This window comes from Nonomuraea sp. NPDC005692, assembly GCF_040631115.1.
In the GTDB taxonomy this organism is placed as follows: Bacteria; Actinomycetota; Actinomycetes; order Streptosporangiales; family Streptosporangiaceae; genus Nonomuraea.
Genome location: NZ_JBEXYU010000042.1, coordinates 1 through 55,805, shown reverse-complemented (window position 1 = coordinate 55,805; position 55,805 = coordinate 1). Strand labels below are relative to the sequence as shown.

Genomic DNA, 55,805 nt, shown 5'->3' with positions numbered 1-55,805 from the left:
GCGCTCCCGCACGAAGCCGCCGACCTGCGCCTCGACCGATTCACCACCCTCGCCGCCCCGGCAAGCATGCTCACCCTGGACCACACGAAGGACTCCCATGGCGCGACGTGGTTCGACGCGATGGAACCGGCCGGCGATTCGGGCCATCAGCTCGTTGACGGATGACCATCCAGCCGTCCGGATCTGCGCTGTGGTCTGCGGCCATCGCGTGATCTCTTCTTGTCTTGACGACTCCAAATGATCGCTGCGGTGGCCGTCGCCATTCGACCCGACCTCACCTGGGACGCAGTCACCTTGATGACACGCTGCTTGATCTACGACGCCTGCGTGCTTCGGCGAGACGTCAGGGGACCTCTCCAGGCTTGTCGACGATGCCGGCCGCGACCCACACCTCGGCGAATCTCCGACCAGGTCGGCAGCAGGTAGCACCCTGCCCATCGAGCATCCCAAGGAGCAGCTCAGGACGTGGTGTGACCCTGGACACGCTCGCTGCTGCCGCAGCCATCGCCACCGCCATCCCCATCACGCTCAGTTACATCTACAACTGTTACGCACGCCCGTTCCGTAGCCATCGCCGCTGCAACGGCACCGGCCACATCCCCTACCTGTTCGGCCGTGGCTGGCGCTTCTGCCTACGATGCCAGGCCACCGGCCTACGCCTCAGACTCGGCCGCCGCGCCTGGAACCACCTCCGCCGACTCCAGCGCGAGGCCGCCCTGGCCGACGACAACCAGCAGGCAGAAGCCGACGGCGGCAGGTGACACAGCCGACCGCGCGCAAGGTGGAGAAGGTCACCGACCAACTCGGTGCAAGACGGGACAAGATCTACGAACTGATCAAAAACCCGCCAGCACGGACATCGACGAGTTCCCATCTGATCGAGGACTCTGCGCGAGAGCCTGGTCGGTCATGGCGGGGCGGCGGTCACCGAGGCGTCTACCGCAAGCAGATCCACCCCGTACTCCTGCAAGGAGCTGCGGCCATGGACACGATCTTCGACCGGTAGCCGAGCAGTCAGTCGCTCACCAATGCGAAAGGGTGCCACCCTTTCGAGTGACACCCTTACCGACCAGTGAAACCTGGTCGGGACGACAGGATTTGAACCTGCGACCCCTTGACCCCCAGAACATGGGAGTAGCCATTTCGCACGTCGAACGCACTCATGCACTGAGCACGCCATTCGTCGGCCTGCAGGTCGCGCGGGCGTGAACAGGGCGTGTGGTCCCCAGCTGGTCCCCAGCCCCCATCCGCTCGTACGAGAGAGACAGTGATCGACGCCCGCGGTCACAGGCACCGATCCCGACCCTGTTGGGAGTGATCTTGTTAAGACAAGCCGGCCTTCCCACCGGAGAGCTGGCGGATGTTCCCCGCTCCGGCGTAGCCTCCGGTGGCCGCGCCGCCCGCGTCCAGGAGCTTCTGGATCTCCGAGCCGCTGACGTGGCTGAGTATCGCGGTGAGCGCGTCGCCGGCCACCAGGGCCTGCGATCATGAAGCGCTGCGGTCCGGGTCAGGAGACCGTGTCAAGGTCGTGGACGTGCCGTCGGGGAAGCCGATGACGACCTCGCGGGCGGAGACGTCCACGGTGACCGCGTCGCGGAGGGCGGCCGGGTGCACGGCGTCGCCGGAGAGCACGACCAGCGAGACGTGCAGGCCGGGCTTGTCGGCGTGCAGGCACGGGACGGCAGAGTGCGGGCCGAACGCGTTGGACTCGACCTCACGCGCGACGCTCGCCCGCCGCCAGCCGTACAGGGCGACGATCGCGGAGGTGAGGCCGTCCGCGCGGCGCGCCATCGCCCATCCGCGCCCGGTCGCCACAGTCGGCGGCACGTCCCCGGCCACGGCGAACCCACCTTCACGCACGCCGCCCTCACCGCTGCCCTCGCCACCGGCGATCTCGTGGACGCGGAGCTCCCAGGGGCCGCGGACGACCGAGGTGCTGGTGACGAGCGCGCCGCCCGCGGTCCGATGGGAGGAGGAGGCGGTGGCGTCCGCGCACGTCAGCGGCGTGATCGCGGTACGGCGCGAGGGGGTGCCGCCGGGCGCGACCAGCGCGAGGTGGTTGTCGAGATCGCGGGCCCAGGCGTGCTCGGCTGCCTCGGGGGCGGTACGGGTGGAGTAGGCGAGCTTGGCGTAGTGCGGGTCGTCGGGCGGCGCGCCGTGGTCGCTGCCATGATTGAGCAGGCGGACGATCCCGTCGTGCCGGGTGCCGTGCAGGAGCAGCCCCGCGGCGGGGACGGCCGCGACGACGTCGTGCTCGTCGATGGGCAGCGGCTGCTCGCGCTCGGTCCACACCGGGTGGTCCGGCGGCAGCAGCAGCCCGAGGAACCCCTTCGACGCCCAGTACGGCGACGCGGGCCCCGAATACGCCTGCGTCACCGGCAGGAACGGCTCGTACCAGCCGAGGGAGAGCAGCCCGTCGGGGCCCGGCACGCCGCGCTCGGCGAAGTGGCGCGCCACGGAGGAGGCGAGCTTCCTGGTCTGGCCCGGCGCGAGCGGGGTGGCGCCGGTGAGCGCGCCCAGCCAGACGGGCGCGAGGGCGGCGAAGCGGTAGGTGAGCGAGCGGCCGTGGTGGACGGGCGCGCCGTCCGCACCGAAGAAATGCTGATATGTCGTGAGGAATTCGTGCAGGCGGCTCGTGTACACGCCGGCCCGCTCCGCGTCGCCCGACATGCGCGTCCACAGCAGCGGGTACAGGTGCAGCGCCCAGCCGCAGTAGTAGTCGAAGTTGCGCGAGCCGCCGTCGGTGTACCAGCCGTCGCCGGCGTACCAGTCCTCGATGCGTTCAAGGCCGCGGTCGATCTCCCGCTGCTCGTACGGCCCGCCCACCGACTTCAGGAACTCCTCCGTCACCGTCTGGAACAACATCCAGTTGTTGTCCCAGGTGCGCTTGCCGACGAAGCCGCCGAGCCAGTGGGCGACCCGGTCCCGTACGCCGTCGTCGAGCCGGTCCCACAGCCACGGCCGGGTCTCGTGCAGCGCGACCGCGATCGAGGCGGCCTCCACCATCTGCTGCGAGCAGTCGGTCAGCTCGGGCCACGCCTCGCCGCTGCCGGGGTCGGTGCCCGCCGCGAGGCCCCTGGCGTACCGCTCGGCGAGGTCGGGGACGTCGCCCGCCGCGCCCGCGAGGCGGAACGCGGCGAGCAGGAACGTGCGCGCGAACCCCTCCAGCCCGTCGAGCGCCACGCCCGACCAGCTCGCCCGGCCCGGAAGCCGGATCTGCGCGAAACCGGGAGAGGCGTACGGCGGCACCGCCCCGAGCAGCCGGTCGGCGAGAGCCTCCCAGTGCGCGCGGGTCCAGCCGGTGCGCGAGGAGAGCACGCGGTCGGTCGGCGGCAGCGACAGGTACGGAGGGATCAACGTTCAGCCTTTCTTGCCGACGGCGAGCACGGCGGTGTGGGACCGGCCGCGGGAGCCGGCCAGATCGACGGTGACGCAGGGCCGCTCGCCCGTCGTGACCGAGACGGTGTCGTCGGCCCTGACCAGGGCGTGCGCGGGATGGGGAAGCACGAGCGTCACCGCCGCCACGGTACGCCCGGGGTCGGCGACCGCCACGGTCGTCCGTCCCGCCGCCCGCCGGACCAGGACCGCGCAGGGAGCCGAGGCCGACACCCCACCCGCCTCCCCCGCCGCCCAGAACGTGGCCGCGAACAGCTCGCCGCCGCCCGCCGAGCGCCCGTGCGCGCGCACCGCCTGCACGGTCGCGGTGTTGGCCAGGATCTCGGCACGGTCGAAGTCGCGCGTCCGGTCGGGCGTGGCGCCCGGGAGCATGACCCAGGCGTAGTCCGCGCCGGACGGGCTCATCCCGTGGTCGAGCCAGAGGGTGGTGTAGTCGCAGGTCACGGTGGCGTCCGTGCCCTGTGTGCTCGCGCCGTCGTTGATCGACCGCCAGGTGTCGGTACGGCGCTCGGTGAGCGAGCGCGGCCGGTGGCCGGACGGGAAGACGTACCCGGCGACGCCTTCGAGGTGCGCCCAGCCGTCGCCGGTGGTGAGCGGGGCGGAGGTGCGCCGGTTCTCCACGACCGTCTCGATCACGCGGCCGTCGGCGCTGGTGATCCCGGCGCCGAGACAGACGACGGCGTCGTCGAGGCACACCCAGGTCTTGCGGGCGGTGAGCGTGGTCCCCACGGCCATCAGATCGAGCGCGGCGACGCCGTACCCGTCCGCGGTGGCGCCGCCCGCCCAGGCGTTCTTCGGGCGGACCGTGCCGGTGCCGCCGGAGGAGACGGCCGGGTCGCGCGGGCGGGTGTCGACGGTGGTCCCGGCGAGCCGGTGGGAGTCGGCCGTGGGCCAGTAGCCGTCGCTGTAGTGGCCGGCGTCGAGGTAGAGGTACGTCGCGCCGTCGCCCTGGTACCAGGCCCGGTAGTTCTCGCCGTTGCCGCACTCGTACAGGGCGATCCGCTTCGACGACAGGCTGATCGCGTACGACCAGCCGGGACGGCGGTGCACGACGCGGTCCATGTCGGCGAACACGTGGTGGCCGCTCGGCCGGGGCGCGGCGGCGACCGCGTCGTCGGCGAGCACGGCGACGGCCCTCGCGGTGGCCGCGACGTCGGCGCCCTCCAGGAACCGGCCGCGCGCGATCCACCCCTTTGCCAGCTCGCGGAACCGCGCCGCGTACGGCTCCCCCGCGCCGGCCGCCAGGCGCAGGATCGCGTCCACGGTGTCACGGCCCGAGTCGTGGTCCCGGTTGAACTGCCGCGACACCGCCCGCCCGCGCACGCTGTCCATCATGAGCCCGTCGTGGATCCACGGCGCGTACGTGCGCTCCACCGCGTCCAGCACGACCCGCACCGCCGGGTCGTCCACCTGCCAGGCGCTCCCGCCGAGCAGGCCGAGGATCGCGCTCACCGACTGGAGCAGGACGACGCCGTACGAGCCGGTGTAGGCCACGACGTCGTGCTGGACGAACGAGCCGTCGGCGTAGTAGCCGTCGCCGGAGGTGACGTAGCCGAACAGGGTGTGCTTGCCTGCGTCACGCCGGTCGGACAGGCCGTCGCGGGCGAGCGCGATCTTGTCCGAGCTCTCGCCGACGATGCCGCGCAAAGCCACGATGAGCGCCTTGTCGGCCCGGTTCGCGCCGGTCTCGGCGAAGTTCGTGAGGTTCGTCCGGCGGTCGGGGTTCGGGCAGAAGCGGTCCACGGCGCGGATCCAGGCTGCCCGCCGTCCCGCGTCGACGGCGTCGTGCATGAGCACGCAGGTGTCCATCAACGCGCGCGGCGCGCCGATCTCCCAGTGCCACCAGTTGCCGGTCTCGCGCTTGCCCTCGTTGTAGGCGCGCTCGTAGAGGAAGTCGAGGCCGCCGATGATCTGCGCGGCCAGGGTCTCCTCGGCGTACAGGGCCGAGCCGCGGCTCGCCCAGGCGGTGGCCAGCGCGCGCAGGCGCTGGTGGCTGGTCGCTATGTCGCCGGACACGCCGGTCAGCGGGAGGTCCGGCCACAGGTGCGTACGTCCGGGAGCCAGGTTCATCGACGCCCGGTACGCCGAGGCGGCCACGTCCAGGCGGGCCAGCGGCGCGGCGAAGGCCGGGTCGCGGGGGTCGAGGTCGCCGCCCGTGATCAGCTCGGCCGCCTTGTCCCGGAGCCCGGCGAAGTCGGCGGGACCCGGCGCTACGTCCGCCCCCGAGGCCGCTGTGCGGCGGATGGTTCCGGCCCAGGCCGGGGTCGCGGTGAGCAGGGGCGCGGCGGCGACGGCGCCGAGGAAGGCGCGGCGGCTGGTCATCGCTCGCTCAGCCGGGTCAGGTCGGCGTCCGGCGCGGGCAGGCCGAGCGCGGCCAGTTCGGCGTACCCGCTCTCCGGGATCGGGAACGCCCACGCGCGCAGGAACCCGGAGAGGTCGCGTCCGGCGACGCGGCTGAAGTACAGGGCCATCAGCGTGAAGCGCCGCGCCGAGTCCCCCGAGGACGACGGCGGCGTCTCCTCCCTGACCAGCCGGTGCACCCGAGGGTAGAAGTCGTCACCGAACCCGAGTTCGAGCTGCCGGAACGGCACCAGCTTCTCGAACGCCCCGAGCCCGGCGTAGTCGGCGACCGGCAGCTTGGCGAGCGCCGTCTCGTAGGCGTTGTTGGTCACCAGGTTGGACGGCATCCCGAAGTGCCGCTGCACGGCCAGGCTGTAGATGTTGACCGTGACCTCGGTGAGCTCGCCCGGCCGCCAGGCCATCTGCTGGTGCTGGTGCCCGAGCTCGTGGTAGACGCCCCAGCCGGTGGTCCGCACCTTGTCGGGCAGGAGCAGGCGGGTCGTGGCGTACGCGTCGTAGTAGGCGGTGTAGGCGTGGGTGGCGTACGCGGTGGACTTGGGGCCGTATTCGGGGCGTACGTTGACCAGGTGCCGGCCGAGCGGGGTCGGGGCGTGCAGCGGGGCGGAGCCGTCCAGGCCGGAGATCGCCGCCTCGACGTTCTCGACCTGCTCCAGTCGGGTCATGAGCCGGGCGTGGTCCTGGTCGCGCACCTGGAGGAAGGTCTCGCGCCGGACGGTCACGATCATCTGCGGCGAGACCAGCTCGACGAAGGGCGCCTGGGTGAACGCGTCCACCTGCGCCTGGAACTCGGCCTCCGTGGTGCCCTCGGGCGCGAACACGGGCGCGACGAAGGACGGGCGGCCCTGCCACGCCGCCCGCGTCGCCAGCGCCGGGTCGCCGCAGCCGCTGCTCGGCGCCAGGACGTACGTCGGCGCCGGGACGCCCTCCGGCCCGAACCGCACGACCGCGTTCGCCCTGCGGTCACCGGTGAACGACAGGTACACCATGCCGCCGCCCGCGTCGGTGACCGTGTTGACGCCCTCGGTGAGCGGGTGGGCGCGCGGGTACCGGTAGGCGGTGTCGGGGTTGGTGTCGGGGGCGCCGACGTGCAGGGTGGGCCGGGGGCCGTCGGGGGCGCGTACCTCCAGGGTGAGGGGGTGTCCGGGCGGCAGGTACAGGCCGGTCGGCACGAACTCGGTCGTACGGTAGACGGTCTGCATGCGCAGCCGTTCCGCCTCCGCCGCCGGCCGCCCCCGCAGCACCACGGCCCTACGCGCCCCGGGCACCGCGACCCGCCGCACCTCGGCAGCCGCGGCCCGGGGGGCGCCCGACAACGCCACACCCCCAGCTGCGGCCAACCCCACGACCACCCCCCTGCGAGAAAGCCCCCCATCGGGGAACGGGCCGGAAGCCCGCCCGGGGGCCGCCGGGGCAGGACGAGCGGAACCCCCGTCGAAGGACGGCGAGGCGGGACGGGCGGAGGTCCCGTCAGGGGGTGTGGGGGTGGGGCGGGCAGGGGGCATGGGGGGCTCCTAGTCGGTGAGCGTCGAGGGGTCGGCGGCGGGGGCCGGGAGGCCGAGGGCGGCGACCCGGGCCAGGTACTCGGCGGTCAGCGGCGCGCCCCAGCGGGTCCAGAAGCCCGACAGGTCGGCCCCCGCGATCCGCGAGGTGTAGATCGCGAGGTTGCCCCACCGCTTGGCGGACTCGGTGTAGTCGGAGGCCGGACGTTCCTCGCGGACCAGCTGGTGCAGGCGCGGGTGGAAGTCCCCGCCGAAGGCCAGTTCGAGCTGCCGGAACGGCACGAGCTTCTCGTACGCCCCCAACCTGCGGAAGTCGGCCGCGGGCAGCTTGGCCAGCGCGCTCCGGTACGGCGTGAGCCCCGTCTTGGCGTCGGGCCTGGTGAGGTTGGACGGCTGCGCCAGCGTGCGCTGCGCGGCCAGCGCGTAGACGTTGACCGTCACCTCGGTCAGGTCCTCCGGCTTGTAGGCCATCTGCTGGTGCTGGTGCCCGAGCTCGTGGTAGACGCCCCAGCCCCGGGTGCGCAGCCCGTCCACGGCGATGAGCCGGTCGAGGTAGGTGCGCGGGTAGGCGGTCCAGCCGTGGGTGGCGTACGCGCCGGCGCCCGTGGGCATGCGCGGGGCCTCGACGAGGTGGAAGGGCAGCGGGGAACGTTCGGCGGCGGACAGGCCGGAGATCGCGGCGTGCGAGGCGATGATCGTCTCCAGGAGCCGGAGCAGCTCCCCGTGGTCCTGGTCGCGCCAGGCGAGCATGCCGTCGCGGGTGATCGTGACGATGGCGTGCGGCGAGACCAGCTCGGCCTGCGGTGCGGCGGTCAGCGTGTCGAGCTGGGACTGGAACTCGGCCTCGGTGCTCTCCCCCAGCGTGAACGTCGGCACGCGCACCCCGCCCGACAGGAACTTGACCCTGGCGCGCTGCCCGTCGCCGGTCAGCGCCAGGTAGACGAGCCCGCCGCCGGGGTCGGTCACAGTGGTGACGCCCTCGGTGAGCCGGTAGGCGCGCGGGTTCTTGTACGCGACGTCGGCGTGGGTGTCGGGTGCGCCGACGTACAGGGTGGGCAGCACCCCGTCGGGGGCGGTCACCTCGACGGCCATCGGGGTGCCGGCGGGCAGGTGGACGCGGGTGGGGTGGAACTCGGTGGTCCTGAGCGCCTGCTGGAGCCGGAGGCGTTCGCCCTCGGCCGCGGGCCTGGCCCTGAGTGTCACGGTGTGCCGCGCCTCCTGGCCGGCCGGGCGCGCCAGGGCTGTGCGCGCGAGGGCCGGGCGGGAGCCGAGCAGGGCCGCGCCCGTCACCGCTCCGGCCGCGCCGATGGAGGTGCCGAGGAAGGTTCTGCGTGTGAGGGGGGTCATGGCAGGGATTGTGTAAGCGCTTACTATGCCGGTCAAGGGCTTACTGGATCTTTCTGCGGCTTTCTATCCCTGCTCCACGCCGCAATCCGGAGCCATGATCAGTAAGCGCTTCCTACGGCAGCGGCGCGACCGAGGCCCTGACCACGATGCTCGTGCCGACCTTGGCCATCGTCTGCACGGGCGAGAGGTAGTCGTCGTCGTCCCCGACGTCGAGGCCGAGGCGTACGGCCTGGCGGCCCAGCTCCTCCAGCGGGATGCGTACGGTCGTCAGCTGCGGCCGCAGCTCCTGCGCGATCGGCACGTCGTCGTAGCCCACCACCGAGACCGCCTCCGGCACCGGCACGCCCGCGAGCTCCAGCCCCTGCATCGCGCCCGCCGCGACCGTGTCGTTGGCGCAGAACAGCGCCGTGAAGTCGAGCTTGTCGGCCAGCAGCGCGCGGATCCTGTCGTAGCCGAACCTGCGGTTGAGCTGCCCGAGGTGGATCAGTCCCTTGTCGTAGGGCAGGCCGCGGAAGGCGAGCGCGCGCCGGTGCCCGGCCAGCCGCGCGACGGTCGTGGACAGGCTCGGCGGCCCGCCCAGGAAGACGATCTTCCGGTGCCCCTGCGTGATGAGGTGGTCCGTGATCGCGAAGGCGCCGCCCTCGTTGTCGTACTCGACGACCCGGGTCGGCACGTCGTCGCCGAGCGACGGCCGGCCGCACAGCACCAGCGTGGAGCCGCTGGCATGCAGCGCGCGGGCCCGGCGGGCGACCTGGGCGGCGTAGGCGCGATCCTCGTGAGCGCCGCCGACCAGGATGACGGCGTCGGCTCGCTGCTCGTGCAGCAGGTCGATGAGCGCGAGCTCCTTCTCGTGGCTGCCGTGGGTGCAGCAGACCATGCACAGGCGGCCGTGCCTGGTGGCCTCGCGCTCGACGCCCCGGGCGATGTAGGCGTAAAAGGGGTCGATCACGTCGTTGATGATGATCCCGACGGTCCTGTTGGTGGCTCCGGCCAGGGCGCGGGCGTGGGCGTTGGCGACATAGCCCAGCTCGGCGATGGCCCGCTCGACCCGCTGGCGCGTGACGGCCGAGACCGGGTAGTTGCCGTTGATCACCCGGGACACGGTCGCGCTGGAGACGCCCGCGCGTTTCGCCACGTCGGCCATCGTCGCCAGGCTCGGCTCGGTCACCGGCACCTCCTCGCTGTCGATCATGCCATTCGGTCGAGCTCGCCGCGATCGATCTCGTGCAGCAGCGGCAGCCCGGCGGCGTAACGGGCGATCTCCCCGAGCGTGGACTCGGCCAGCCTGCCGAGCTCGTTGCCCTGCGCGCCCGCCAGATGGGGGGTCACGAACGCGTTGGGCAGGTCGAACAGCGGATGGCCGGCCGGGAGCGGCTCGGGGTCGCTGACGTCAAGTATCGCGTCGAGCCGGCCGCTGCGTACCTCCTTGACCAGCGCGTCGGTGTCGACCAGGCCGCCGCGGGCGGTGTTGACGACGACGGCGCCGTCGCGGAGCATCGACAGCCGCCTGGCGTCGAGCATGCGGCGGGTCTCGCGGGTCTCGGGGGCGTGCAGGCTGACCACGTGCGACCGCCTGACCAGGGTGTCGAGGTCGATGGCCGTGCCGCCGAGCTCGGCGATCCCGGCGGGGTCGGCGTACGGGTCGTATACCAGCACGTCCACGTCGAGGCCGCCGAGGAGCCCCATGACGCGCCGGCCGATCCTGGACAGCCCGACCAGGCCGACCGTGATGCCGCGGGTGCCGAGCCAGGGCAGGCCGGAGAAGTCGCGCCGGGTGCCGCGCTCTCGGTAGCGACGGGCCAGGGTGAAGGCCCGCTTGGCGCCGAAGACGATGGCGGCGAAGGTGAACTCGGCGACGGGCACCGCGTTGGCGTCGGCCGCGCTGCAGACCCGGACGCCGCGTTCGAGGACGGCCGGGTCGAGGAAGGTCTTGACCGTGCCCGCCGCGTGCGCGACGAGGCGCAGGCCGGGGGCGCGATCGAGCAGCCCGGCGTCGATCTTCGGGCAGCCCCAGCCGGTCACCAGGACCTCGGCCTCGGCCAGCGCGCGCAGGGCGTCCGGCGAGCTGACCTCGTGCAGCACCCGGTCGTGGAGCTCGGTCAGCTCACCGAGGCGGCGCAGGGCCTCGTGCCCGAACACCTCCTCGCGCACCCCAGGCGCCATCGCCAGCACGGCGCGCGGTCTCGGCCGGGTGTGCGGAGGTCTCACCGGCGCCTCTTGTCTGCCCACGTCCATCTCCCGATAGTAAGCGCGTTCTACGCACTGCTGCGGCACGCTAGGGCTTCACCTGCGCAAAGGTCAAGGAGCCGGGCCAAGAACGGCACGACTTCCAGCCAAGGGCTTGACGAAGCATGAAAGCGCTTACTAGCTTCCTCGCCAACTGGAAGGACCCAGCGCATGACCGCTACCCTCGACGCCCCCCGTGCCGGGACAGCGTCGTCGTCCGGCGAGAGGCCGCGCAGGCTCTCGCTGTGGCGGCGCCTCCGGCGCGACCGGGTGATGCTCCTGCTGACGCTGCCCGGGCTGATCTATTTCCTGGTCTTCCACTACGGGCCGCTGTTCGGCTACGTGGTCGCGTTCAAGGACTACCAGCCCTACATCGGCTTCATCGACAGCGCCTGGGTGGGGCTGCGGAACTTCGCCACCGTCTTCGGCGACCCCGGCGTCTGGAACGCCCTCGGCAACACCCTCAAGATCACCCTCACCCAGCTCGTGCTCTTCTTCCCCGCACCGATCGCCCTCGCACTGCTGCTCAACAGCGTGGTCAGCGACAGGGTGCGCAGGTTCGTGCAGAGCGTGGTCTACCTGCCGCACTTCATCGGCTGGGTGATCATCGTCTCGGTGTTCCAGCAGATCCTCGGCGGCGCGGGCGCGCTGCCGAACTTCCTGCAGAGCGCCGGCCTGCCGCGCTACGACATGATGACCGACCCCGACGTCTTCCCGCTGCTGGTGACGTTGCAGGTGATCTGGAAGGACGCCGGCTGGGCGACGATCATCTTCCTCGCCGCCCTGCTCGCCATCAACCAGGACCTGTACGAGGCCGCCGCCATGGACGGCGCGGGCCGCTGGCGCCGCCTGTGGCACGTCACGCTGCCCGGCATCACGCCGATCATCATCCTGCTGCTGATACTCAACCTCGGCAGCATCCTGTCCGTCGGCTTCGAGCAGATCCTGCTCCAGCGCGACAACGTCGGCCCCGACGCGGGCGAGGTGCTGGACACGTTCGTCTACTTCAACGGCGTCAAGGACGGCCAGTGGGGACCCGCGGCCGCGGTCGGCCTGGTCAAGACCATCGTCGGCACCGCGATGGTGCTCGGCGCGAACAAGGTGGCCCACCTGTTCGGCCACGAGGGGGTGTACCGCGGTGGCGACAAGTAGCCGGCCGGCCTGGATGGAGCGGCCCTCCACGCCCGGCCTGATCCTCAAGGGCGCGATCCTCACCGCGGTCGTCCTGCTGGTGGCCTACCCCTTCGTCGGTGTCATCGGCACCAGCCTGTCGGCCGAGTCCGACATCGCGCGGGCGGGCGGGTTCGTGCTGGTCCCGTCCGCGCCGAGCCTGGCGGCGTACTCGACGATACTCAGCGGCGGGGTGGTGACGCGGGCGCTGCTGGTCAGCGTGCTGGTGACGGCCGTCGGCACGCTCGCCAGCATGCTCGCCACCATCGGCATGGCGTACGGGCTGAGCCGCCGCGAGGTGACCGGCTCGCGCTGGATCCTGATGGTCGCCCTGCTGACCATGCTCTTCAACCCGGGCCTGATCGCCAACTTCCTGCTGGTCAAGCAGGTCGGCCTGATCGACTCGTTCGGCGCGCTGATCCTGCCGAGCCTGGTGAGCGCGTTCAACCTGGTCGTGCTGCGCTCGTTCTTCATGGGGCTGCCGCGCGAGCTGCTGGAGAGCGCCCGCATCGACGGCGCGGGCGACTTCGGCATCCTCGTCAGGATCGTGCTGCCGCTGTCGAAGGCGGTGCTCGCGGTGATCTCGCTGTTCTACGCCGTCGGCTACTGGAACGCCTTCTTCAACGCCCTGCTCTACCTCGACGACTCCGACAAGTTCCCGCTCCCGCTGATCCTGCGCACGTTCGTCCTGCAGGGCCGTTCGATGGAGACCGTGACGGCCGCCGAGGCGCCGGCGCCCGTGCAGGCGGTCCAGATGGCCGTGCTCGTGGTGGCGATCGTGCCCATCCTGCTCGTCTACCCCTTCCTGCAGCGCTACTTCACCAAGGGCGTGCTCACCGGCGCCGTCAAAGGCTGACCCCCCAACCCCCCAAGGAAGATCCCATGAGAGAAAGCGTCTCGCGCCGAGGATTCCTCCGGCTCGGCGCCGCCACGGCGGCGGGTGTCGTCGCCTCCTCCGCCCTCGCGGCCTGCGGTGGCGGGTCCGCCGCGCCCGCCGCCAAGGCGCAGGGGCTGACCATCAAGCTGCCGACGTACACGCCGCCGGCCGGCACGCTCACCCCCGACCTGCCCGGCAGCCCCACGGGCGTGCCCGAGGGCTACTTCACCTATCCGGACAAGCTGTTCAGGGCCGTCGCCAAGCCGCCGATGTCGGGCGGGACCGTGAAGATCGCGGTGCAGACGTTCCTGCCGCCGCCGCCCGGCCGCGCGGAGAACCCGGCGTGGCAGGAGGTGGAGAAGCGGCTCGGCGGGACGGCCGACGTGCAGGCGGTCTCGTCCGACGACTGGCCGACGAAGTTCAACACGATGGTCGCGGGCGGCACGTTGCCCGACATGTTCACCTACATCCAGTCGCAGGGGGTGAACAACCTGCCCGCGTTCGCGGCCAGCCAGTGCACCGACCTGACGGCGCTGCTCGGCGGGGACGCGGTCAAGGAGTACCCGAACCTGGCGGCGATCCCGCAGGTGTTCTGGAAGCAGGGCATCGTCGGCGGCAAGCTGTACGGCATCCCCATCCCACGCAACATGGTCGGCGGGCTCGGCTTCTACCGGGCCGACATGTTCGCGAAGGCGGGCGTCACCGACCTGTCGCAGATCTCCGACATGGACCGCCTGTTCGAGCTGCTCAAGGAGGTGACCAGGCCCAAGGACAACCAGTGGGGCGTGCTCACCATGGTCGGCGGCGTGTACGGCCTGTCGATCTTCTCGCAGCTGTTCGGCGCCCCCAACGCCTGGCGGCTGGAGAACGGCAGGCTCGTCCACGCCATCGAGACCGAGGAGTACAAGGCGGCCGTCGAGTACGTCCGCAAGCTCCGCGAGGCGGGCGTCATCTACCCCGGCTCGGAGGGCTTCGACGGCCTCAAGCGCAAGAACGAGTTCAACTCCGGCCACGCCGCGATGGTCTACGACGGCCTGCCCGCCTACCTCGGACCCACCGGCTACCTGCAGACGTCCAAGAAGATCGACCCGACGGCCGATCCGCGGCCGCTCACGCCGGTCGGCCCGAAGGCCAAGGCGTTCCTCAACAACATCGTCGTCTCGATCACCATGCTGAAGAAGAGCGACGAGCAGCGGGCCAAGGAGCTGCTGCGGGTGGCCGACTTCTTCGCCTCGCCGTTCGGCAGCGAGGAGTACACGCTGTTCAACTACGGCCTGGAGGGCACCGACCACACGCGCGACGCCAAGGGCGCGCCGGTGCTGACCGAGCAGGGCGGGCGGGACACCGCCGTGCCGTGGAAGTTCGTCGCCGCGCCGACGCAGGCGCTGTTCGACTCCTCCTCGAAGGAGGCCGTGAAGATCATGCACGACGCGATCAGCAAGATGATCGCCGTGGGCGTGGAGGACCCGACGGTCGGGTTGTACTCCCCCGCCAACGAGAACAAGTACGAGTCGCTGTACACCATGCGCACCGACCGCGTGACCTCCATCGTGGCCGGGCGGGCGCCGCTGAGTGACCTGGACAAGCTGGTCAAGGACTGGCGGGCGCAGGGCGGCGACCAGGCACGCGCCGAGTTCGAGGAAGCACTCAAGCAGTCACCGAAGGCGGGCTGACCATGAAGCGGATTATCATCGCCCTCGTCGCCGCCGCGCTGCTCGGCACCGCCGCCGCCGTACCCCCGTCGCCGGGCTCGCCCGGCCTCGGCGACCCGCTCTTCCCGACGCTCGGCAACGGCGGCTACGACGTGCGCCACTACGACGTCTCCTTCGACTTCACCCCCGTCACCTACGACTTCTCCGGTGTCGTACGGTTCACCGCGAAGGCCACCCAGGCCCTGTCGTCCTTCAACCTCGACACCGACGGGCACGCGATCGACGCCGTCACCGTCGACGGCGAGCCCGCCACCTGGGCGCTCTCCCCCGGGCAGAGCGGTCAGGAGCTGACCGTCACGCCCGCCGAGCCGCTGCGCGAGCACGTCCCGTTCGAGGCCGAGGTGCGCTTCCACGGCAACGGCAAGGCGCCGCGCGCGGGCCTGACCGGCTGGCGCTTCGGCCCCGACGGCGGGTTCGCCGCCGCCGCGCAGTCCAGCAGGGCCGACACGTTCTTCCCCGTCAACGACCACCCGTCGGACAAGGCCACCTGGACCTTTCGCGTCACCGCCCCCGAGGGGTACGTCGCCACCGCCAACGGCGAGCTGACCGGCCGTGACGGCGGCACGTGGACGTTCGAGGAGCGTGAGCCGATGGCCTCGGAGCTGATCGGCCTCGCCGTGGTCAAGGGCACGTACGTCTACGGCACCGGCCCGCACGCGCTCCCGCTGCGGCACGTCGTCCCGCAGGGCCAGGAGGCCAGGTACGCGCCGATCGCCGCCGAGACCGGTACCCAGATCGCCTGGGCGGAGGCCAGGTTCGGCCGGTTCCCGTTCTCCACGTACGGGGTGCACATCTACCCGGGATACAGCGACGCGCTGGAGAACCAGACGCTGTCGCTGTTCGGCACCGGGTGGTTCGACCGGCCCACGTACTCCAACACGATGGTGCACGAACTCGTCCACCAGTGGTTCGGAGACTCGGTGACCCCCGCCACCTGGCAGGACGCCTGGCTGAACGAGGGCCCGGCCGTCTACTACGCGGCCGTGTGGGCGCAGGAGCACGGCGGCCAGCCGCTGGCCGACAAGATGCGCGGCGTGTACGCCAAGCTCGACGAGGTCCGCGCCAAGGACGGCCCGCCCGGCAGGCCGAAGGGCCTCGGCGGCTACAACATCTACGACGGCGGCGCCCTCGTCCTGTACGCCCTGCGCACCGAGGTCGGCGAGGAGACGTTCGACCGGATCATGCGCCGGTGGGTGCAGCGCAACAAGGACGGCAACGCCTCCACCGAGGACTTCATCACCCACGCCGCTGCCACCGCCCACCGTCCCGCCCTGGACGGATTCCTGCGCGCCTGGCTCTTCGGCACCCAGAACCCCCCGCTGGAGGGAATGTGAACGCCGCGATCGCCCTCGCCCTGACCCTGGCCCTGGCCCCCGCGGCCGCCCCGGCCCCGAAGGTCTTCCACGTCGCCCCGGACGGCCGGTCCGCGGCCTGCAACCAGGTCAACCCGTGTTCCCTGGAGACCGCGCGGGACAAGGTCCGCGAGGCCCTGGCCGGCGGCATGGACCGCGACGTCGAGGTCCGCCTGGCGGGCGGCGTCTACCGGATGGCCGCGCCGCTCGTCCTGGACCGGCGCGACTCCGGCCCCGACGGGCACACGGTGACCTGGACCGCCGCCCCCGGCGCTCGTCCGGTGCTGTCCGGCGGCGTGCCGATCACCGGCTGGCGGCAGGAGGGACGCCTCCAGGTCGCGCCCGTCCCCGAGGGACTCTCGCCCCGGCAGCTCTTCGTCGGCGGCGTACGCGCGGTCCGGGCACGCGGCGGGTCGTGCCCGGCCTCGACCTGCGACGCGACGAAGACGGGCATGACCGGCGCGGTTAAGAGCGGGGTCGCGGGCTGGGCCGACCCGGCGAACGCCGAGGCGGTCATCAAGGTCAGGTGGCGGAACTACCGCTGCAGGATCGACCGCGTGGACGGCGACGTGATCACCTTCGTCCAGCCGTGCTGGACGAACTCCGCGAGCGGCACCGGCCGCACCGGGCCCGCGTGGGACTCGACGACGGTCGACTCCTCCCGGTACTCCAAGGTGTCCTTCTTCGAGAACGCCGCCGAGCTGCTCGACGAGCCGGGCGAGTTCGTCTTCGACCGGACCGCCCGTACCGTCTCCTACCTGCCCCGGCCGGGCGAGCGACTGGACGACGTGATCGCGCCCGCCACTGAGACATTGCTGCGCCTGGAGGGCGCGAGCCGGGTCAGGATCGCCGGGCTGACCTTCGAGCACGCCGCCTACCGGCAGCCGGACACCGCCGAGGGGTACGCGGGCACGCAGGGCGGCCTCACCCTGACCGGCGCGACCGGCCCCGAGGACCACGCCGGCCGCTTCTACACCAAGCCGGCCGCGGCCGTCGTCGTGCGCGGCGGCCGGGACGTGACCTTCGACGGCGCCGCGTTCGCGCGCCTCGGCGGCGCCGGCGTGATCCTGGAGGGCGGCACCAAGGACTCGGCGGTCACCGGCTCGACGTTCACCGACCTGTCGTCGGGCGCGGTCTACGTCGGCGACACCGACCCCAATCCCCCGGCCGAGCTGCGCGGCGAGCGCAACACGGTGGCCCGCAACACCATCACCTGGACCGGCCGCGAGTTCACCGACGCGGTGGGCGTCTGGGCGGGCTACGAGTCCGGTCTGCGCGTGGACCACAACACGCTGGAGAAGCTGCCGTACTCGGGCGTGTCGGTCGGGTGGGGCTGGAACCAGCCGGTGGCCCAGAACCCGGACATGCGCGACAACCGGATCACCGGCAACAGGATCGTGGACGCCATGATGGTCGCTGAGGACCAGCACGACGGCGGCGCGATCTACACCCAGGGCCCGCAGCCCGGCACGGTGATCTCCGGCAACTACCTCAACCGGTCGGCGTACGGCAACACCGAGCGCGACGGCAACGGCGTCTACCTCGACGAGCAGAGCTCCCACATCACGGTCGAAGGCAACGTGATCACCCGCGTCGGCTACAAGTGGATCTCCAACTGGGCCGGGTACGGCATCGACAACCTCGCGACCGGCAACTGGACCGACACCACCGCGCCGGAGCTGTCCGGCCGCGGCTCGCGGCAGGTGGACAATCACACCGCCCTGGAACGGCTGCCCGACGCGGCGCTCGCCGTCGCCGCAGCGGCGGGCGCGAGCCCCGGCCCGGTCGAGCAGCTTGAACCCGACCTGGCCAGGACGGGCAGCGCCACCCAATCCGCCACCGAGGGCACCGCGGCGGCCGCCAACGCCCTCGACGGCTCCACGGTGACCGACACCAGGACGACGTCCGCGCCCGGCTCCTGGTGGCAGGTCGACCTGGGCGGCCTGCACCGGATCGGCACGGTGGAGATCTGGAACGACGCCTCCATGACCACGGCCGACACCGAGCTGCTGGTCTCGGCCACGCCCGACTTCGCGCAGGCCACGCGGGTGCCGCTGCCGGGCCGGGCGCTGCGCCCGTCCGTGGTCGCGGTGGACGCCGAGGGCCGGTACGTGCGGATCCAGCGGACCGGCACCGGCAGGATCGGCCTGTCGGCCGTCATGGTGCACCCATGAGCTGGTTCACGCAGGCCCGGTTCGGCCTGTTCATCCACTGGGGCATCTACGCGGCGGCCGCCCGCCACGAGTGGGTGCAGTCGTACGAGAAGATGGACGACGAGCGCTACCGCCGCTACTTCGACCACTTCGACCCCGACCTCTACGACCCGGCCGCCTGGGCCGACGAGGCCGTCAACGCCGGGATGAAGTACCTGGTCGTGACGAGCAAGCACCACGACGGCTTCTGCCTGTGGGACTCCGGCCTGACCGGGTTCAAGGCCCGCCGCGACCTGCTCGCCCCCATGCTCGACGCGTTCAGGGAGCGCGGCCTGCGTACCGGCCTGTACTACTCCCTGCTCGACTGGCACCACCCCGACTTCCCCAACGACCTCTACCACCCCCGCCGGGAGGAGGACCTCGGCGAACGCGACATCACCACATACGCCGACTACCTGCACGGCCAGGTCCGCGAGCTGCTGACCCGCTACGGCCGCATCGACACGATGTGGTTCGACTTCTCCTACGCCGGGCGCGGGTTCGGCGCCAAGGGCCCCGACGAGTGGCGTTCGGCCGAGCTGGAGCGGATGGCCCGCGAGCTGCAGCCGGGCATCCTCGTCAACAACCGGCTCGGGCTCGGCGGCGGCGACTTCACCACGCCCGAGCAGGTCATGCCGCCCGGCGGCGTGCCCGGCCACCGGCCGTGGGAGGCGTGTCAGACGCTCAACGGCAGCTGGGGATACCACCGCGACAACCAGGACTGGAAGCCGGTCGAGCTGCTGGTGAAGATGCTGGTCGACACCGTGTCCAAGGGCGGCAACATGCTGCTGAACGTCGGCCCGAACGCCCGGGGCGAGTTCGAGCCGCGCGCCCTGGAACGGCTGCGCGGGATCGGCGCGTGGATGCGCCTGCACGCCCGGTCCATCCACGGGGCGGGGCCCGCGGAGTTCGAGGCCCCGCCCGACTGCCGCTACACCCGACGCGGCGACCGGCTCTACCTGCACCTGCTGTCGTGGCCGATGCAGCACGTGCACCTGCCGGGCCTCGGCGGCCGGGTGGCCTACGCCCAGTTCCTGCACGACGCCTCGGAGGTGCCGTTCGTCGAGATCGACCCGAAGGAGCCGTTCCACCACTACCTGCGCGGCCTGCCGGAGGACACCCTGACCCTGCGGCTGCCGATCACCCGCCCCGACGTGACGATCCCGGTCGTCGAGCTGTTCCTGAGGCCCTAGTGCTGCGTTCCTCAAGGGTGTAGGTGAACCGTCGGCGTAGCTGTCGTGGTGGCGGTGGTGTCCACGTTCATGGGGGAAGCCCCCCTCGACGTCGACCACACGGGCATCCGTCGTGTCGGATGGGTGTGGGAGGTGACACTTGGCCCTGGTTGTCTGTCTGCAGCCTGAGCCGCACCTCGGGCCCGAAGAGCACGAAACTGCCCGCCGTCATGAGTCGATCCCCGACGCCGCGAGCGCCTGCGGCCGTTCGCCGGCGGTTGTCCGGCCGTTGCGGCGGAGAGTCCGGCGCCCGTCAGGGCTGCGGCAGCGGGATGATCTTGCGGTACTTCCCTCCGGCCGACTGCTCCGGTGGCTCCTCGGCGCGCTCGATCGTCACGTGACCGGCCTTGTGCTCGGTGAGCAGATGGACGGCCCGGTCGTGGGCGGCCTGCCAGACGCGGTCCGCGTCGGCGCCGCCGGCGGCTCGCAGGCGTACCCGCAGGACGGTGGGTGCGGTCTGGACGAGCTGGAACTGTTCCATGCCGGGAACGGCCAGCGCAGTGCTGAAGGACATGGGCGAGATGCCGACGCGCTCGCCGGACCCGGTGGGAAAGGTGAGCAGATCGGCCGCACGCCCCAGTGCTCAGCCAGGGCGGTCATCTTGCCCAGGTAGCGGGCGGCCAGTTCCAGGTGGGTGTAGGCGGTGTCCTCATCGACGGCCCGCTCTCGACCGCCCTGCGGCCTCGCTCGGACGGTTTCCACCGCCAGTTGTCACTGGCCGGTTGGCGTTCGGGGTCCAGGTAGATCAGGCCGTCGGCGAGCAGCCCCCATATCGCCTCTCACGCCTCGTGTGGCCGGCAGGCCACCACCGTCGTTCATCGCAGCTGCTCAGCTTGGCAGCAACTCGCTGAGCAGCTTCTCCACTCGTAGGCGGATGTCGTCACGGACGACTCGGACGGCGTCGATGCCCTGTCCGGCCGGGTCGTCGAGCTTCCAGTCCTCATACCGCTTGCCGGGGAAGACGGGGCAGGCGTCGCCGCAGCCCATGGTGATCACGGCGTCGGAGGCCTCGACCGCGTCGATGGTGAGCACCTTGGGCTGCTCGCCGGTGATGTCGATGCCGACCTCACGCATGGCCTCGACCGCGACCGGGTTGACCTGGTCGGCGGGCGCGGACCCGGCAGAACGGACCTCGACCCGGCTGGCGGCCAGGTGGGTGAGCCAGCCGGCGGCCATCTGGGAGCGTCCGGCGTTGTGCACGCACACGAACAGGACTGACGGCATACCGGTGATGGTCTCGGGGGTGCTTTCAGGCACGGGCGGGCTCCTCGGCGGTGGGGTGGAACAGGCGGCGGCCGGCCAGGCTGACGTAGACCAGGGCGACCAGAACGGGAACCTCGATGAGCGGGCCGACCACGCCCGCCAGGGCCTGGCCGGACGTGACGCCGAAGACGCCGACCGCGACGGCGATGGCCAGCTCGAAGTTGTTGCCGGCGGCGGTGAAGGCCAGTGTGGTTGAGCGTTCGTAGCCCAGGCCGATCAGCTTGCCGGCCAGGAACGACCCGCCCCACATGAGCGCGAAGTAGGCCAGTAGCGGCAGCGCGATGCGCGCGACATCGCCGGGCTGGGAGGTGATCGTGTCGCCCTGCAGGGCGAACAGGATGACGATGGTGAACAGCAGCCCGTACAGGGCCAGCGGGCCGACCCGTGGCAGGAAGCGGCTTTCGTACCAGTCCCGGCCGCGGGCGCGTTCGCCGAGCTGCCGGGACAGGTAGCCAGCGGCCAGCGGGATGCCGAGGAAGATGAGCACGTACCGGGCGATGTCCCAGGCCGAGACCTCCAGCGCGGACTGCGACAGGCCGAGCCAGCCGGGCAGCACCTGCAGGTAGAACCAGCCCAGCGCGCCGAACGCGACCACCTGGAAGACCGAGTTGAACGCCACCAGGACGGCGGCGGCCTCGCGGTCGCCGCAGGCCAGGTCGTTCCAGATGAGCACCATGGCGATGCACCGGGCCAGCCCGACGATGATCAGGCCGGTGCGGTACTCGGGCAGGTCGGGCAGGAAGGTCCAGGCCAGCGCGAACATGACGGCCGGGCCGAGCACCCAGTTCAGCACCAGCGAGGACAGCAGCAGGCGGCGGTCGCCGGTGACGGCGCCGAGCCGGTCGTAGCGGACCTTGGCCAGCACCGGGTACATCATCAGCAACAGCCCGAGCGCGATCGGCAGCGAGATCTCGCCGACCTTCACCGCTTCCAGCGCGGTGTTCAGCCCCGGGACGAGCCGTCCGAGCAGCAGCCCGGCGGCCATCGCCGCGATGATCCACACCGGCAGGAACCGGTCGAGCGCGGACAGACCGGCGATGACGCCCTGCGCAGGCGCGGGGGCCGACGGCGCCGACGTCGGGGAAGAGGAAGAGGACACCAGGCTTGCTCCTCAGACGGTGGCGGGCACGTCGAGCAGGGCCGACAGCTCGCCCAGCGTCTCGGGAACCAGCCGGTAGTACACCCAGGAGGCACGCCGCTCCGAGGTCAGCAGCCCGACCTCCTTGAGCACCTTCAGGTGGTGGCTGATGGTCGGCTGGGACAGCTCGAACGCGCCGGTGATGTCGCACACGCACACCTCGCCGCCCGCCCGGCTGGCCACGATCGACAGGATGCGCAGCCGCACCGGGTCGCCCAGCGCCTTGAACACCCGCGCCACCCCGGCCGCCTGCTCGGCGTCCAGCGGCTCGCGCATGAGCGGCGGGCTGCACTCCAGGATCTCCAGCAGTTCCATCACTGCCCTTCCATATAGACGTTCATCGAAATAGGTATCTGTCTATATTGACATCTGCCGATGCGTGCTCCGCACGCGGGGACGGCGGGCATCAGAGGGTGGGGATCTCCAGGTCGGCCAGCAGGGTGCGGACCCGGCGCTCGATGTCGTCGCGGATGGGGCGGATCTGCTCGACCGCCTTGCCGTCGGGGTCGTCCAGGTCCCAGTCCAGGTAGCGCTGGCCAGGGTAGACCGGGCAGGCGTCGCCACAGCCCATGGTGACCACCACGTCGGCGGCCTGGACGATCTCGCTCGTCCACGGCTTGGGGAACTCACCGGTGATGTCGATGCCGCGCTCGTGCATCACCTCCACGCCGGCGTCGTCCTTGCCCTCGACGCGGGCCGGCGCGCGCAGCCGCTGGCGGGCGAACCGCTCGGCCAGCAGTGGCAGGTAGTCGGCGATGACGGCCCGGCCGGCGAACTGGTCGTAGCTGGTGTGCAGGAACCGCTCGATGGTCTCGGTGCCGAAGGTACCGGCGAACTCCTCGGCGAGGGTGCGAGCTGCGGTGAGCAGGGCGTGCTGCTGATCGACGGTCAGATCGGCGTGACGGTAGGTGCTGTCCATGGAGGGCTCCGGCGACGTCGCTCATATCGACAGCTGTCGATTTCGATGTTCATCGATATTGGCAGCTGTCGATGTCGCGAGGGTGAACGCCGGGCCAACAGCGAGTCCTTGCGAGCCCTTGCGGGCTCTCAGGCGCCGACCACTGCGCTGCGGCGTTCGACCAGCAGCACGTCGCGCCAGACGCCGTGGTGGCGGCCGACGCGCTCGCGGCTGCCCACGACGCGGAAACCGAGTGCCTGGTGCAGGCTCAGGCTGGCGGCGTTCTCGGCGAAGACGCCGGACTGGATCGTCCAGACGCCGGCGTCCTCGGCGGCGGCGATGAACGCCGCCAGAAGCGCGCGGCCGATGCCGTGGGCCTGGCAGCCGGGGTGGACGTAGACGCTGTGCTCGACCACGCCCGCATACACCGGCCGGGACGAGACCGCCGTGGCGGCCACCCAGCCGAGCACCTCGCCGGAGTCGGTATCCACCGCCACGTATCGCAGGTGCGGCAGCCGGCTCGCGGCGAATCCCTCCCAGCTGGGCACGGTGGTCTCGAAGCCGGCCTGGCCGGTGTCCAGCCCGGCCTGGTAGATGGCCAGCACCTCGGGGGCGTCGCTCTCGCGCATTGGCCGGATCTCCAGACCGGGCCCGATGGCGGGCTTGACGGCCTGGACGATGGCCGAGTGCACCCCGTCGCCGTGATCGGCGGTCAGCGTGATGGCGATCTGGACGAAGCCGGCCGCGCTCAGCAGATCCCGGTACTCCTGCATGGTGAGCGATCCGGCGGCGCAGCCGATGCGCTGCTCGGCCCGCTGCCGCGCCTGCTCGTCCAGGACGTGCGCGGTGACGACGTCGCTGACGCCGAACCTGCCGCCCGGTCGCAGCACCCGGAACGCCTCGGCGAGCACCGCCGCCTTGTCGTCGGACAGATTGATCACACAGTTGGAGACGACCACGTCGACCGCGTGGCCGGGCAGCGGGATCGCCTCGATCGTGCCGTGCAGGAACTGCACGTTGGCGACATCCGCCTGTTCGGCGTTGCGCTGGGCCAGTTCCACCATGGCAGGGCTGGCATCCAGGCCGAAGACGGTGCCGTGCGGGCCGACCCGGCGGGCTGACAGCAGCACGTCGATGCCGCCTCCGGAGCCGAGGTCGAGCACCGTCTCGCCGGCACGCAGTTCGGCGATGGCGACCGGGTTGCCGCAGCCCAGGCTGGCCCGGAGCGCCCCGTCGGGGAGCGCGGCGGCGTCGTCGCCATAGCCGGCCGGGCCGAAGCCGCCGTCGGTGAACGCGCCGGGGTCGCAGTCGGCGATGCGCTGCCCGGTGAGCGCGGCGCGGGCCAGGGCGGAGTAGTGGTCGACGATCTCGTCATGGGCCATGAGATCTCCTCACTCGCAGACCGGCGCGGCCGGCACGGGGTTGCCCATCACCACGTCCGCGGCGGTGGGGAAGCAGCTCACGCAGTTCTCGTTGATCCGGTACAGGCCTGACGTGCCCTGCCGCTCGACCAGAACGAACCGCACCTCGGCCAGGATCTTCAAGTGGTGCGAGACGGTGGACTGACCCACCCCGGACGCGGCCACGATCTCGCCCACGCTCATCGGCGCGCGCCGCCGCGCCAGCAGCGACACGATCTGGATGCGGGTGGCGTCGGCCAGGGCCTTGAACCAGCTCGCGTACTCCTCGGCCTCCGCGCGCGGCAGGGGCCCCGAATTCACATTCATCGTTAATCGACGATATTAGATTAATAGCTCATGCGGAAGCCCCTACTTCTCTTCGGGGGAGATCGTATGTACGTGATAATGGTCTGTTATCACGTACATGAGCGATCATGGCGACACGGCGAGCAGGAGATGCCTCCGCCGGGACAGTGCGCGACTCCGGCACGTTATCCGGTACATCGCCTCCGACGGCACGCGGCGGCCGACATGAGCCCCGCGCCGAAGATCACCGCCCTGCGCGGCGAGCACGTCACCCTCGCCGCGGCCGCCGACGCCTTCCTCGCCACAGCGCGCACCGCCAACCCCGACACCCACCGCGCCGCCGTCACCTCCTGGCTCACCTGATGCCAGACCAAGAAGCACTGGGCGGCACCGTCGGTCCCGGCTGAGGCCGAACGCCGCAAGGAGACCGCCGACGAGACCCGCGCCGTCGCCAAGACCACCATCCACCGGCTGCTGTCCCGCCGCGACATCCCCCTGCGGGAGAAGACCCTGTGGCGGATGCTGTATGAGCCGCGGCACGGGCCGCGGAGATCCTGGCGCTCAACATCGAGGACTTGGATCTGGAGCACCGCCGCGCTCCCGTCCGCTCCAAGGGCGGCACCGCTCACCTGCTGCCCCGGCTGCTCCGGCTCCCGGACGGCAGCGCGCGTACACGCGGCCCGCTGTTCCTGTCGGAACGCCGCCCCGTGCCCGCTCGCCGCCCGGCGGACGCCGACATGTGCCCGCACACCGGGCGCGCCCGCCTCGGCTACGACCGCGCCCGCGTCCTGTTCGAGAAGTACGCCGGGCTCGACCTCCACCAGCTGCGCCACTCCGCCGCGACCCACCTCGGCGAGGCCGAAGTACCGCTGCAGCTCATCATGGGCAAGACCCGGCACAAGAACCCCCGCACCGCCATGCGCTACGTCAAACCCGGGGCTGAGGCCATCGCCAAGGCCACCGAGGTCCTCGCGCCCCGGCGTCGCACCCACTGATCACCAAATCACGGATCGCCAACAAGCGAAGAGGTCACAGGTCGCTACCGCTAATTCCTGCACTCAGCCTCCTCGAAGGCCGATCTTCTTCGCGCTGCTCCTGCTGCTCACCGGCCGCTACGCGGCGCTGGACCACCTGGCCGGCCCCGGGCTCGCCCGGCTGCGGCAGGAGGTCTCCGCCTGAGCGCCGCGGACAAGGTTAGTACCGCCAGGCGTACACGCCGTCGTAGTCCGGGCTCTCCGAGGTCCACAGCAGCAGGCCGCCGTCGTCGTCGAGCTGCGGCCGGATGTACGGGTAGGAGCGGATGCAGCCCGCCGTGGCGAGGGCGGCCATCTGGCTGTCCAGGAGCTGGCCGGCGGTGGAGATGCGGGCGTAGCCGACCAGCGCGCCAGACAGCACCGCCGGCTCGGCCTGCAGCGGGTCGTCGCCGAGCGATCCGTCGAGCAGCAGACCGTGGCCTGATCGCGTTTCTCAGGGGAGGAGTTGGCCTCGGTGCGCAACGTAGGCAGCAGGTCGCCGGTCGTGGTGCCCCGATCGAGGGATGGCGCAGCGGACGAACGACGCTGCGGCCGGTGCTGGATGGGCGGTCAGCTCGCAGAGATGGCCAGGACTCCGATGAGGGATACCGCGATGCCGATCTGCTGGGCGCGTTCGAGACGCTCTTTCAACACGATCCGGGCCAGGGCGATGGTCACGATGGTGTGCAGCGAGCCGAGGACGGCGGCGATGCTCATCAGGCCCAGCGTCGAGGCGGTGGTGTAGAGGAAGTCGGCCACAATGATGAGGGCGCCGATCAGGGCGAGGAGTGGCAGGTCGGCCCGAGGGACGCGCACGCGGTGGCGCTTGAGGGTGATGACGGAGGTCAGGGCGAGCACGGCGGTGAGGCGGGCGATCAGCAGGGCCCAGCCGACGTCGCTCTCGCCGGCGTCGTGCATGGTGAAGAAGAAGATCCCGAAGCCGAGTGCCGCCAGCAAGCCGTACAGGATGCTCGGCATCGTCCGGGGGCCGGGGCCCGTGTCCGCGCCCGATCGGTAGGAGGTGACCACCAGGCCCATCATGGCCAGAGCCAGGCCGGTGAACTGGAGCGGGCCGGGGATCTGTCCGGCCGCCAGCCCGATCAGGAGCGGGAGGGCCGGTGCGGTGGCCGCGACGGGCGCGACGATGGACATCTTGCCGACCGCCAGCCCGCGGTAGAGGGCGGCGATGCCCGCGAGCTCGCCCAGTCCTGCGACGGCGGCGTGTCCGAGGGACGAGGCGTCCGGCGGGCCGGTCCCTCGGGCGGCCGCCATGAGCGCGAGCAGGACGAGCGCGGTGGATTGGGAGATCAGCAACACTGACAGCACTGGGAGGGCCCGGCTCCTGAGCCCGCCGAGGAAGTCGGAGGCTCCCCAGACGAGGCTGGCGCCGAGGGCGAGGACGATCGCGAGCATTCAGGCCCCTCGGTTGCCGGCGGTGTGGTCGAGGATCGCCGGGATGAGCAGGTCCCACAGGTGGGGCGGGAAGACCTCGTGGCCGGTCTGTTCCATGGCGATGAGGTGGGCGCCGGGGATCTCCGCCGCCAGGGCGCGGCCGTGGCCGAGGGGGACGAACGGGTCTTCGGTGCCGTGTAGGACAAGCGTCGGGGCCTCGATCAGGCCGAGCCGGTGCCGCCACGGCTCGCCGGCGTCCAGCAGGAACGGGTTGGTCAGCTGCGCGGCGATGTCGATGGTGCGGTCAGCGACGCGTTCGGCCAGCCGCCTCATGGCCTCCTCATCGAAGGGCCGCGCGTGGGCCGCGAAGGGCCGTTCGGCCTCGACGAGGTAGGCGATGACCGCATCGCGGTCCGACCAGTCGGGCTCGGCCTGCTCGGTCGCGAACAGCTCCTGCAGTTCGGTCGACATCTGCGGTAGATCGTCGTGCTCGCGCCCGGGGCCGCCAGGCGTGGTCGCGCAAGTTGTGGGCGGGAGCCCCGGCTGGTGAGCCGGTCGACCGGCCCGCGTCCCGGCTGTCGTACCGGATGACGTAGCGGCCTGCGGCCGCCAGCCTCGTCACGAACTCCTCATCCCAGTTGAGCAGGGAGTGGCCGCCGCCGTGGATCAGCAGGATCGCGGGATCGGCGGGGGAACCGGAGGTCTCGACGGCCAGCTCGATTTCGTTGACCTTGATGATCTGCATCATCTGCCACCTTCGACAATCTCCGTTACATGTAACGGAGAAGCTAGCAGCAAAGTCCGTTACATGTCACCAATGTTTCGTACACTGCCGTCATGACCGACGCACCGAGGCACCGCGGAGCCGCCCTCGACGCCTGGGCCGCCTACCGTCGACTCCACCTACTCGTGGACGGCGCGATCGCCCGTGATCTGGAGCAGAACTCGGGCCTATCGATGCCCGACTACGAGGTGCTTGCCGCAGTGGCGAGGTTGGCGAGCGAGAAGACCTGCGTGAGGGTGATCGGCCTGGCCGCCTACATGCACTGGGACCACAGCCGCCTGTCGCGTCAGCTCGGCCGCATGCAGCAGCGCGGCCTGATCGCCCGCGAGGCCTGCGAGCTGGACGGCCGCGGCGACGACGTCGTCCTGACCGAGGCCGGGCGGCAGACCTACGATCGGGCCACCCCTGCCCACCTGGCCTCGATCGAGCGTCACTTCACCAGCCTGCTGTCAGCCCAGCAGCTCAACGCCCTGACCGGCATCGCACACGCCGTCGCAGCCCTACGGTGAATGGTCGTCATGCGCGCGCGAGCTCGGCGGGCCGGGGCTGAGTCTTGGCGAGCCGGGACACCTCACCCGGCACCTGACCGGCACCCTGCCGACGCACGAGCCAGCACGAACTCCGCCAGGACGGCGCGGCTCGAAGGCGGCAAGATCTGGACACGGGATTGCAGGGACCGATCGCCCAGCGCTACTCGACAGGTCAGACGTCGAGGACCGCTTTTCCGGCGACGCGGCGAGCGAGCAGGGCATCGGCGGCTTCCATCGCCGTGTTCCATGGTCCGCGCCAGCCGACCTGCGCGACCAGTTCGCCCGTCGCCAGCAGTTCGACCAGGCGGGCAAGGTCGTCGCCGAACGGCGTGCTCACGTTGAAGTTCTCGATCCTCCCTCGCGCCGATCGCGTGCCCGCCAGCTCGAAGTCGATGATCGTGCTCTCGCGGGCCGCCCGTCCGATGGCCATCGCCACGCCGTCGTCCTCCAGCCGGTAGAACGCCTGCGCGAGCTGCCTCCCGCCCACGTTGTCCAGCACGCCGTACACGCGGCCCTCGGAGGTTCTCCGGGCCGATCACGACCTCCGCGGCGCCCAGTTCACGCAGGCCCTGAGCGCGGGCGGGGCTGCCGACGGAGGCGACGACACGGGCTCCAGCACGGGCGGCGAGCTGTACGGCGAAGCGGCCGACGCCGCCGGACGCCCCGGTGACCAGGACGCGGCGGCCCGCCACCGGGCCGAGCCGACCGACCGCCTGCAGCGCCGTGACCCCGGCGACCGGCAGTGCGCTCGCCTGCCCCAGGTCGACGGCCTCGGGAACGACGGCCAGCTCGGTGGTGTCCACGGCGCGCAGCTCCGCCCAGGCCCCCGACCAGCCAAAAGTGACCACGCGGGCACCGACGGCAGGACCTGAGCCGTCGGCAGCGGCCTGGACGACCACTCCGGCGGCGTCCCAGCCCGGGACGTACCCAGGCCGGATGTCCGCGCTTCTGAAAGCGATCTCGCCGAAGTTGAGCGAGAATGCCGCGACCTGGACCAGCGCCTGTGAGGGCGTGGGCACCGGGTCGGGCACGACCTCGAAGGAGAGGTCCGGGTTGAAGGTCAGGGCTCGCATCGTTACTCCTCCATGAGTGCGTTACGGGTACAACCCTGACGCGACGCGCGCACGATCGGCTGGGGTCAGCGCATGGTCGCCGTCCCTCCCAGCGCCGCTCGGACGGCGGCGGCGATCCGGTCGACGTCGCCGCGTTCCGCGGCCGGCAGGGGCGCGCCCACCGACTCCCTGAGCGCGGCCGCCTCATCCAGCAGAACCGCCGCCTCCTCGTAGGCGCCCTCAGCCGCCGCGACCCCGGCCAACCCCTCCTGTGCCAGCGCGATGGCGCGAGGATCGCCGACTTCGCGAGCCGTGGCGAGGCCCTCCAGGTGCAACGACCTGGCCGTGGCAGGGGCGCCGCGCTGTTCGGCGATGAAGCCGAGTTCGGCCAGCAGGAGCGTCAGGCCGTAGAAGGGCACGCCGTAGTCGGCTTCCAGGCGGCGGTTCCAGGCCAGCGACTGCTGGAAGAGCCGCTCCGCGGTGTCGAGGTCGCCGGCGCGGCGGGCCACGAGGCCGAGACCGACCCGGGCGAACTCCTCGGCGAAGTCGTTGGACTGCTCGATTGCCAGACGCATCCCCCGCTCGTGCAGCTCCCGGGACCCGTCCAGGTCCCCGGTCAGCAGGGCGAGCCGTCCGAGGCTGGACAGCCGGTAGGACGCGTCGGTCCACAGCCTCAGGTCCTCGGCGATGCGCAGGCCCTCGTGGTGCAGGCCGGCCGCCCGCTCATAGTCGCCGGTTACCTCGGCGAGATAGCCGAGCATGTCGGACGCCTGCAGCTGCCCCCAGCCGTCGCCGAGTTCCCCGAAGATCGCCAGACTCTGGGTGCCTGACCGCTCGGCGAGGGCGTGGTCCCCCTGGAACATCGCTTGCTTGGCGCGGCCCGCCAGCGCCGCCGCCTCGCCCCAGCGGTCGCCCGCGGCGCGAAACCCGGCCAGCGCCTCCGTCAGCAGCCCCTCGGCGGTGGCGGCGTCCCCGAAGCTCAGATGCGCCAGTGCCAGGAACCAGCGTGACCGCGCGTCGCGGGCGTCCAGCGCCTGCGCCGCGGCACGGCTGCGCAGCAGCAGGTCGGTGCCGTCGCCGGTCAGCATCGCGAACCCGGCCTCCCACGCAGCCGTCCTGGGGCACTGCGCGCCGGGCAGCGCCATGGCCGCGGCGATGAAGGCACGGCCCTCGCGGTGTCTGCCGCGCAGGTACCAGTACCACGCCAGGGCGTCGACCATGCGTAGCGCCAGCGCGGGGTCGGTGGTGTGCTCGAGCGTGGCCCGCAGGTTGGGCGCCTCGGCGTCCAGGCGGTCCAGCCATTGGCGCTGAGCGGGACCGTGAAGGTGCGGCCTGGCCCGTTCGGCCAGCTCGGTGTAGTAAAGGTCGCGGCGCTGGAAGACCGGGTCGTCGTCGCTGAGCCGTTCGAGGCAGTAGGCGGCGATCGACTCCAGCAGCCGGTAGCGGATCCCGTCGGAGGACTCGACCATCGACCTGGCCACCAGCTGGTCCACCAGGTCGGCGACGTCCAGTCCAGGGTCCAGTCCGGAGCCCGCGCACACCACCTCAGCCGCCTCCAGCGTGGAGCCTGCCGGGTGGACGGCCAGCCGCAGCATGATCAGCCGCTGTTGCTCGGTGAGCTGCTCCCAGCTCCAGTCGATCATCGCGCGCAGGGTCTGCTGGCGGGCGGGCCGTCCCCGGCCCGAGACTGTGAGCAGGTGGAAGCGGTCGTCCAGCCGGTCGGCGACGCCGCGGACGCCCAAGGCCCGTACCCGGGCGGCGGCGAGTTCCAGCGCCAGCGGCAGGCCGTCCAGCCTCCTGCAGATCGCCGCCACCGCGGGTGCGCTGACCTCGTCCAGCACGAACCCGGGCGCCGTGGCCGCGGCACGGGCCACGAACAGCCGCACCGAGGCGGCCCGCGCCGGATCCGCTCTGGGCACCGGAAGTTCGAGCGGCGGTATCACGTACAGCGTCTCCCCGGGGAGCGCCAGCGGCTCCTGGCTCGTGGTCAGCACGCGCAGGTCCGGGGCGGTCCGCAGGAGCAGGTCCACCAGCTCGGCGACCGGTTCGATCACGTGCTCGCAGTTGTCCAGCACCAGCAGCAGCCGCCGGCCGCGCAAGGCATCGGCGAGCCGGCGCGCCAGACCGGTCGGGCGCACCCCGGGACGCGAACCGGTCGCCGTGTCGTCGCGGACGTCCAGTTCGGCGGCCACCACCTCGGCCACGGACGCCCTCTCGCCCGAGGTGCCCGCCAGCTCGACCAGCCACACCCCGTCGGGAAAGGCGCCGATGGCGAGGTCGGCGACCGCCAGGGCGAGTCTGGTCTTGCCGACACCGCCCGGACCGGTCAGCGTGACCAGGCGCGCCGAACCGAGCAGGGCGCCGACCTCGGCCATGGCCTGCTCGCGGCCGATCAGCCCGGTCAGGGGGGCGGGGAGGTTCGTACGCGGGCGCGCCGGCGCGAGCGAAGGATCCTGGCGCAGCATCGCCTGGTGCAGGGCCGCCACTTCGGGGCCGGGGTCCAAGCCCAGCTCGTCGGCCAGCCGGTGCCGCAGGTCGTCGTACCCGGCCAGCGCCTCTGCCTGCCGTCCCGACCGGTAGAGCGCGAGAAGGTGGGCGGCGCGCAGGCGTTCGCGCAGCGGGTGGGCGGCCACCAGCTCGCCCACCTCGTCGGTCAGCAGGCTGTGCTCGCCCAGCTCCAGCCGTACCTCCGCCCACTCCTCCATCGCGGTCAGGCGCTGCTCCTCCAGCCGGGTGGCAGCGGCACGGACGAACTCCTCGTCACCGAAGTCGGAGAAGGCGGGACCGCGCCACAGGCTCAGCGCATCCCCCAGCAGGGCCGCCTTCGCCCGCGGATCGGTGGCGGCGCGGGCCCGTTCGAGCAGCGCGCCGAAACGAGCGGCGTCCACGTCGACGGCGCGCAGGACGTAGCCCCGCGCCTGGAAGGTCACCAGCTCGCGCCCTCCCGGCTCGCCCAGTTCCAGGGCGCGGCGCAACTGGGACACCTTGGTCTGCAACGTGTTGGCGGGGTTGCCCGGCGGGCTGTCGCCCCACAGGTCCTCGGCCAGGCGGTCGGCCGACACCGGACGTCCCTGGTGAGCCAGCAGGTCGGCGAGCAGGGCCCGGACCTTCACCTCGGGGATACGCACGGGCCGTCCGTCGTCGGTCCATACGCGAAGGGGGCCGAGCACACCGAATCGCACCTGGTCACAGTACCCCGCAGCGAACCCCCAGCCGATCGTGCGCGACCCCCTCCAGAGTGGAGCCCGAAGCAGAGAGCACCACGAGTGAGGAGTACCTCCATGACCGTCAACCGTGAGATCCACCTGGCCGCCCGCCCCTTCGGCGAGCCGCGCCCAGAGGACTTCAAGCTGGTCACCGCCGCGCTGCCGGAGCTGACGGATGGGCAGGTCCTGGTCCGCAACATCCTGATGTCGGTCGATCCCTACATGCGCGAGCGGATGCACGACGCCGAGTCCTACCTGCCGCCGTTCCAACTCGGCGAACCCCTGGACGGCTCGGCGATCGGCGAGGTCGTGGCCTCGCGCTCGGACGACATCCCGGTGGGCGCGACCGTCGTGCACTTCATGGGCTGGCGCGAGTACGCCGCGGTGGACGCCGCGGCCGCGACCGTCGCCGACCTCACCTTGGCCCCCGCCGAGGCATGGCTCGGCGTGATGGGCACCACCGGGCTGACCGCCTACGCGGCCCTGGCCCACGTGGCCCCCGTGCGGGAGGGGGATGTGGTTCTCGTCTCGGCGGCGGCCGGCGCGGTGGGCAGCGTCGCCGGGCAACTCGCCCGCAAGCTCGGGGCCTCCCGCGTGATCGGTTCCGCGGGCGGGACGCTGAAGACGAACAAGCTCGTGCAGGACTTCGGTTACGACGCCGCGATCGACCACCGTGCCGGTTCGGTCGCCGAGCAACTGGCCGAGGTCGCCCCCGACGGCATCGACGTCTATGTCGACCACGTCGGCGGCGACCACCTGGTGGCGGCCATCGACGCACTGCGTCACGGCGGCAGGATCGCGATGGTGGGCGCGATCAGCTCCTACAACGCCACCGAGCCGGTCCCCGGCCCGAGCAACCTGTTCACCCTGGCCGCCAAGGACGCCACCCTGCGCGGCATGCTGATCAACTCCTACTTCCACCTGTTTCCGGAATGGATCGCGAAGGCGGCCGGTTGGCTGGCCGACGGCTCCTTGCACACCGAGGTGACCGTGGCCGAGGGCATCGAGCGGGCGCCCTCCGCCTTTCTGGACATGATGCGCGGCGGCAACGTCGGCAAGATGCTGGTGAGGCTCTGAGACACCTCACGCCAGAAGGTGTCCGTTGTCATCGTCGCCTGCACGGAAGAGAGCGAGTCCGCCACGCCGGGCGGGACTCCGGCCCCGCTCGGCCGGTCACGCAGCCGGCCGAGCGCCTGCCTGGCCAGGCCCGCACAGACGCGTCAGCAACCGAGCACTCACGGAAACCGAGATGGTCGCGGATCTCACCGCGATGACGCTCAATCGTCCGGCCTGACCAGTCATACAGGCCCACGCTGCCGGGTGACGTCTTGGTCTGGCGCGCGACGTGGGTGACCACCTCGTCAGGGAAGTCGCTGCGGCCACGAGGGAGACGCCCGTGCTGGGTGTAGTACTTCAGCAGCAACGCGAACGGCAGCCGCGTGTTCTCGTGCTTGGCGTTGACCAGGTCGGCCTCGTCGCTGAGCACGGTCCAGTGATCGACCAGACCTTCGCAGCGATCGACGCCCACAACTGGGCCCGGTTGATGCGCTGGATCCGCCGGAAGCATGCGGGCAAAGCCCGCATGGGGATGCCGGAGTTCAGGCGTCGCTTCTGCGACGTCGGCTGGAGAGTCGCTCACCAGGGAATCGCCTTCACCGGCACATCCACTGTCTCGGTGAAGCGCCATCGCTACCGCGGTGGCAACATCGCGACTCCATGGGCTCCGACACCGGCAACCGCTCAGGCGGCTGACCAGCAGGCAAGGCATGTGGAGCGCCCGGTGCGTGGATACACGCACGCCGGGTGCGGCGGGCGGGCCGGGGAAACCCACCGGGAGTAATCACGGCAGGGCGCCCCGGTCCGACCCAACACGGCACCCAAGGTCGTTGAGCCTGTGCTCGCCCCCGGGAGCCTCGGGCGCCTGGCCTCCACTGACTGCCTCGGCATGCTGAAGCTACCCTGACCGACCTGCCCACGGCTGACCAGCAAGTGCGCTTGGTAACCCCCGACAACGACGGATGCCACCGAGCGCGGTAGGTCCAGCGGTATCGGGTGTCCGCAGGTTCTCGCCCCGGAAAAGCCGCGCAGAGCCATGCATTACTGTTCAGGGTGTCCTAAAAGTATGGGACATTCCGACAGCGTACGTAGGAGCCCATAACCCCCGGAGGCCGCGATGCAGTACGCCCTCTTGATCTACACCAAGCCGGGCTTTCACGAGGCGTTGACCGACGCGGAACGCGAGGAGGCCTACGCGGAGTACTTCGCGCTGGCCGGCGACGCCCGCTACGTCACCGGCGCGCGACTGCAGCCCGCCGAGACGGCGACCACCATGCGGGTGGCCGGCGGCCGGACGTTGACGACCGACGGCCCCTTCGCCGACACCAAGGAGGTGCTCGGCGGCCTCTGCCTGATCGAGGCGGCCGACCTGGAGGAGGCGCTCGACCTGGCGGCGCGCATTCCGGCTGTCCGGTTCGGCGCGGTGGTCGAGGTCAGGCCGCTGGTACAGCCCTGATGCCGCTCGACGCCGTCTTCCGGGATGAGTGGGGCCGGGTGCTGGCCTCACTGGTCGGCTCTCTCGGGGATTTCGACAGGGCCGAGGAAGCCGCGCAGGAGGCGTTCGCGATCGCGGCGGAACGCTGGCCCGCCTCTGGCATGCCGCCCAATCCGGGGGCGTGGTTGGTGACCACGGCCCGCAACCGGGCGATCGACCGGATCCGCCGTGAGCGGACCCTGGCAGCGAAGATCCCCCTGTTGCCGGTGCCTGAGGCCGTCATGGACGAGCTCGACGAAAGCGTGATCAAGGACGAGCGGCTCGAGCTGATCTACATGTGCTGTCATCCGGCGCTACCGCTGGAAGGGCAGGTGGCGCTCACCCTGCGTGCCCTTGGAGGCCTGCAGACCGCCGAGATCGCCAGGGCATTCATGGTCTCCGAGGAGGCCATGAAACGCCGCTTGTCCCGAGCCAAGAGTAAGATCCAGGCGGCCGCGATGCCGTTCGCGGTACCCGATGCCCGTCAGCTTCCCGAGCGCCTCGACGCGGTGCTGACCGTCATCTACCTGATCTACAACGAGGGCTACAGCGGCCGCGTCGACCTGGGCGCCGAGGCCCTCCGCCTGGGACGACTGCTCATCGGGCTCCTGCCGAACGAACCCGAGGCACACGGGCTGCTCGCGCTGATGCTGATCCACCACGCCCGACGGCAGGCCCGGTTCTCCGGCGACGACCTCGTCCTGCTCGACGACCAGGACCGCTCGCTCTGGGACATGGGTCAGATCGACGAGGGACGCGCGGTGCTCGACCAGGCGCTCACTCTCGGCGGGCGGGGCGCTTACGTCGTCCAGGCCGTGATCGCTTCCCTGCAGACACACGAGCGCATCCCTTGGCGCCAGGTCGCGGAGCTGTACGGGCGTCTGATGCAGCTCACCGGTTCGCCCGTGGTCGAGCTGAATCGTGCGGCGGCGCTCGCCCAGGCCGGTGACCCCGTCGCCGCACTGAGCGTCGTCGATGGCCTTGACCTGCACGACTACCTCTACTTCCACTCCACCCGCGCCGAGCTGCTGCGGCGTCTCGGCCGCAGGGAAGAGGCCAGAGCGGCCTACGGCCGGGCGCTGCAGATGGCCACCTCGATGCCCGAGCGCCGATTCCTCACTCGGCGGCTCGAAAATATTTGAACCGGGTTGTCCCCCCGCCGGGTCCTCGTTCGTCGCCTGGATGAAAGTGACGAACTCGAACCCGCAAAGGGGTAGCGATGCCAACGCAGCGCGAGACAGACGAGGCCGAGATCCGCGGACGGATCGACAAGATCATCGATGGGCTCCGCGCCAAGGATCTTGAGGATCTGAAGCAGGCGTACGCCACGGACATCGTGTCCTTCGACATCGAGTCGCCTCTCCAGGACGTGGGGATCGAGGCGAAGCTCAAGAACTGGGCGAAGGTGTTCACGCTCTTCGAGAGGGTGAACTACGAGATCCGCGATCTGAAGCTCACCGTGGGCGATGAGGTGGCCTTCGGGCACGCCTTCGGCCGGCTCAGCGGCACGTTGCAGGGCGGCCCGGCCACCAGCGGCATGTGGGTGCGGGTCTCCTACGGCTTCCAAAAGATCGACGGCACCTGGTGGATCACGCACGACCAGGTCTCGGTGCCGCTCGACGTCCGCAGCGGCAAAGGCATGACCGACCTCGAGCCCTGAGCGCGGCACGACAACGGGAGACAACCCTCGATGAACATCCTCCTCTGGATTCTCCAGGTCCTGCTGGCCGCCATGTTCGCCATGTCCGGCCTGGAGAAGGCCACCCAGCCAAGAGACAAGCTGACCGCAAAATACCCGTGGATGGAAAACGTCCCTCAGGCGGCGGTACGGCTCATCGCGGTGCCGGAACTGCTCGGCGCGCTCGGCCTGATCCTCCCCGCCGCCACCGGGATCGCGCCGATCCTGACGCCGATCGCCGCGACAGGACTGGCGATCCTGATGGCTCTGGCGGGGGCCATGCACGCCCGCCACAAGGACACCAGGGCCATCGCGGTCACGGCCGTGTTGTTCCTGCTGGCCGCGTTCGTGGCCTGGGCTCGATTCGGCCCCTACGGCTGGTGATCATCGCGCCGGGCACGGAAGGCTACGAGGCGGCCAGCCGCTCGATGCTGGTCGCGGGAAGTCCAGCCATGATCCTGCGGCCCGAGAGCGTCGCGGACGTGCAGGCTGCGGTCGAGCTCGCCGCCGGCACGGGGCTCGTCCTGTCCGTACGAGGCGGCGGCCACGCCTTCGCGGGTTTCGCCACCAACGACGGCGGCGTCGTGCTCGACCTCGGCAAGCTCGCGAGCGTGGAGGTCATCGACAAGGAACACCATCTGGTACGGATCGGCGGCGGCGCCACCTGGGGCCAGGTCGCGGCCGCACTGGCTCCGCACGGCCTGGCGATCTCCGCGGGCGACACCAGGAGCGTGGGCGTCGGCGGGCTGACGTTGACCGGCGGCATCGGGTGGAAGGTGAGGAAGTACGGCCTGGCCCTGGACAACGTGGTCGCCGCGGAGATGGTCACCGCCGGCGGCGAGCTGGTGCGGGCCAGTGCCACGGAGAACCCGGAGCTGTTCTGGGCGCTTCGCGGCGGAGGCGGCAATTTCGGGATCGTGACCGCCTTCGAATTCGCCGCGCACCCCACGACTGACGTCCACTTCGGCAAGATCGCTTTCCCCGGCTCCGAGGCGGCCACCGTACTCCAGGGCTGGGCCGACCACCTGCGCACCGCGCCCGATGAGCTGACCTCCATCGTGGACTTCGCCAACCCCTTCGCCGGCGGGGCGGACGCACCCGTCGAGATCCAGGTCGCCTTCGACGGCGATGACCCCGGGCTCGCCGCCCAGGCCCTCGACCCGATCCGCCGGCTCGGTTCGGTGAGCGGCGACGATGTCGAGCTCAAGCCGTACGCGGACGTGCTCGTGGACTTCGCGCCCCCACCGCTCGGCATCCAGTTGTTCACCCGCAGCGCGTTCGTCGACGCCGCGCCGGTGCCAGAGGTCCTCCGGATCCTGGCCGAGGCCGCGGCATCGGGGTCCGCGCCGAAGATCTCCGTCCGCAGCGTGGGAGGCGCGGTGTCCCGTCTTCCCGGCGACGCCACCGCCTACGCCCACCGCCAGGCGGAGCTGATGTTCGTGACCACCACCATCGGCCCGCCGCAGATCATCGAGGCCACCCGCCCCGCGCTGGCGGCGATCTGGGCCGACCTCATGCCTCATGTCAGCGGCGCCTACGCCAACTTCCTCGCCACCGCCACCGCCACCGAGGAGGACGTCGCTGCGATCTATCCGCCGTACACCTATCAGCGGCTCGCGGCGGTGAAGCGGCACTACGACCCCGGCAACCTGTTCTCCCGCAACCACAACATCCGTCCGCTGTAAGCCCTGACGCACAGCGCGGAACATCACCACCGACTACCGAAGAGTGGAAATGACGTCATGAGCAAGGTCTGGTTCGTCACTGGTTCGTCCCGCGGCTGGGGCGGCGCGTTCGGACGGCCCCACCCTGGCCTCTCCCGCTGCCGCCCGCGATCCGCGAGGCCCGCCGTCTCGCCGTCCTGAGGTCGCCGCGCCCCCTCGGACGGGCGAGGCCGCGCTCAGCTCCCGGGAGAGATCATGACTCCGGCAGCAGGCCCTCGGTGTGCATGGACTTCAGGACGTCGCGGGCGGCCTCCAGGGTCAGGTCGATGTCGGCCTCGGTGTGCGCGCCGGAGATGTGGTTGCGCTTGAGCGCCATCGGGAGCATGAGGAATCCCGCCTCGGTCATCCTGCGGTGGAAGACCCGGTAGGCGTCGTCGTCGTTGCGGAGCAGGTCGCGGTAGCCCCGCACCGGTCCGGAGGTGAAGTAGACGGCGAAGACGCCGCCGAACCCGGCGACGGTCGCGGGGGTGGAGAGCTCGCCGAGGATGTCCGACAGGCCGCTGCGCATGCGCTCGCCGAGCCGGTGGGTCCGCTGGTAGAAGTCCGGGTTGTCGCGCAGGTAGCTGATGGTCGCCACGGCCGCCGCCGTGGTGACCGGGTGTCCGTTGAAGGTCCCGGCCAGCAGCACGTCACTCTCGTAGCGGGCCATCAGGTCCCGCCTGCCCGCGAGGCCGGCCACGGGATATCCGTTGCCCATGGCCTTGCCGAAGGCGGTCAGGTCGGGCATGACACCGCAGACCTGCTGGTAGCCGCCGAGCGCGTGCCGGAACCCGGTGATCACCTCGTCGAAGATGAGCAGGGACCCGTGGGCGGTGGTCAGCGCCCTCAGCCCTTCGACGAACTCCTGGGTGGGCAGCAGCGCGCCGACGTTGTGCGGGACGGGTTCCAGGATGACCGCGGCGATCCGCTCGGGGTGCCGGTCGAAGCAGGCGCGGACCGAGTCGAGGTCGTTGAACTCGGCGATGAGCGTGGAGTCCACGGCCTCGTCGAGCAGCCCGGCCGACAGCGGGTCCCTGTCGTAGGCCCGTTCCGGCGGGGAGATCACGTTCCGGGCGACGGAGTCGTGCCAGCCGTGGTAGCAGCCCTGGAACTTGACCAGCAGCGGACGCCCGGTCACCGCGCGGGCCAGGCGTACGGCCTGGGCGGTCGCCTCCGACCCGCTCATCGTGGAGATGGTCGTCTCCGCCGAGGGAATGAGCTCGGTGACGAGTTCCGCCAGCTCGATCTCGGGCCGGGTCACCCCGATGCCCATCAGGTCGACGCCCCCCAGGGCGCGGGCGACGGCCTCGTTCACGACGGGCGCGTTGTGGCCGAGCAGCACGGCGCCGAACGCCGCGTGGTAGTCGAGGTAGTGCGTGCCGTCGGCGTCCGTGACGCGGGCGCCCTCCGCGGCCACGAAGGCATACGGCGAGCCGACGTAGCGCGTCGCGGAGTTCACGCCTCCAGGGAGTACCGCGCGGGCGGCTTGGTGCAGGGCCAGGCCGGCCGGCTTCATGGAGTCCACCGTGCATCCCTCACATGGAAAGTCGTTTCAGGTTGCTGCGAACGTACGTGGAACGTCGTGCCACGTCAATGCTCCAGCCTCTTGACAGCGGGAAGACGCGCCCTCAAGGATGCACACATGGAAAGAGATTCCATGTCGAGGAGTCCTCTGGGCGTCCTGGTCATCGGCGCGGGCGCGATCGCGGACCTGCACGTCGCGGCGGTGGCGGCCGATCCCAGGTGCGTGCTGGCGGGCTTCGCCGACGTGAGCGCCGATCGAGCGAGGTCGGCCGCGCACCGCAACGGCGGCGTCCCGTGGACGGCCGACGTCGCCGAGGCGCTGACCCGTCCGGACGTTGACGCCTGCATCGTCTGTACCCCCAACGACACCCACGAAGATCTGGCCCTGCGCGTGGCGGCCGCGGGCAAGCATCTGCTGCTGGAGAAGCCGCTCGCCACCACGGCGGAGGGCGCGGAGGCGATCGTCGCGGCGTTCGCGCGGCGCGACCTCGTCCTGGCCGTGGCCCATTCCCATCGCTTCTACGACTACGCCCGGACCGTGCACGACGAGATCGCCGCGGGCGCCGTCGGGCGGCCCACGCTCGTCCGGCTCGCGCTGCTCGGCGGGTGGATCTGGCCCGACTGGCGGACCTGGGTGATCGACCCGGTCAGGTCCGGCGGCCACGCCCTGCACAACGGCGTGCACCTGCTGGACCTGGTCACCTGGTGGATCGACAGCCGTCCCGTCTCGGTGTACGCCAGAGGACAGCGCAGGACCGCGACCGAGCTCGACGTCCACGACTACCTGGAGATGGTGGTCGAGTACGCCGACGGCGCGGTGGCGATCTGCGAGATGAGCCGCGCCCACCGCCCCGCCACGCTGTCCCATCGGGACGTCGTGGTGCAGGGCACGGGCGGCCTGCTCACGATGGCGTGGGACGGCGACAGCCCGCTGCTGTGGGACGAGAAGGGCACGCACCTCCTCGACCCCGGCGTGGCGGACGGCTTCGCGGCCCAGCTCGGGGCCTGGCTCGACGCCGTCACGGCGGGGGACACGCGGACCCCGGTGTCCGGCGAGGAGGCCGCCCTCGCCGTCGCGCTCGGCGTCGCGGCCGAGCGGTCGATGGTCTCGGGTCTGCCGGTGGAGGTCTCGTGAGAACTCTCGGAGTGCTGCTCGCCGGCTCGGCGGGCGTGGGTCACCAGGACCACCAGTCGCAGATGTACTCCCCCGGGTTCGCCGCCCATCCCGGCTTCGAGATCGTCGGCGCCGCCGAGGACGGCTTCGACCGGCCGGACGTCGACGTCGTGAGCGTCTGCGTGCCGTTCGAGCGCCGGGTCGAGGTCGTCGCCGCCGCGCTGCGGGCGGGCAAGCACGTGCTGGTGGACAAGCCGGTCGCACTGACGTCCGCGGAGTGCGCGGAGATCGCGGCCGTGGCCGCCGGGACCGGCCTGGTCTGCCTGCCCGCCTACCACCAGCGCTTCAACCCGGCCGTCCGCCGCGCGCGGACCGCGGTCGCGGCAGGCCGGGTGGGGTTGCCGTGGAACGTCCAGGCGGACTTCCTCGTCGCGGGCGGCGGCCCCGTCTGGCCGTACGGCGAACTGCTCAACTTCGCCCCGTACGCGACCGACGCCGTCCACGCCATCACCGGCCTGCCGGTGACGACGGTGTACGCCCTGTCCGGGCCCGCCGACGGCCCGGAGAACCTGGTCACCCTCTGCCTCACGCACGAGCGCGGGATGACCAGCACCGTCGTCGCCGGGCGGACCGCGCCGATCGCGGGCGTGCGCGGGCCGTCCCTGCACCGGTACCGGATCAGCGGCTCCCACGGCACGCTGCTGGCCGACGCCACCCGCCCGCGGGTCACCGTACGGGACGAGAAGGGCGAGCGTGCGGCGTGGACCGGGCACGGCACCGTGCACCGGATGCTCGGCGAGCTGCACGCCGCGGTCACCGGCGGACGCCCCGCCGAGCTCGGCCCCGCCGACGGCCTCGCCGCGCTGCTGCTGGTGGAGGCGGCCAGGAAGTCCATGGAGAGCGGCCGGCCCGAGCCGGTCGGCGATCAGGAGGCGTCGTGAGACTGCTGACCTATCTGCGTGACGGCGCCGTACGGCACGGCCGCCTGCACGGCGAGGACCGGATCGAGGAGTTCGGCGACGGCGACCTGTCGGTCTGGCTGGCCGGCCCGGCCGCCGCGCCGCGCGGCACTGAGCATCTCCTCCAGGACGTCAGGGTCCTCGCGCCGATCCCGCGTCCGGCCAAGCTGATCGGCGTGGCGGCGAACTACCAGGAGCACGTGGCCGAGGCGGGCGCGCCCGCGCTGGACAAGAACCGGCTCGCGCCACGCCTGTTCCTGATGCCGCCGACCGCCGTCCTCGCGCCCGGCGAGGCGATCCGGCTGCCCTCGGTGAGCGAGCAGGTGGACTGGGAGGCGGAGCTGGGCGTCGTCATCGGCACGACCGCCAAGGGGCTGGCGGTCGCGGACGCGCTCTCGGCCGTGGCCGGGTACACCGTCGCCAACGACGTGTCCGCGCGGTCCATGTCCTACGGCTTCGACCGCGACACCGACGATCCGGCGGTCGGCTTCTTCGACTGGCTCGCCGGCAAGTGGCTCGACGGTTTCGCCCCGTTCGGCCCGTATCTCGTGACCCGCGAGGACGTGCCCGACCCGCAGGCGCTCGACATCCGGCTGCGGGTCAACGGCGTGGTGAAGCAGCACGGCTCGACCAAGGACATGATCTTCAGCGTGGCCGAGCTCGTCGCGTTCGCCTCGACCATCATGACGCTGCACCCGGGGGACGTGCTGATGACCGGCACTCCTGCGGGCGTCGGCGCGAGCTCGGGGGAATTCCTCTCGGCCGGCGACGAGATCCACGTCTCGATCACCGGCCTGGGTTCACTGATCAACTCCGTCTCGGCGAGGGAGACCCCATGACCGTACGACCGCTCGCGCTGATCGCCGCGGGCGCCCTGCTCCTGCCCCTGACGGCCTGCTCCGACCCCACCAGGACGGGCGGCGACCGCGGCGCGGGCACGGCGGGCGCGCTCAACGTCTACCTGTACCAGAAGCCCAAGCGGTTCAGCCCGCTCGATCCGCCGACCGGCCCCGACCAGCAGGTCATGCAGCTCGTCTACGACAACCTGCTGACCGTCGACGACGCCGCCGAGTACGAACCGCGCCTCGCGGAACGCTGGGAGATCTCCAAAGACGCCAAGTCGTTCACCTTCCACCTCCGCACCGGCCTGAAGTGGAGCGACGGCAAGCCGTTCGGCGCCAAGGACGTGCTGTTCACCTACAAGCTGCTCGCCGACGCGCGCAGCGGCAGCGCGATGGCGGGCAAGCTCGCGGGCGCCTCCTTCAGCGCGCCCGACGACTCCACCTTCGTGATCACGCTGGCCAGGCCCAACGTGGGGTTCCTCTCCCTGATCGCGGGACCGTTCGGCTTCATCCTGCCCGAGCACGTGCTCGGCACGGTCCCGGTGGACGCGGTCGCGGGCGACGCCTTCTTCAACAGGCCGACCGCGGGGCTCGGGCCGTACACGTTCGTGGACTACAAGACCGACCAGTACGTCGAGCTGGCCGCCAACCCGAACTACCGCAAACCCGTCGGCATCCCCAAGATCTTCCTCAAGCCGGTCACGTCCGACGTGGCGACCGCGCAGCTCGGCACCGGCGAGATGGACCTGGCCCAGATCTCCCCGACCGACCTCCAGGCGGTCCAGTCCCTGCCCGGCGTCACGGTGGCGAGCAAGCCGAGCCCCGGCTTCCTCAGGATCGCGGTGAACCAGACGCAGAAACGCTTCGCCGACCCCCGGGTGCGGCAGGCCATGCTGCACGCCATCGACCGGCAGTCGCTGGTGGACAAGCTGCTCGCGGGCAAGGGCAGCGTCCAGAACTCCTCGTACGTGGCCAAACCGGCACTGCCCGCCGGCCTCAACGCCTACCCCTACGACGTCGCGGCGGCCAAGAAGCTGCTCGGCGAGGCCGGATGGGACGCGAGCAAGCCGGTGACGCTGGCCTGGATCCCCGGGCAGCGCGACCGCGACGCCGCGGCCACCGTCATCCAGGGGGCCCTCACCGCCGCGGGCATGGACGTCAAGCTCAAGCAGGTGCAAGCCGCCGAGCTGCTGGAGTCCTACGACAAGCTCACCTACGACCTCGCCCTCTTCGGCGGCGGGACGTACGCAGCCGATCCGTCGAGCAGCAACCCGATCCTCAGGTGCGACGCGTTCTACCCCAAGGGCGGCAACATCCCGCACTTCTGCGACAAGGAGATCGACCGCCTGACCGGCGCCGCGGACGCCGTCACCGACCCGGCCGAACGGTCCGCCCTCTACCAGCAGGCCGCCAAGCGGGAGAACGACCAGGCCGCCTACGTCTGGCTCTACAACCCCGAGGTCATCTGGGCCTACGGCACGAGGCTGCGCGGCTTCAAGCCGAACGGCGACTTCACGGTGGGCTTCTGGAACGCCGACGAGTGGAGCCTGGCGGGGTGAACGGGATCGCAAGCCTCGGGAGACCGCCGTGCTGACGTACGTAGCTCGCCGCCTCGCCGTCAACGTGGCCGTCTTCCTCTTCATCAGCATCGGCGTGTTCCTGCTGGTCAGGGCCGCTCCCGGGGATCCGGTGCGGATGATGGTGAACCCCGAGCAGCTCGCCGCGGGCGGCCCGGAGTTCATCGCCCGCAAGCGGGCCGAGCTCGGGCTCGACGACCCCGTCCTCGTCCGGTACGTCGTCTGGCTGCGCGACGCCCTGACCGGCGACCTCGGCTACTCCTTCGTCAGCCACCGTCCCGTCGGCGCGGTGCTCGGCGAGCGGCTCGGGCCGACCGTCCTGCTGATGGGCACCGCGCTGGCGCTCGGCCTGCTCGTCGCGATCCCGGCGGGCACGCTGGCGGCGGTCAGGCGCAACACCGCGGCCGACTACGCCTCGGCCGCCGTCAGCCTCGCGGTGATCTCCGTGCCGAGTTTCTTCCTGGGCATCGTGGCGATCTACGTGTTCTCGCTCACCCTCGGCTGGCTGCCCTCCTCCGGCATGACGAACCCGGACGACGGAAGCGGCGCGGACGTGCTGGCACACCTGGTGCTGCCGGCCACCATCCTCGCCCTGTCCATCGCCGGGCCGTTCATGCGGTACGTGCGCGGCGGGCTGATCTCCGAGCTCGGCGCCGACTACGTCCGAACCGCCGAGGCCAAGGGCGCCGCGCCGCCGCGCGTCCTGCTGCGGCACGCCCTGCGCAACGCGCTGATCCCGCTCATCACGGTCGTCATGATCTACGTGCCGCAGCTCCTCGCCGGAGCCGTGGCCCTGGAGCAGGTCTTCGCCTGGCCGGGGATGGGCCAGCTCGCGATCAGCTCCATCGGGCAGCTCGACTATCCGGTGGTGATCGGCTTCGCGCTGTTCATCGCGGTGCTCGTGCTGCTGTGCAACCTGGCCGCCGACCTGCTGTACGCGGTGGCAGACCCGAGGATCAGCCTGCGATGACCACGACCGCCCTCACCACCCCCGTCGCGCGGCGGTCGCCGGCGCGGCTGGCGCTGCGCCGGTTCCTGCGCAACCGGATGGCCCTGGCCGGCGCGGCCTTCCTCCTCCTCATCGTGCTGGTGGCACTGTGCGCGCCGATGGTCACGGGTCACAACCCGAACGCGGTGGACCTCGCCGCGTTCCGCCGCCCGCCCTCGGGCGAGCACCTGCTCGGCACGGACTCCTCAGGCCGGGACGTGTTCGCCAGGCTGGTGTACGCCGGCCGGGTGTCCCTGCTCGTCGGCCTGGCCGCCTCCCTGGCGGCCGTGCTGATCGGCACGCTGCTCGGCGCGGTCGCGGGCGTGGCCGGCGGAGCCCTCGACGCGCTGGTCATGCGTGCCGCCGACGTGGTGCTCTCCTTCCCCTCGCTGGTCGTGGTCGTCGTGCTCGCCGGGATCCTCGGGCCGAGCGCGCCGATGCTGGTGGTGGTCTTCGCCGCCTGCAACTGGCCGACAGCCTGCCGGGTGGTCCGCGGGCTCGCGCTGAGCCTGCGGGAGCAGGAGTACGTGCAGGCCGCACGGGCGTTCGGCGCGGGCCGCGCCTCGATCATCACCCGGCACGTCGTGCCCGCCGTGCTCGCCCAGGTCGCGGTGGTCGGGACGCTGCTCGTCGCGCAGACCATCCTGCTGGAGGCGGTGCTGTCCTTCCTCGGCCTGGGCGTCCAGGCGCCGCAGGCGAGCTGGGGCAACATGCTGACCGACGCCCAGAACCTGACCCTGATCAGGACCATGCCGTGGCTCTGGGTGCCGCCCGGCCTGGCCATCGCGCTCACGGTGCTCGCCGTCAACTTCGTCGGCGACGGGCTGCGCGATGCCGTCGATCCGAGAGGAGTGCGCTGATGGACGAGCCGCTGCTGTCCATCGAGGACCTGGCCGTCCGGTTCCCCACCGAGGACGGCCTCGTCCAGGCCGTCGACGGGGTCTTCCTCGACGTACGGCCCGGCGAGGTCGTCGGCGTGGTCGGCGAGTCGGGATCGGGCAAGAGCGTCACCGCGATGTCCGTGCTCGGCCTGGTCAGGCGGCCCGGCCGGATCACCCGCGGCAGGATCGTCTTCCGGGGCAGGAACCTGCTCGACCTGTCTCCGCGCGCCATGCGGGCGGTGCGCGGAGGCGAGATCGCGATGGTGTTCCAGGATCCGATGACGGCGCTCAACCCGGTGGTCCCGGTGGGCCGGCAGATCGCCGAGGCGGTCCGGCTGCACGGGCGGGGCCTGTCGCGCGCTGCCGTCCGGGAGCGCGTGCTCGCGCTGCTCGCCTCCGTCGGCGTGCCCAACCCCGAGACGCGCTACCGGCAGTTCCCGCACGAGTATTCCGGCGGCATGCGGCAGCGGGCGATGATCGCGATGGCCCTGGCCAACGAGCCCGCGCTGCTCATCGCCGACGAGCCCACCACCGCCCTCGACGTGACCATCCAGGCCCAGGTCCTCGACCTGCTCAGGAGCGCGCGGGAGCGGACGGGCGCAGCGGCGATCGTCATCACGCACGACCTCGGCGTGATCGCCGAGCTGGCCGACCGGGTGGCCGTGATGTACGCGGGCAGGGTGGTCGAGCAGGGCGACGTCCACACCGTCTTCGACGCTCCCCGGCATCCCTACACCCGGGGCCTGCTGGCGAGCAGGCCGCGGGTGGAGTCCTCGCGGGGCGAGCTGGTCCCGATCCCGGGCAGCCCGCCGAGCCTGCTGGCGCCATCCGACGGATGCCCCTTCCATCCGCGCTGCCCGCTGGCGCCGGGACGGGCCGCCTGCCGCACGTCGAGGCCCGAGCTGGTCGGTCTCGGCGCCGGGCACGCCACCGCCTGCCACTTCCACGAGGAGCTCGCATGACGACCACGGAGGTGCTCCGCGTAGAGGGGCTGGTCAAGCACTACCCGATCAGGGCCGGGCTGCTCAGGCGCCAGGTCGGCGCGGTCCATGCCGTGGACGGGATCGACCTGACGCTGTCGGCCGGCGAGACCCTCGGCCTCGTCGGCGAGTCGGGATGCGGCAAGACCACCACGGGCCGCCTGCTCGTACGGCTCGCCGACCCCACGGCCGGCCGCATCCTGTACGGCGGGCACGACCTGTCCGCACTCTCCCCGGCCGAACTGCGCCCGCTGCGACGGGAGATCCAGATCGTCTTCCAGGACCCCTACGCGTCGCTGTCGCCGCGGCTCACCGTGCACGAGATCGTGGCCGAACCGCTGCGCGTGCAGGGCCTGTACGACGAGGCCAGGGTCGGGGAACTGCTGGAGCTGGTGGGGCTCGCGCCCGAGCACGCCAACAGGTACCCGCACGAGTTCTCCGGCGGGCAGCGGCAGCGGGTCGGGATCGCCCGCGCCCTCGCCCTCGGGCCCCGGGTGCTGGTGCTCGACGAACCGGTCTCCGCCCTGGACGTCTCCATCCAGGCCCAGGTGGTCAACATGCTGGCGGACCTGCAACGCCGGCTCGGCCTCGCCTACCTGTTCATCTCCCACGACCTGTCGGTGGTCAGGCACATCTGTCACCGGGTCGCCGTCATGTACCTCGGCAAGATCGTGGAGATCGGCGAGGTCGACGACATCTTCCTGCGGCCGGCCCACCCGTACACCAAGGCGCTGATCTCGGCGGTGCCGATCCCGCACCCCTCGATGCGCGGCGCGGGGGAACGCATCCTGCTGTCGGGCGACGTGCCGAGCCCCGCCGACCCGCCGTCGGGCTGCCGCTTCCGTACCCGCTGCTGGAAGGCGCGGGAGCGGTGCGCCGCCGAGGAGCCGGCGCTCGAAGACCGTTCCGGCGCCGGGCACCCCAGCGCCTGCCACTTCCCAGAGGAGACCATCAGTGCTCGACACGCTTCCCGACACACCTCCGGCTCGTCCTGACCGGCCGCCGGTCGCCGCCGTCCGGCGCGACGGCAGCCTGATCGTCGCCTCCGGCCAGGTCGCGGCCGTCCCCGGCGGCGGGCTGCTCGCGACCGGCACGACGGGCGCGGACGTCGACCTCGCGACCGCGCGCGCCTGCGCCTGGCAGTGCGCCCGCAACGTGCTCGCCGCCGTGCTCGCGCGGACCGGATCGCTCGACCGGGTCACCGCGGTCAAGCTGACCGTGTTCGTCGCCTGCGTGCCCGGTTTCGCCGAGCAGCACCTGGTGGCCGACGCCGCGACCGAGCTGCTGCTCACCGTGCTCGGGCCGGAGCGCGGGGCGCACGCCAGAGCCGCGATCGGCGTCGCGGCGCTGCCGCTCGGCAGTCCCGTCGAGGTCGAGGGCACGTTCCGGATCGCCGATGACTGACCTGCTGATCAAGGGCGCCCTGCTCGTCGACGGCACGGGTGCGCCCGCCCGCACCGCGGACGTCGCGGTCTCCGCCGGACGGATCGAGGCGGTCGGCGACCTGGGCGGGCAGGCCGCGGCCCAGGTGGTCGAGGCCGGCGGACGCATGGTCTGCCCCGGTTTCGTGGACGTGCACAGCCACTCCGACCTGGCCCTGATCAGCAACCCGCGGGCGCACAGCAAGATCCGCCAAGGCGTCACGACCGAGGTGCTCGGCAACTGCGGCCTCGGGGTCCTGCCGCTGGAGGCCGGGACCGACACGGCCGCGCTGCGCGCCGCCGTCGCCTTCATCGACGTCGACCCGGCGGTCGACTGGGCGTGGCGGGACCTGGCCGGCTACCGGGCGGCGCTGACGGCGGCGGGCCCGTCGGTGAACACCGCCTCGCTCGTCGGGCACCTGCCGCTGCGCGCCGCCGCGGTGGGCTTCGCCGACCGGCCGGCCACGACCTCCGAGCGGGCCCGGATGTGCGAGCTGCTCGCCGCCGCCCTCGACGACGGGGCCGTCGGGCTGAGCACGGGGCTGATCTACGCGCCCGCCAGCTACGCCGACGAGGCCGAGCTGGTCACGCTGGCCGGGGTCGTGGCGGCGTACGGCGGGGTGTTCGCCTGGCACCTGCGCGACTACACCGACGGGCTGGCCGAGTCGGTACGGCAGGCCGTACGGGTGGCCGAGGCGAGCGGGTGCCGTACCCAGATCTCCCACCTGGCGGCGGTCGGCCGCCGCAACTGGGGCGGGGTGGCACGGGCGCTGCGGCTGATCGAGGCCGCGGACGCCGACGTGCGCGCCGACGTCTACCCCTACCTGGCCGGCAGCGCGAACCTCTCCCAGCTCCTGCCCGGCTGGGCGCACGACGGCGGCGAGGCCGCCATGCGCCGGCGGTTGCGCGACCCGCGGGTCCGCGGCCGGATCAGGGCCGAATGGGCGGACCGCTGGTGGGACTGGCCGGACGTCTTCGTCGACGGCAGCCCGCTCGCGACCGACGACGACGCCCTCGACCTGGTCGCCGAAGGCGGGAACGCCGTGGCCATGGTCGCCTTCGGCCGTTCGGAGGACGACCTGCTCGCCGCGCTGGCCCACCCCGCGACCGTGATCGGCTCCGACGGGTTCGCGCTCGACCCGGCGGGTCCGACCGGCCGGGGCACGCCGCATCCCCGCTCGTACGGCTGCTATCCTCGCCTCCTGCGTCACCACGTCGGCCCGGGGCGGCTCACGCTGGAGCAGGCTGTTCACAAATGCACCGGGGCTCCCGCGAAGCTGTTCGGGCTCGCGGGGCGCGGCTCGATCCGGGCGGGCGCCGCGGCGGATCTGCTGCTGCTCGACCTGGAGAAGATCGAGGACCTGAGCACCTTCGCCCATCCCCACCGCTACCCGGCGGGCATCGACCTCGTCGTCGTGAACGGGGCCGTCGTGATCGACGACGGCGTCCACACCGGCGCGCGGCCGGGCCGGGTTCTGCGGTCGCAGACGGAAGTGAACCCATGAGACGAACCATCGACGACGACAAGCCGGCCGCGGCCAACTACCACGCCCACGCCCTCGCCCGAGGGCTGGCGCTGCTGGAACGGCTGGCCAAGGCCAAGCACCCGGTCACGCTGGGCGAGCTGAACGACGAGACCGGCCTGCCGAAGAGCACGCTGGTCCGGCTGCTCGCCGTGCTCACCGAGACCGGGTACGTGGTCCGGGTGGACGAGCGTCCCTCGTTCCGGCTCGGGCACAAGGTGCTCGACCTGTCCACGGCGTACGTCTCGACGCTGGACGCCTCGGCCGCGGCGCGCGGCTACCTGGCCGCCCTCGCCGCGACCACCGGGCAGACGGCCAATCTCGGCGTGCTCGACGGCACCCAGGTGCTGCACCTGCGCGTGGAGGAGCCGGACCGGCCGATCCGCTACACGGCCATGAGCGGGTCGAGGGCCGACGCGCACGCCACCGGGCTGGGCAAGCTGCTCCTGGCCGGGCTCGCGCCTGACGCGCTGGCCCGGCACCTGCCCGAGGAGCCGTACGAGGCGATGACCGGCAGCACGCTGACCACGTTCGCCGAGCTGCGCGCCGACCTCGAACTGACCAGGGAGCGCGGCTACGCCTACGACGACAACGAGTCCAACATCGGGCTGCGCTGCCTGGCCGTCCCCCTGAAGATCGACGGCCGGTGGGTCGCCTCGGTCAGCGTCTCGGGCCCGGCCGGCGAGCTGGACCCCGACCGGCACGGCGGCTACGTGGCCGAGCTGCACGCCACCGCGGCCGAGATGGCCGCGGACCCGGACCTGGCCGCCGCGCTGCGCGTGATCCACCGTTCGCTGTCGTCCACGGAAGGAAGCCACACCTGATGATCGACGTGCACACCCACTGCCTGCTGTCCGAGCACTGGGGCTGCGAGTGGGAGGCGAACTGGCGCCCGGTGTACGGCAGGCCGTGGACCGACGTGACGCCCGCCGACTACGACGCGGCCATGAAGGGGGTCACCGCGGCGTTCGTCTTCGGACTGCGGGCCACCTCGGCCGGCGTGGCCACATCGAACGAGTTCGTCGCCCGGTTCTGCGCCGACACCCGTACCGAGACCGTCGGCTTCATGGCGCTCGACCCGACCGATCCCGACGTCCTGGAACAGCTGGCCGACGGGGTGGCCAAGGGCCTGCGCGGCATCAAGCTCTACCCGGTGCTGGCCCACTTCGACCCGGCCGGGACCGCCCACGACCCCTTCTACGCCGCGGCGGCCGAGGCGGGGCTGGTGCTGCTGTGGCACATGGGCGCGACGCCGAGCCCCCACGGCGACCTCGGCGTGACCAACCCGCTGGCCGTGGACGCGGTGGCCAGGCGGCACCCGGGCCTGACCCAGATCGTCGCCCACCTCGGGCACCCGTGGCAGCGCGAGACGATGATCGTGCTCAGGAAGAACCCGCGGGTCTTCGCCGACGTCTCCGCGAACTGGGCCAGGCCGCTCGACGGATTCCTCGCCCTGGTCCGCGCGCAGGAGTGGGGCGTGACGGGCAAACTGCTCTTCGGCTCCGACTACCCGCTCTGGACGCCGGACGAGGCGGTCGCCGGCCTGCGGTCGCTGACCGCGATCCGCATCCCCGGACTCGAAGGCGTCCGGCCGGAGACGATCGAGCGCCTGCTGGACGAGGACCCGCGCGAGCTGCTGGCGGTGCGGTGAACGCCGTCACCCCGGCGCCGAACGCCTTCACCACGGTGCCGCTCGCCGGGCTGCCGACCCCCGCCCTGCTGATCGACCGTGACCGGCTGGTCCGCAACATCGAGGAGATGTCGGCGCTCGCCGCCTCGGCCGGCGTGCGGCTGAGGCCGCACTTCAAGGCCTCCAAGTGCCTCGACGTGGCCAGGCTCCAGCTCGACCACGGCGCGATCGGGTTCACCTGCGCGACCGCGGCCGAGGTCACGGCGCTGCTGGAGGCGGGCATCCGCGATCTGGTCTGGGCCCATCAGCCGGTGGGCCCGGCCAAGGTGGACTTCGCCGTACGGGCGGGCGTGCCCGTGGCGCTCGACTCGGTCGAGGTGGCCCGGCCGCTCGCCGCGGCCGCGCGGGCGGCGGGACGGCGGCAGCCGTACCTGATCGAGGTCGACACCGGGCTCGGCCGGGCCGGCGTGGCGCCCGAGGACGCGCTCGCGCTCGCCGCCGAGCTGGCCGCCCTGCCGTCGCTCGAACTGCGCGGGGTGCTCACCCACGAGGGGCATCTGATGACGTACCTGGGCGACCGGCCGGGCATGGACAAGGCGGGCACGCTCGTCGGCGACGTGCTGGCGGGCGTGGCGGCGGAGCTGCGCGCCGCGGGCCATCCTTGTGAGATCGTCTCCGTCGGATCGACGCCGGGCGCGACCACCGCCCCCTTCGTCCCCGGCGTCACCGAGGCGCGGGCGGGCACGTACGTCTTCTACGACGGCAACCAGGTCGCGCTCGGCACCGCCGGCCTGTCCCGCACGGCGCTGACCGTGCTCACCCGGGTGGTGAGCACGCCGCGCGAGGGCGTCGCGATCGTCGACGCCGGGCTGAAGGCCATGAGCTCCGACGCCTCGGTGACCGGCTCCGGCTTCGGGCTGGTGATCGACCGGCCCTCGCTGACCTTCGCCAAGGCCAACGAGGAGCACGGCTACCTGACCGGTGAGGGCGTGGCCGCGCTGCGGGTCGGCGACCTGCTGCGGATCCTGCCCAACCACGGCTGCGGCGTCGTCAACATGTGGAGCCGTGCCCACGTCGTGGTGGGCGACACCGCCGTGGCGCGCTGGCCGATCACCGGCAGGCACTGACTAGGACGCCCTGGCGAACGTCGTCGGCCAGGTGCGCAACGCCACCTCCGTGAGCAGCGCGTCGCCGTTGCGGCTGGAGTCGGTGATCGAGACGCGCACCTGGCCGGCGAGCGCGCCTCCGGCCGGGGTCCAGTCGAGGGCGTCGGTGCGGCGCATCGTGTACGTCGCGACCGTCCGCCCGCCGGCCTCGACCGTCGCCGACTCGGCGTACCCGGGCTTGAGCACCACCCCGACCTGGCCGATCGGGACGGGGTCGGCCAGGGTGAGCGTCCACTGCCGCACGGGCGGCGCGGGCCCGTCGGCCGCGGCCGAGTGCCAGTAGTCGATGCTGCCGTCGATCGGTCCGTACGGCTGCAGCGACGGCCTGCTCGGCGAGGTGACCGTCATGTCGGTCTGCACGGTCGCCCGCCCGGCCTGGTACATCCCCCACAGGTCGAGCCGGTTCTCGGCGGGACGGGTGTAGGTGCCGCCGATGATGCCTTCGAGCCGGTCGTAGTAGACCGTGAAGACCGTGCCGTCGTCGAGCTCGACGCTGCCCGGGTACGACATGTCCGACGAGGGGAAGTAGACCCAGTCCGACCGGCTCGTCCGCGGCGTCTTGTAGATCATCTTGCCCTGCGTCGCGGCCCACCCCCGGCGCGGGTCGAAGAACCTGCCGACCACCGGCCGCGAGGAGGCGAAGGCGCCGGACACGTCGCCGTAGGTGAGGAAGAACGAGCCGTCGCGCAGCTTGAGGAAGTGCGGCGCGTGCCCGTACAGCCCGGGGACGTCGACCGGCGCGCTCCAGGTCGCGCCGTGGTCGAAGGACTCGCTCTGCCGCATGGTCCCGGCCGGGTTGCCGGCCGTCCTGGCCAGCAGCAGGACGTGCCCGCCGCCCAGGTCGGCCAGCGCCGGCTCGCTGTAGTCGATCGTGCCGGTGGGCCCGTCCCACATCACGACGCGCTCGTCCGAGCGGTTCCAGGTGAGGCCGCCGTCGTTGCTGCGCAGCACGTGGACGCCCCACTTGCCGATCGAGCCGTCCAGGGCGCGCATCGTGTAGACGGGCAGCAGCAGCGTGCCGTCGTCGAGCTCGACGAGCTCCCCGTCGGAGGCCGTCTGGCTGGTGGGGAAGTCCCAGACGAGCGAGTCGAGCGTGGTCGCCGCCGACCAGGTGACACCGTTGTCGGACGAGCTGCGCAGGTAGACCTGCCGCCGGTGCTTGTTGGGCCGGCCGGGCGAGTAGTCGTAGTAGGTCATCAGCAGCCGGCCGTCGCGCAGGGCGGTGAGGCTCGGCTCCTTCTCGTCGGGGATGGCGGGGTCGTCCACGATGATCTGGCGGGCCGACCAGGTGTGGCCGCCGTCGCTGCTCCGGCGTGCGGCGATCTTGCTGTAGTTGGAGTGGCTGGGGCCGTAGGAGTAGGCGACGTAGAGGTCGCCGTTGGCCAGTTTGGCGATCGACGGGAACCAGCCGCAGGGCACGTTCTCGTTGAGCTGCCGGTTCGTCGCGGCGTCGCCGCCGAGTGTCGGGTCCCACGCCTTGCACCCGCCGGGTTCGGGCGCCTCGATCCGTACGTCGGGAACGCCCGGGTCACTGATCGCGGGACCGTCGGCGTTCGCCTGTCCCGCGCTTCCTAACACGACGGCCATGCCCAGGGCCGCCGAGGCCAACCATCGCGAAGTTCTCCGCATGTCCACCTCCTGATGGAGGAGATCGAACGCGGAATGCCTTTCCATGTCAACAGGATCGTGCCGTCGGAAGCCTGACCCGCGTACGGGTTCGGCGGTGACCGGCTCCCCGCGGACGAGCAGCGACCGGGCCAGGGTGCCGTCCAGCACCAGATGGTGCAGTCCGTCCCGCCTGGCTTTCCGCAGCGCCTGGCCGAGCTTGGGCGAACGTGCCGACAACAGTGCCACGGTCTCCTCCACATACCGCCACGCGGTTGCCGTGGAGATGCCGAAGCCGGCCCCGAGTTCGGCGAAGGTCTCACCTTTACGCAGGTAGACAAGGACCAGCAGGGCCTGCTTCCCGGGGTTCAGCCTCCGCCGGAGCGAGCCGATCCGCTTCCGGTGACGCCGGATCATCCCGGCGACGTAGTTCAGGGTCTGATGCGACACATCGATGGCAGCACGGTAGAACAGCACCGGAAGCTCCTGGCTGCGACGGTGTGGGTTGTGGTGATCAACCCGTCTACCAGGAGCTTTCTCACGTCACCGGCCGAACAGCGGCTTCGGGATCACGCTGAAACCAAGGGCCGGGCCCGCGAGGTTGGAAAGATTCAGTCATGGAGGGCAAACCAGCAGGCCCGCTGACGAATCGGCGGGCCTGCCGGGTTCGGTGGATCAGGAAGTGGCGTCGCCGATGTGGTCCGGCAGTGTGATCAGCCGGGCCCTCCGGGCACCTGCGGCTGAAGTGTTGATGAGGGCGGGGGCGGATTCCGCGGCGGCTCGGGCCACCTCGGGGTAGACGCTGGTGTAGGTGTCGCGGGTGAAGGTGGATGACACCGGCAGCGCTGGGTTCCGACAGCCTGTGACGGGGCGTACGAGCGCCCGCCGAGCACGGCGGGCGCCCTGATCGATCATTGCAGGTGGCGCCAGCCGGTGAGTCCCATGCCCCGGAGCATGCCAGTACTACTGAGAGACCGTCACCGGCGAACGCCATTGCTCGAAGCGCCGCGACCTGGACAGGTCGTCCGATTCCTGCTCCCACGGAGCGCGCCAGCAGAAGTCGCCGTAGTCGTCGTCGCAGAACGCGGCGGCCGGCGACGTGCGCAGGCCTAGCCGGCTCGTCGCGGTGGTCGCCCGTCTGCGTAGCCGCCAGTGTTCGGGCACCTATCCTTGCTTGCATGGGTGACGTACTGAAGGGGCGAGGTTGCGCGTGGGAGTTCGAGGACGGTGGGCTGCGCATCAGGCCTGAGCCGGGTAAGGCGTCGAAACTGAGCATGGAGCTCGGAGAGCGGTTCGTGCCGTACGACGCGCTGGCCGATGTCATGCTGGAGCCTGGTG

General features: G+C 71.5%; 53 protein-coding genes and 1 pseudogene (1 of these 54 running past the window's edge). 31 read left to right on the top strand and 23 right to left on the bottom strand.

The genetic code is table 11. The features are described 5' to 3' along the window. On the top strand, positions 1 to 165 hold the end of the coding sequence (locus ABZ459_RS46865) for a class I SAM-dependent methyltransferase (RefSeq protein WP_357985932.1). Its footprint begins 207 nt before the window's first position; only the last 165 of its 372 coding nucleotides appear in the window; the start codon falls outside the window, past its left edge; the stop codon is at positions 163 to 165. 305 nt (positions 166 to 470) lie between these two features. Beyond that, positions 471 to 761 carry a hypothetical protein gene (locus ABZ459_RS46860; RefSeq protein WP_357985929.1) on the top strand — a complete coding sequence of 97 codons (291 nt, stop codon included), beginning with the start codon at positions 471 to 473 and terminating at the stop codon, positions 759 to 761. A 724-nt stretch (positions 762 to 1,485) separates the two neighbouring features. Here ABZ459_RS46860 and ABZ459_RS46855 read toward each other — a convergent pair. From ABZ459_RS46855 to ABZ459_RS46830, 6 genes are all read right to left on the bottom strand, one after another. Further along, the gene (locus ABZ459_RS46855) at positions 1,486 to 3,357 is read right to left on the bottom strand and encodes a DUF2264 domain-containing protein (RefSeq protein ID WP_357985926.1); all 1,872 of its coding nucleotides are present in this window, start codon (positions 3,355 to 3,357) and stop codon (positions 1,486 to 1,488) included. Between the two features lie 3 nt (positions 3,358 to 3,360). Then, the gene (locus ABZ459_RS46850; protein WP_357985923.1) at positions 3,361 to 5,718 is read right to left on the bottom strand and encodes a polysaccharide lyase 8 family protein; all 2,358 of its coding nucleotides are present in this window, start codon (positions 5,716 to 5,718) and stop codon (positions 3,361 to 3,363) included. Next, complete coding sequence (locus ABZ459_RS46845; RefSeq protein WP_357985920.1) at positions 5,715 to 7,100, bottom strand: M60 family metallopeptidase; 1,386 nt, start codon at positions 7,098 to 7,100, stop codon at positions 5,715 to 5,717. The genes ABZ459_RS46850 and ABZ459_RS46845 overlap by 4 nt, the downstream gene beginning before the upstream one ends. A 168-nt stretch (positions 7,101 to 7,268) precedes the next feature. Beyond that, positions 7,269 to 8,603 (bottom strand): M60 family metallopeptidase, encoded by a 1,335-nt coding sequence (locus ABZ459_RS46840; RefSeq protein WP_357985917.1) that lies wholly within the window; start codon positions 8,601 to 8,603, stop codon positions 7,269 to 7,271. Between the two features lie 112 nt (positions 8,604 to 8,715). Continuing rightward, positions 8,716 to 9,795, bottom strand: a complete 1,080-nt coding sequence (locus ABZ459_RS46835) for a LacI family DNA-binding transcriptional regulator (protein WP_357985914.1) — start codon at positions 9,793 to 9,795, stop codon at positions 8,716 to 8,718. Beyond that, positions 9,792 to 10,832, bottom strand: coding sequence for a hydroxyacid dehydrogenase (locus ABZ459_RS46830; RefSeq protein WP_357985911.1), 1,041 nt, complete (start codon positions 10,830 to 10,832; stop codon positions 9,792 to 9,794). Before ABZ459_RS46830 ends, ABZ459_RS46835 begins: the two co-directional genes overlap by 4 nt. 168 nt (positions 10,833 to 11,000) lie before the next feature. Between ABZ459_RS46830 and ABZ459_RS46825 the strand changes: the two genes are divergently transcribed. Genes ABZ459_RS46825 through ABZ459_RS46800 form a run of 6 tightly spaced genes read left to right on the top strand, consistent with a single transcriptional unit; the run spans position 11,001 to position 19,325 of the window. Further along, positions 11,001 to 11,981: an ABC transporter permease subunit gene (locus ABZ459_RS46825; RefSeq protein WP_357985908.1), complete on the top strand. Its 981-nt coding sequence runs from the start codon at positions 11,001 to 11,003 to the stop codon at positions 11,979 to 11,981. Continuing rightward, complete coding sequence (locus ABZ459_RS46820) at positions 11,968 to 12,855, top strand: carbohydrate ABC transporter permease (RefSeq protein ID WP_357985905.1); 888 nt, start codon at positions 11,968 to 11,970, stop codon at positions 12,853 to 12,855. Before ABZ459_RS46825 ends, ABZ459_RS46820 begins: the two co-directional genes overlap by 14 nt. Positions 12,856 to 12,881: 26 nt before the next feature. Beyond that, on the top strand, positions 12,882 to 14,549 hold the full coding sequence (locus ABZ459_RS46815) for an extracellular solute-binding protein (protein ID WP_357985902.1): 1,668 nt from the start codon (positions 12,882 to 12,884) through the stop codon (positions 14,547 to 14,549). A 2-nt stretch (positions 14,550 to 14,551) separates the two neighbouring features. Beyond that, positions 14,552 to 15,922 carry a M1 family metallopeptidase gene (locus tag ABZ459_RS46810; protein ID WP_357985899.1) on the top strand — a complete coding sequence of 457 codons (1,371 nt, stop codon included), beginning with the start codon at positions 14,552 to 14,554 and terminating at the stop codon, positions 15,920 to 15,922. Then, positions 15,919 to 18,114 (top strand): right-handed parallel beta-helix repeat-containing protein, encoded by a 2,196-nt coding sequence (locus ABZ459_RS46805; protein WP_357985897.1) that lies wholly within the window; start codon positions 15,919 to 15,921, stop codon positions 18,112 to 18,114. Before ABZ459_RS46810 ends, ABZ459_RS46805 begins: the two co-directional genes overlap by 4 nt. Further along, positions 18,111 to 19,325 carry an alpha-L-fucosidase gene (locus ABZ459_RS46800; RefSeq protein WP_357985894.1) on the top strand — a complete coding sequence of 405 codons (1,215 nt, stop codon included), beginning with the start codon at positions 18,111 to 18,113 and terminating at the stop codon, positions 19,323 to 19,325. The genes ABZ459_RS46805 and ABZ459_RS46800 overlap by 4 nt, the downstream gene beginning before the upstream one ends. Before the next feature lie 292 nt (positions 19,326 to 19,617). On the opposite strand, the gene ABZ459_RS46795 is transcribed toward ABZ459_RS46800, so the two are convergent. From ABZ459_RS46795 to ABZ459_RS46765, 7 genes are all read right to left on the bottom strand, one after another. Further along, on the bottom strand, positions 19,618 to 19,878 hold the full coding sequence (locus tag ABZ459_RS46795; RefSeq protein WP_357985891.1) for a hypothetical protein: 261 nt from the start codon (positions 19,876 to 19,878) through the stop codon (positions 19,618 to 19,620). Positions 19,879 to 20,192: 314 nt separating this feature from the next. After that, positions 20,193 to 20,588: an arsenate reductase ArsC gene (locus ABZ459_RS46790; RefSeq protein ID WP_357986007.1), complete on the bottom strand. Its 396-nt coding sequence runs from the start codon at positions 20,586 to 20,588 to the stop codon at positions 20,193 to 20,195. 25 nt (positions 20,589 to 20,613) lie between these two features. Beyond that, the gene (arsB, locus tag ABZ459_RS46785) at positions 20,614 to 21,726 is read right to left on the bottom strand and encodes an ACR3 family arsenite efflux transporter (RefSeq protein WP_357985888.1); all 1,113 of its coding nucleotides are present in this window, start codon (positions 21,724 to 21,726) and stop codon (positions 20,614 to 20,616) included. A gap of 12 nt (positions 21,727 to 21,738) precedes the next feature. Then, the gene (locus ABZ459_RS46780) at positions 21,739 to 22,080 is read right to left on the bottom strand and encodes a metalloregulator ArsR/SmtB family transcription factor (protein ID WP_357985885.1); all 342 of its coding nucleotides are present in this window, start codon (positions 22,078 to 22,080) and stop codon (positions 21,739 to 21,741) included. A gap of 91 nt (positions 22,081 to 22,171) precedes the next feature. Further along, entirely contained in the window at positions 22,172 to 22,684 is a 513-nt protein-coding gene (locus ABZ459_RS46775) for a three-helix bundle dimerization domain-containing protein (protein ID WP_357985882.1), read from the bottom strand. Positions 22,685 to 22,812: 128 nt separating this feature from the next. Beyond that, entirely contained in the window at positions 22,813 to 24,045 is a 1,233-nt protein-coding gene (locus tag ABZ459_RS46770; protein WP_357985879.1) for a GNAT family N-acetyltransferase, read from the bottom strand. Positions 24,046 to 24,054: 9 nt separating this feature from the next. Continuing rightward, positions 24,055 to 24,390: a metalloregulator ArsR/SmtB family transcription factor gene (locus ABZ459_RS46765; protein WP_357985876.1), complete on the bottom strand. Its 336-nt coding sequence runs from the start codon at positions 24,388 to 24,390 to the stop codon at positions 24,055 to 24,057. 204 nt (positions 24,391 to 24,594) lie between these two features. Between ABZ459_RS46765 and ABZ459_RS46760 the strand changes: the two genes are divergently transcribed. Next, complete coding sequence (locus ABZ459_RS46760; RefSeq protein ID WP_357985873.1) at positions 24,595 to 24,732, top strand: hypothetical protein; 138 nt, start codon at positions 24,595 to 24,597, stop codon at positions 24,730 to 24,732. A 212-nt stretch (positions 24,733 to 24,944) separates the two neighbouring features. Continuing rightward, a complete protein-coding gene (locus tag ABZ459_RS46755; RefSeq protein WP_357985870.1) occupies positions 24,945 to 25,364 on the top strand; it encodes a tyrosine-type recombinase/integrase in 420 nt (139 codons plus the stop codon). A 199-nt stretch (positions 25,365 to 25,563) separates the two neighbouring features. Here ABZ459_RS46755 and ABZ459_RS46750 read toward each other — a convergent pair whose 3' ends face one another. From ABZ459_RS46750 to ABZ459_RS46740, 3 genes are all read right to left on the bottom strand, one after another. Continuing rightward, the gene (locus tag ABZ459_RS46750; RefSeq protein WP_357985867.1) at positions 25,564 to 25,764 is read right to left on the bottom strand and encodes a hypothetical protein; all 201 of its coding nucleotides are present in this window, start codon (positions 25,762 to 25,764) and stop codon (positions 25,564 to 25,566) included. A 188-nt stretch (positions 25,765 to 25,952) separates the two neighbouring features. Beyond that, on the bottom strand, positions 25,953 to 26,795 hold the full coding sequence (locus tag ABZ459_RS46745; RefSeq protein ID WP_357985864.1) for a DMT family transporter: 843 nt from the start codon (positions 26,793 to 26,795) through the stop codon (positions 25,953 to 25,955). Then, a complete protein-coding gene (locus ABZ459_RS46740) occupies positions 26,796 to 27,245 on the bottom strand; it encodes an alpha/beta fold hydrolase (protein WP_357985861.1) in 450 nt (149 codons plus the stop codon). It abuts the gene before it with no gap. 366 nt (positions 27,246 to 27,611) lie between these two features. On the opposite strand from ABZ459_RS46740, the gene ABZ459_RS46735 reads away from it, so the two are divergent. Continuing rightward, complete coding sequence (locus tag ABZ459_RS46735; protein ID WP_357985858.1) at positions 27,612 to 28,067, top strand: MarR family transcriptional regulator; 456 nt, start codon at positions 27,612 to 27,614, stop codon at positions 28,065 to 28,067. Between the two features lie 193 nt (positions 28,068 to 28,260). On the opposite strand, the gene ABZ459_RS46730 is transcribed toward ABZ459_RS46735, so the two are convergent. Then, positions 28,261 to 28,587: a zinc-binding dehydrogenase gene (locus ABZ459_RS46730; protein WP_357985855.1), complete on the bottom strand. Its 327-nt coding sequence runs from the start codon at positions 28,585 to 28,587 to the stop codon at positions 28,261 to 28,263. Here ABZ459_RS46730 and ABZ459_RS46725 point away from each other — a divergent pair. Beyond that, a complete protein-coding gene (locus ABZ459_RS46725) occupies positions 28,577 to 28,960 on the top strand; it encodes a hypothetical protein (protein WP_357985852.1) in 384 nt (127 codons plus the stop codon). The two genes, ABZ459_RS46730 and ABZ459_RS46725, sit on opposite strands and share 11 nt — an antisense overlap. A gap of 266 nt (positions 28,961 to 29,226) precedes the next feature. On the opposite strand, the gene ABZ459_RS46720 is transcribed toward ABZ459_RS46725, so the two are convergent. Further along, a complete protein-coding gene (locus ABZ459_RS46720; protein WP_357985849.1) occupies positions 29,227 to 32,322 on the bottom strand; it encodes a BTAD domain-containing putative transcriptional regulator in 3,096 nt (1,031 codons plus the stop codon). A 99-nt stretch (positions 32,323 to 32,421) separates the two neighbouring features. On the opposite strand from ABZ459_RS46720, the gene ABZ459_RS46715 reads away from it, so the two are divergent. Next, positions 32,422 to 33,423: an NADP-dependent oxidoreductase gene (locus ABZ459_RS46715; protein ID WP_357985846.1), complete on the top strand. Its 1,002-nt coding sequence runs from the start codon at positions 32,422 to 32,424 to the stop codon at positions 33,421 to 33,423. 28 nt (positions 33,424 to 33,451) lie between these two features. On the opposite strand, the gene ABZ459_RS46710 is transcribed toward ABZ459_RS46715, so the two are convergent. Beyond that, positions 33,452 to 33,985: a DUF4158 domain-containing protein gene (locus tag ABZ459_RS46710; RefSeq protein ID WP_357985843.1), complete on the bottom strand. Its 534-nt coding sequence runs from the start codon at positions 33,983 to 33,985 to the stop codon at positions 33,452 to 33,454. A 534-nt stretch (positions 33,986 to 34,519) separates the two neighbouring features. Here ABZ459_RS46710 and ABZ459_RS46705 point away from each other — a divergent pair. The 5 genes from ABZ459_RS46705 (at position 34,520) to ABZ459_RS46685 (ending at position 38,239) form a co-directional block, all read left to right on the top strand. Continuing rightward, a complete protein-coding gene (locus tag ABZ459_RS46705; RefSeq protein WP_357985840.1) occupies positions 34,520 to 34,858 on the top strand; it encodes a YciI family protein in 339 nt (112 codons plus the stop codon). Further along, positions 34,858 to 36,018: a sigma-70 family RNA polymerase sigma factor gene (locus ABZ459_RS46700; protein ID WP_357985837.1), complete on the top strand. Its 1,161-nt coding sequence runs from the start codon at positions 34,858 to 34,860 to the stop codon at positions 36,016 to 36,018. The genes ABZ459_RS46705 and ABZ459_RS46700 overlap by 1 nt, the downstream gene beginning before the upstream one ends. Before the next feature lie 77 nt (positions 36,019 to 36,095). Next, positions 36,096 to 36,536 carry a nuclear transport factor 2 family protein gene (locus ABZ459_RS46695; protein WP_357985834.1) on the top strand — a complete coding sequence of 147 codons (441 nt, stop codon included), beginning with the start codon at positions 36,096 to 36,098 and terminating at the stop codon, positions 36,534 to 36,536. A 30-nt stretch (positions 36,537 to 36,566) separates the two neighbouring features. Further along, a complete protein-coding gene (locus ABZ459_RS46690) occupies positions 36,567 to 36,938 on the top strand; it encodes a DoxX family protein (RefSeq protein ID WP_357985832.1) in 372 nt (123 codons plus the stop codon). After that, positions 36,935 to 38,239, top strand: a complete 1,305-nt coding sequence (locus ABZ459_RS46685; protein ID WP_357985829.1) for an FAD-binding oxidoreductase — start codon at positions 36,935 to 36,937, stop codon at positions 38,237 to 38,239. Before ABZ459_RS46690 ends, ABZ459_RS46685 begins: the two co-directional genes overlap by 4 nt. A 232-nt stretch (positions 38,240 to 38,471) precedes the next feature. Here ABZ459_RS46685 and ABZ459_RS46680 read toward each other — a convergent pair whose 3' ends face one another. Further along, positions 38,472 to 39,773: an aspartate aminotransferase family protein gene (locus ABZ459_RS46680; protein WP_357986004.1), complete on the bottom strand. Its 1,302-nt coding sequence runs from the start codon at positions 39,771 to 39,773 to the stop codon at positions 38,472 to 38,474. A gap of 141 nt (positions 39,774 to 39,914) precedes the next feature. On the opposite strand from ABZ459_RS46680, the gene ABZ459_RS46675 reads away from it, so the two are divergent. Genes ABZ459_RS46675 through ABZ459_RS46615 form a run of 13 tightly spaced genes read left to right on the top strand, consistent with a single transcriptional unit; the run spans position 39,915 to position 52,823 of the window. Then, positions 39,915 to 40,916 (top strand): Gfo/Idh/MocA family oxidoreductase, encoded by a 1,002-nt coding sequence (locus ABZ459_RS46675; protein WP_357985826.1) that lies wholly within the window; start codon positions 39,915 to 39,917, stop codon positions 40,914 to 40,916. Next, positions 40,913 to 41,836, top strand: a complete 924-nt coding sequence (locus ABZ459_RS46670) for a Gfo/Idh/MocA family oxidoreductase (RefSeq protein WP_357985823.1) — start codon at positions 40,913 to 40,915, stop codon at positions 41,834 to 41,836. Before ABZ459_RS46675 ends, ABZ459_RS46670 begins: the two co-directional genes overlap by 4 nt. Further along, complete coding sequence (locus ABZ459_RS46665) at positions 41,833 to 42,693, top strand: fumarylacetoacetate hydrolase family protein (protein ID WP_357985820.1); 861 nt, start codon at positions 41,833 to 41,835, stop codon at positions 42,691 to 42,693. Before ABZ459_RS46670 ends, ABZ459_RS46665 begins: the two co-directional genes overlap by 4 nt. Continuing rightward, positions 42,690 to 44,255 (top strand): ABC transporter substrate-binding protein, encoded by a 1,566-nt coding sequence (locus ABZ459_RS46660; protein WP_357985817.1) that lies wholly within the window; start codon positions 42,690 to 42,692, stop codon positions 44,253 to 44,255. The genes ABZ459_RS46665 and ABZ459_RS46660 overlap by 4 nt, the downstream gene beginning before the upstream one ends. A 28-nt stretch (positions 44,256 to 44,283) precedes the next feature. After that, complete coding sequence (locus tag ABZ459_RS46655; RefSeq protein ID WP_357985814.1) at positions 44,284 to 45,243, top strand: ABC transporter permease; 960 nt, start codon at positions 44,284 to 44,286, stop codon at positions 45,241 to 45,243. Next, positions 45,240 to 46,121, top strand: coding sequence for an oligopeptide ABC transporter permease (gene opp4C / locus ABZ459_RS46650; protein WP_357985812.1), 882 nt, complete (start codon positions 45,240 to 45,242; stop codon positions 46,119 to 46,121). Before ABZ459_RS46655 ends, opp4C begins: the two co-directional genes overlap by 4 nt. After that, positions 46,121 to 47,104, top strand: coding sequence for an ABC transporter ATP-binding protein (locus ABZ459_RS46645; RefSeq protein WP_357985809.1), 984 nt, complete (start codon positions 46,121 to 46,123; stop codon positions 47,102 to 47,104). The genes opp4C and ABZ459_RS46645 overlap by 1 nt, the downstream gene beginning before the upstream one ends. Continuing rightward, a complete protein-coding gene (locus tag ABZ459_RS46640) occupies positions 47,101 to 48,117 on the top strand; it encodes an oligopeptide/dipeptide ABC transporter ATP-binding protein (RefSeq protein WP_357985806.1) in 1,017 nt (338 codons plus the stop codon). Before ABZ459_RS46645 ends, ABZ459_RS46640 begins: the two co-directional genes overlap by 4 nt. Then, on the top strand, positions 48,077 to 48,526 hold the full coding sequence (locus tag ABZ459_RS46635) for a RidA family protein (RefSeq protein WP_357985803.1): 450 nt from the start codon (positions 48,077 to 48,079) through the stop codon (positions 48,524 to 48,526). Before ABZ459_RS46640 ends, ABZ459_RS46635 begins: the two co-directional genes overlap by 41 nt. Continuing rightward, a complete protein-coding gene (locus tag ABZ459_RS46630; RefSeq protein ID WP_357985799.1) occupies positions 48,519 to 50,048 on the top strand; it encodes a D-aminoacylase in 1,530 nt (509 codons plus the stop codon). Before ABZ459_RS46635 ends, ABZ459_RS46630 begins: the two co-directional genes overlap by 8 nt. Continuing rightward, positions 50,045 to 50,890, top strand: a complete 846-nt coding sequence (locus tag ABZ459_RS46625; RefSeq protein ID WP_357985796.1) for an IclR family transcriptional regulator — start codon at positions 50,045 to 50,047, stop codon at positions 50,888 to 50,890. Before ABZ459_RS46630 ends, ABZ459_RS46625 begins: the two co-directional genes overlap by 4 nt. Further along, positions 50,890 to 51,717: an amidohydrolase family protein gene (locus ABZ459_RS46620; RefSeq protein ID WP_357985793.1), complete on the top strand. Its 828-nt coding sequence runs from the start codon at positions 50,890 to 50,892 to the stop codon at positions 51,715 to 51,717. Before ABZ459_RS46625 ends, ABZ459_RS46620 begins: the two co-directional genes overlap by 1 nt. After that, positions 51,714 to 52,823 (top strand): alanine racemase, encoded by a 1,110-nt coding sequence (locus ABZ459_RS46615; RefSeq protein ID WP_357985790.1) that lies wholly within the window; start codon positions 51,714 to 51,716, stop codon positions 52,821 to 52,823. The genes ABZ459_RS46620 and ABZ459_RS46615 overlap by 4 nt, the downstream gene beginning before the upstream one ends. Here the strand turns inward: ABZ459_RS46615 and ABZ459_RS46610 are convergent, their stop codons facing one another. From ABZ459_RS46610 to ABZ459_RS46600, 3 genes and pseudogenes are all read right to left on the bottom strand, one after another. Continuing rightward, positions 52,824 to 54,449, bottom strand: a complete 1,626-nt coding sequence (locus ABZ459_RS46610) for a sialidase family protein (protein ID WP_357986001.1) — start codon at positions 54,447 to 54,449, stop codon at positions 52,824 to 52,826. 174 nt (positions 54,450 to 54,623) lie between these two features. After that, a pseudogene (locus ABZ459_RS46605) lies at positions 54,624 to 54,944 on the bottom strand (transposase family protein); the annotation flags it as partial. 486 nt (positions 54,945 to 55,430) lie between these two features. Next, entirely contained in the window at positions 55,431 to 55,631 is a 201-nt protein-coding gene (locus tag ABZ459_RS46600; RefSeq protein WP_357985787.1) for a hypothetical protein, read from the bottom strand. Positions 55,632 to 55,805: the final 174 nt, after the last annotated feature.

What these genes read in the sequence shown, in the direction of transcription:
- ABZ459_RS46815 (WP_357985902.1), top strand. Translation starts at nt 12,882, where the DNA reads ATGAGAGAAAGCGTCTCGCGCCGAGGATTCCTCCGGCTCGGCGCCGCC.
- ABZ459_RS46775 (WP_357985882.1), bottom strand. Translation starts at nt 22,684, where the DNA reads ATGGACAGCACCTACCGTCACGCCGATCTGACCGTCGATCAGCAGCAC.
- ABZ459_RS46795 (WP_357985891.1), bottom strand. Translation starts at nt 19,878, where the DNA reads ATGTCCTTCAGCACTGCGCTGGCCGTTCCCGGCATGGAACAGTTCCAG.
- ABZ459_RS46790 (WP_357986007.1), bottom strand. Translation starts at nt 20,588, where the DNA reads ATGCCGTCAGTCCTGTTCGTGTGCGTGCACAACGCCGGACGCTCCCAG.
- ABZ459_RS46705 (WP_357985840.1), top strand. Translation starts at nt 34,520, where the DNA reads ATGCAGTACGCCCTCTTGATCTACACCAAGCCGGGCTTTCACGAGGCG.
- ABZ459_RS46760 (WP_357985873.1), top strand. Translation starts at nt 24,595, where the DNA reads ATGAGCCCCGCGCCGAAGATCACCGCCCTGCGCGGCGAGCACGTCACC.
- ABZ459_RS46625 (WP_357985796.1), top strand. Translation starts at nt 50,045, where the DNA reads ATGAGACGAACCATCGACGACGACAAGCCGGCCGCGGCCAACTACCAC.
- ABZ459_RS46675 (WP_357985826.1), top strand. Translation starts at nt 39,915, where the DNA reads ATGTCGAGGAGTCCTCTGGGCGTCCTGGTCATCGGCGCGGGCGCGATC.
- ABZ459_RS46645 (WP_357985809.1), top strand. Translation starts at nt 46,121, where the DNA reads ATGGACGAGCCGCTGCTGTCCATCGAGGACCTGGCCGTCCGGTTCCCC.
- ABZ459_RS46745 (WP_357985864.1), bottom strand. Translation starts at nt 26,795, where the DNA reads ATGCTCGCGATCGTCCTCGCCCTCGGCGCCAGCCTCGTCTGGGGAGCC.
- ABZ459_RS46695 (WP_357985834.1), top strand. Translation starts at nt 36,096, where the DNA reads ATGCCAACGCAGCGCGAGACAGACGAGGCCGAGATCCGCGGACGGATC.
- ABZ459_RS46850 (WP_357985923.1), bottom strand. Translation starts at nt 5,718, where the DNA reads ATGACCAGCCGCCGCGCCTTCCTCGGCGCCGTCGCCGCCGCGCCCCTG.
- opp4C (WP_357985812.1), top strand. Translation starts at nt 45,240, where the DNA reads ATGACCACGACCGCCCTCACCACCCCCGTCGCGCGGCGGTCGCCGGCG.
- ABZ459_RS46780 (WP_357985885.1), bottom strand. Translation starts at nt 22,080, where the DNA reads ATGGAACTGCTGGAGATCCTGGAGTGCAGCCCGCCGCTCATGCGCGAG.
- ABZ459_RS46610 (WP_357986001.1), bottom strand. Translation starts at nt 54,449, where the DNA reads ATGGCCGTCGTGTTAGGAAGCGCGGGACAGGCGAACGCCGACGGTCCC.
- ABZ459_RS46680 (WP_357986004.1), bottom strand. Translation starts at nt 39,773, where the DNA reads ATGAAGCCGGCCGGCCTGGCCCTGCACCAAGCCGCCCGCGCGGTACTC.
- ABZ459_RS46765 (WP_357985876.1), bottom strand. Translation starts at nt 24,390, where the DNA reads ATGAATGTGAATTCGGGGCCCCTGCCGCGCGCGGAGGCCGAGGAGTAC.
- ABZ459_RS46715 (WP_357985846.1), top strand. Translation starts at nt 32,422, where the DNA reads ATGACCGTCAACCGTGAGATCCACCTGGCCGCCCGCCCCTTCGGCGAG.
- ABZ459_RS46640 (WP_357985806.1), top strand. Translation starts at nt 47,101, where the DNA reads ATGACGACCACGGAGGTGCTCCGCGTAGAGGGGCTGGTCAAGCACTAC.
- ABZ459_RS46735 (WP_357985858.1), top strand. Translation starts at nt 27,612, where the DNA reads ATGACCGACGCACCGAGGCACCGCGGAGCCGCCCTCGACGCCTGGGCC.
- ABZ459_RS46700 (WP_357985837.1), top strand. Translation starts at nt 34,858, where the DNA reads ATGCCGCTCGACGCCGTCTTCCGGGATGAGTGGGGCCGGGTGCTGGCC.
- ABZ459_RS46660 (WP_357985817.1), top strand. Translation starts at nt 42,690, where the DNA reads ATGACCGTACGACCGCTCGCGCTGATCGCCGCGGGCGCCCTGCTCCTG.
- ABZ459_RS46810 (WP_357985899.1), top strand. Translation starts at nt 14,552, where the DNA reads ATGAAGCGGATTATCATCGCCCTCGTCGCCGCCGCGCTGCTCGGCACC.
- ABZ459_RS46770 (WP_357985879.1), bottom strand. Translation starts at nt 24,045, where the DNA reads ATGGCCCATGACGAGATCGTCGACCACTACTCCGCCCTGGCCCGCGCC.
- ABZ459_RS46630 (WP_357985799.1), top strand. Translation starts at nt 48,519, where the DNA reads ATGACTGACCTGCTGATCAAGGGCGCCCTGCTCGTCGACGGCACGGGT.
- ABZ459_RS46835 (WP_357985914.1), bottom strand. Translation starts at nt 9,795, where the DNA reads ATGATCGACAGCGAGGAGGTGCCGGTGACCGAGCCGAGCCTGGCGACG.
- ABZ459_RS46690 (WP_357985832.1), top strand. Translation starts at nt 36,567, where the DNA reads ATGAACATCCTCCTCTGGATTCTCCAGGTCCTGCTGGCCGCCATGTTC.
- ABZ459_RS46825 (WP_357985908.1), top strand. Translation starts at nt 11,001, where the DNA reads ATGACCGCTACCCTCGACGCCCCCCGTGCCGGGACAGCGTCGTCGTCC.
- ABZ459_RS46840 (WP_357985917.1), bottom strand. Translation starts at nt 8,603, where the DNA reads ATGACCCCCCTCACACGCAGAACCTTCCTCGGCACCTCCATCGGCGCG.
- ABZ459_RS46620 (WP_357985793.1), top strand. Translation starts at nt 50,890, where the DNA reads ATGATCGACGTGCACACCCACTGCCTGCTGTCCGAGCACTGGGGCTGC.
- ABZ459_RS46740 (WP_357985861.1), bottom strand. Translation starts at nt 27,245, where the DNA reads ATGTCGACCGAACTGCAGGAGCTGTTCGCGACCGAGCAGGCCGAGCCC.
- ABZ459_RS46800 (WP_357985894.1), top strand. Translation starts at nt 18,111, where the DNA reads ATGAGCTGGTTCACGCAGGCCCGGTTCGGCCTGTTCATCCACTGGGGC.